Raw genomic sequence first — 57,355 nt, forward strand, 5'->3', positions numbered from 1 at the left:
GCGCGGCGGCCGGCGGCGCGAGCGCGGCCGGCATCCTCGAGCTCGCCCAGCGCCTCCACGACGAGCACGTGAGCGCCGGCCAGGCCGAGCACGACCGCCTCGTCGCCGAGGCTCAGGCCCGCCACGACGAGCTGCTCGCGACGGGGCAGTCCCGCTATGACGAGCTGACCTCGACGGGCCAGGCCCAGCACGACGAGCTGATCAGCACGGCGACGGCGCAGCGCGACGAGATGCTGAGCACGGCCACCGCCCAGAAGGAGGAGATCCTCACCGAGGCCCGCGAGCGGTCGACGGGCATGGTCGCCGAGGCTCAGCAGAAGCGGTCCTCGATCCTCGAGGGTCTCGAGCAGGAGAAGTCGGACATCGAGGGCCGGATCGCCTCCCTCAAGGAGTTCGAGTCGACCTACCGGACCCAGCTGAGGGACTACATCACCGGCCAGCTCGACCAGCTCGAGCGCACCGGTGTCGACGTGCCCGGGGCGGGCGCTGCAGCCGGCGGCTCGGGTTCGTCGGGGTCCGGCGGCGAGGCGACGTCGGGTGACACGACGCAGGACGAGACCGCCGACGAGACGCAGAGCGAGACCGAGAGCAAGACCCAGGAGCAGCCGGCCGGCTGACGCCGATCACGGTCGCGCGGGGCGCCACACCGACAGGTGGGGCGCCCCGCGCCGTGTGTCGCGGGATCCGGGCCCGGCATGGTGGGGCCCGGCCCGGGACGGAGTGGACCGCGCGGTGGTTTGGCGCCACGCGTGCGGACGCATATCCTGCGGTCCTGCCGTGAAGCGGCAGGCACCTCATCCGACGACGAAGGATGGTCATGGCGGCACGGAAGACGGCCCCGGCGGCGAAGGCGCCGAGCACGAAGGCTGCTGCAGCCCAGGCCGCGACGAGCCGCGACTCGCGAGCGGGGACGGCCGCGAAGCGGGCGTCGTCGTCGCGCTCCACCGCCTCCGGGAATGCCTCCGCGACCACGACATCGGCCACGCGGTCCACGGTCGTGTCCAAGGCCGCGGCGTCCAAGAGCACGTCGTCCAGGAGCACGTCGTCCAGCAGCACGTCGTCGAAGAGCACGGCGTCCAAGGCGACCTCGAAGGCCGCGACCTCGAAGGCGGCGGCGAAGCGGTCCGCGCCGACGGGCGCGAAGGACGCGCCGGCCGCGGCGGGGGAGACGACGACAGCGTCTGCGCAGCGGGGGGCGAGGAAGAAGGCGGCGGCGCCGGCGACGAAGGTGGCAGCCTCCACGCCGGCGGGCCACCCGAGCCGGGCGACGACCACCCGGACACGCAAGGCTGCGGCGACGACGCCGGCAGCGAGGAAGACGACGGCGGCTGCGGCCGCGAAGAAGGCTCCAGTGAAGACGACACCTGTGCTCGCCGTGCGCGGCGACGAGGACCCCTGGACCGAGGCCGAGCTCGCCGAGGTCCGCCACGAGATCCAGAACGACATCGCCCAGCTCCAGCGGGAGATCCGGGACGCCGAGGCCGAGCTCGTCGGGCTGATGCGCGACTCCGGCGACGGCGCGGGCGACGACCAGGCCGACGCGGGGACCAAGACGTACGAGCGCGAGCAGGAGATGACCGTCGCGAACAACGCGCGCGAGCTGCTCCTGCAGAACGAGCTGGCCCTGGAGCGGATGGCCGACGGCAGCTACGGCACGTGCGAGTCGTGCGGCAACGCGATCGGCAAGCTGCGGCTCCAGGCGGCCCCGCGGGCGACCTTATGCCTCGACTGCAAGAGGAAGCAGGAACGGCGCTGAGCGAGGCCCCCTCGTCGACGGGCGCGGGAGGGCGACCGGGTCGCCGTCCCGCGCTGCTGTGGCTCCTCGGCGTCGTCGCCGCGCTCGTCGTCGTCGCGGACCAGGCGACCAAGTGGCTCGCCCTCCAACACTTGTCGCCGGGGGAGCCGCACGACGTCGTCGGCACGTGGATCCGGCTCAACCTCATCCGCAACGCCGGAGCGGCGTTCTCCCTCGGGGAGCGCTCGACGTGGCTGCTGACGATCATCGCCGTCGCCGTCCTCGTCGCGATCGTCACCGTCGCCCGGCGCCTCGGCTCGACGGCCTGGGCCCTCGCTCTCGGCCTCATCCTCGGGGGCGCGATCGGCAACCTCATCGACCGCTTCTTCCGCGAGCCCGGCGTCGGTCGCGGCCACGTCGTCGACTTCATCGACTACTTCGGCCTGTTCATCGGCAACGTCGCCGACATCGCGATCGTCACGGCGGCGGTGCTCATCGCCGTCCTGTCCCTGCGCGGAGTCCCCACGTCGGGAGAGCCGGCGGGACGGCATACCGAAGAGACCCAGGACGACCCGACATGAGCGACACCCGCGCCGTCCTCGTCCCGGAGGGCCTCGACGGGGAGCGCGTCGACGCCGCCATCGCCCGGCTCTTCGGGCTCTCCCGGAGCAAGGCGGCCGACCTCGCCGGGGAGGGCCACGTCCTCGTCGCGGACAGCGTCGTCGCCAAGTCGCACCGCGTGAGCGCGGGCCAGCTCCTCGAGGTCCGGCTTCCCGAGGTCGCGCCGAGCCCGAGCCTGCTCGTCGTCGCGGAGCCCGTCCCCGGGATGCGGATCGTCCACGACGACGACGACATCGTCGTCGTCGACAAGCCGGCGGGCGTCGCCGCGCACCCGAGCGTCGGCTGGAGCGGACCGACCGTCGTCGGGGGACTCGCCGCCGCGGGCTATCGGATCTCGACCTCGGGGGCCAGCGAGCGGCAGGGCGTCGTGTCCCGGCTCGACGTCGGCACGTCGGGTCTCATGGTCGTCGCGAAGAGCGAGTATGCCTACAGCCGGCTCAAGCACGCCTTCCGCACCCGGACCGTCGACAAGACCTACCACGCCCTCGTCCAGGGCCTGCCCGATCCCGTCGTCGGCACGATCGACGCGCCGATCGGGCGGCATCCCGGGCACGACTACAAGTTCGCCGTCATGGCGAGCGGCCGCGCGTCGGTGACGCACTACGAGGTCATCGAGGCGTTCCGGTCCGCGTCGCTCGTCGAGGTCCATCTCGAGACCGGTCGCACCCACCAGATCCGCGTGCACTTCTCGGCCTTGCACCATCCGTGCGTCGGGGACCTCACCTACGGCGCCGACCCCACGCTCGCCGCCCGCGTGCACCTCGACCGGCAGTGGCTCCACGCCGTCGGGCTCGGGTTCGAGCATCCCGGGACCGGTCGGTACGTCTCGTTCACGAGCGAGTACCCTGAGGAGCTCGAGCGGGCGCTCGACCTGCTCTGATGCTGCCGCCGCTGTCGGCGGTGGGGACATCCGACGGAGAAGGCTTCTCCGGCAAGGGGATCCGATGACAGTCCGACGGGATCTCGCGGGGCGCGAGAGCGACGACCTCGACGACGTCATCGGCCTCAACCCGCTCTTCGCGCGTCCTGGCGAGATCGTCGACGTGCCCCGCGTCCGGCTCCCGCAGGAGGAGTCGCTTCCGGAGACGGCATACCAGATCGTCCACGACGAGGCGATGCTCGACGGCAACGCCCGCCTCAACCTCGCGACGTTCGTCGGGACCTGGATGGACTCGCACGCGGAGCGCCTCTACGCGGACGCGTTCGACAAGAACATGATCGACAAGGACGAGTACCCGCACACCGCGGCCGTCGAGTCGCGCTGCTGGACGATGCTCGCCGACCTGTGGAACGCGCCCGACCCGGCCCGGGCCGTCGGCACGTCGACGATCGGGTCGTCGGAGGCGTGCATGCTCGGTGGCCTGGCCCTCAAACGCCGCTGGCAGCATGCCCGCCGGGCCGCGGGCCAGCCGGTCGACCGACCGAACCTCGTCATGTCGAGCGCCGTCCAGGTGTGCTGGGAGAAGTTCTGCAACTACTTCGACGTCGAGGCGCGCTACGTCCCGATCTCCTGGGACCACAAAGTGCTCGACGGACACGACCTCGAGCAGTACGTCGACGAGAACACGATCGGCGTCGTCGCCATCCTCGGCGTGACCTACACGGGCATGTACGAGCCGGTCGAGCAGATCGCCGCCGCCCTCGACCGGATCGAGGCCGACACCGGTCTCGACGTGCGGATCCACGTCGACGGCGCGTCGGGTGCGATGATCGCGCCCTTCGTCCAGCCCGACCTCGTGTGGGACTTCCGGGTCGACCGGGTCGCCTCGATCAACACCTCGGGCCACAAGTACGGCCTCGTCTACCCGGGGCTGGGGTGGGTCGTCTGGCGCGACGCGGACGCGCTGCCCGAGGACCTCGTCTTCCGCGTGAGCTATCTCGGTGGCGACATGGCGACCTTCGCGCTCAACTTCTCCCGTCCCGGCGCCCAGGTGCTCCTGCAGTACTACCTGTTCCTGCGTCTGGGCCGACCCGGGTTCGAGAGGGTCCAGCGCGCCTCGCACGACGTCGCCCGGTCCCTCGCCCGCGAGATCGGCGCGATGCCGGCCTTCGAGCTGTGGAACGACGGGAGCGACATCCCGGTCTTCGCCTGGCGGCTCCGGGAGGGTCACACGAGCAACTGGACCCTGTACCACCTGTCCGACCGGCTCCGGGCGCGCGGCTGGCTCGTCCCCGCATACCCCATGCCGGCCGACCTGACGGACGTCACGGTCCAGCGGGTCGTCGTGCGCAACGGGCTCTCGCAGGACCTCGCCGACGCCTTCCTCGCCGACCTCCGCAGCCAGGTCGCGTGGCTCGACGGCCTGACCGGGCCGATGCCGACCGAGGGCGCCACGCCCGGGTTCCACCACTGACGCTGGAGCGGCCTCCGGTCACGTGCGGCCGGCGTAAGTGACCCCCCGGAAGGCCGCGAGGCGCTCGCCCTGCTCGTCGATCGCGGCGTCCGGCACGTCGTCCCACAGCCGGACCTCGAGGGCGAGACGTCTGCCCTTGGTGCGCGGGCGCCAGGTGCCGGCGATCTCGTGGCCGTGCAGGATTGCGCCCGGACGGCCGAGCACCGGCCAGAGCGCCTTGCGACGGGCTGCGTCGGGGACGAGGAGCGAGCGGTCCCGGCCCTGGAGGAACAGGTCGTACGGGCCGAGCAGCCTCGTCACCGCGTCACGGGGTGGGTCGCTGAGCGCGTCGAGATCGGCCTCCAGCAGCGACGTCGCGCGGCCGTCGACCTCGACGTCCACCGCGTCGCTCGGCCAGGCGGCCGTGACGTCCGTGCTCGCCGCGTCGAGGAACTCGGTCACCTCCTTGCGCGTCGAGGGGCCGAGCAGGTGGAGGGTGCCGCGGATGGGGCGCAGCGCCGGCCGGACCCGTCCGGCCGGTCCCCGCCACCGGGGGATGCGGCGCAGCACCGGAGGCGAGGTGTCCGGCTCCAGCTCGAGGCCGCCGGTCGTCGCCCCGAGGCGGAACACCATCTCGGACAGGTGGGTCGCCCCGCACGGCCGGCACCAGCGGTGGAACGGCTCCGTCGTCCGCTCCGTCACGGCCGTCGACAGCGCGCCCTTGACGATGGGCGAGGAGGCGATGTCGCGCATCGTCGAGCCGACCGTGTCGAGGGCCACGGCGGGATCGATGCCGGCGGCCCGCAGCGGCTTGCTCGCGTCGAGGATCCGCTTCGCGGCGTCGTCGGACGACATCGGCGCGACGGCCGCCGCGACCTGGGCGACGTCGGCGCGACGGTACGCGTGGGGCGCCCCGCGCAGCGTCCAGAGGATGACCAGGTCGTCCCAGCGCGCCTCGACGCCCCGGTTGGCCAGGGCCCACAGGGCGCCGTCGGGGCCGGTGTCCTGGACGCCGAGATCGAGGACGTCGGCGTCGTCCGCCGTTGCCGGAGCGCGGTCGAGCTGCTGGGCGTGGACCCGGTAGCGCAGCACCTGCTCACGCGTCGCCGTCATGCCTCCATCCTTCATCCCCATGGTCTATCGCCTCGCACCGACACCGGTGCCCACCGGCATGCGACGATCGGTCCGTGGGCGTCTGTGTGCGGTGGGGGAGGGTCGAGGACGCGCAGGCGCTCGCGGCGGTCCACGTGCGGGCGTGGCAGGAGGGGTATGCCGGGCTGTTGCCCCAGGATCTCCTCGACGGGCTCCGTCCGCAGGACCGGCTGCCGCGCTGGACCTCGACGCTGTCAGCCGCCGACCCGCCGCGATCGGGCACCCTCGTCGCCGAGGGGGAGCTCCCGGGGGGAGTCGGGACCACGGGCGAAGGGCTCGTCGGCTTCCTCCAGCTCGGTCCGGCGCGGGACCCGGTGGAGCCGGCCGGGTCCTCCGGGGCCGCGGCGCCGGTCGAGTCGGTCGGGGAGGTGATGTCCTGCTACGTCGACCCGGCGGCCTGGCACCACGGCGTGGGGCGGGCGCTCATGACGGCGGCCCTCGAGGCGCTCGCCGAGGCGGGTCACGACCGGGCGTCCCTGTGGGTCCTCGAGGGCAACGACCGCGCCATCGCCTTCTATCGACGGACCGGGTGGGTGCTCGACGGCACCCGGAAGGGCGATGTCGTCGGAGGCCGAGACATCACCGACCTCGGCATGCGGTACGGCCTGGCCCGACGTCGGGAGGACCGGCGGCCGTGACGCGAGGGTCCTGTGGGACCGGTGGGACGGCATTCAGGCTCACCGCGACGCGACACGCCGGACCGGCACGGGACACGCCCCGGCCGGGGCGGTGGAGCGTCGGTGGGCCGTCCTAAGATCGACCCGATGTCCGACCAGCCCCCGCGCCCGATGAGTCCGAAGGACAACTTCGTCCACCTCCACGTCCACACCGAGTACTCCATGCTCGACGGGGCGGCCCGTATCGACGAGCTGCTGAGGACTGCGGCGGAGATGGGGATGCCGGCGGTCGCGACGACCGACCACGGGTACGTCTTCGGCGCGTACGAGTTCTGGAACAAGGCGCGCAGGCACGGCGTCAAGCCGATCATCGGCGTCGAGGCCTACCTCACGCCGGGCACGCACCGCACCGACAAGACACGGGTCAGCTTCGGCGACGGAGGGCGCGACGACGTCGGCGGCTCGGGCGCCTACACCCACATGACGCTCCTCGCGCGCGACAACACGGGGATGCACAACCTGTTCCGGATGAGCAGCCTGGCCAGCCTCGAGGGCCACTACTTCAAGCCGCGCATCGACCGCGAGCTGCTCGACCGTTACGGCGAGGGGCTCATCGGGACGACCGGCTGCGTCGGCGGCGAGGTGCAGACCCGGCTGCGCGTGGGCCAGTACCGCGAGGCGCGGGAGGCCGCCGCCGAGCTGCGCGACATCTTCGGCGCGGAGAACTTCTACGCCGAGCTCATGGACCACGGGATCCCCATCGAGCGGCAGACGCAGCAGGAGCTGCTCCGGCTCGCCAAGGACCTCGGCCTCCCGCTCCTGGCCACCAACGACCTCCACTACACCAAGGCCGCCGACGCGCAGGCCCATGCCGCCCTCCTGTGCGTCCAGTCCGGGTCGACGCTCATGGACCCGAACCGGTTCAAGTTCGACGCCGAGGAGTTCTACCTCAAGACACCGGCCCAGATGCGCCAGCTGTTCCGGGAGCTGCCCGAGGCCTGCGACAACACCCTCGCCATCGCCGAGCGCTGCGAGGTCTCCTTCACCGAGGGCGAGGGCCGGTACATGCCGCGCTTCCCCTGCCCGCCGGGGGAGGACGAGACGTCGTGGTTCATCAAGGAGGTCGAGCGCGGCCTGCGCGAGCGGTTCCCCGAAGGGGTGCCCGAATATGCCCGGAAGCAGGCGGCATACGAGCAGGACGTCATCATCGGCAAGGGCTACGCCGGCTACTTCCTCGTCGTCGCCGACTTCATCAACTGGGCCAAGGACAACGGCATCCGGGTCGGTCCCGGCCGGGGCTCGGGCGCCGGCTCCATGTGCGCGTATGCCATGCGCATCACCGACCTCGACCCCGTCCCCCACGGCCTGATCTTCGAGCGGTTCCTCAACCCGGAGCGCCCGTCGATGCCCGACTTCGACGTCGACTTCGACGAGCGCCGGCGGGGCGAGGTCATCCGGTACGTCACCGAGAAGTACGGCGAGGACCGCGTCGCCCAGATCGTCACCTACGGCACGATCAAGGCCAAGCAGGCGGTCAAGGACGCGGCTCGCGTCATGGGCCACCCCTTCGCGATGGGGGAGAAGCTCACCAAGGCGATGCCCGCCGACGTCATGGGCAAGGGCGTGCCCCTCTCGGGGATCTTCGACAAGGACCACCCGAGGTATGCCGACGGGGCCGACTTCCGGGCCCTCCACGAGAGCGACCCGCAGGCCCAGGAGGTCGTCGCGACGGCCGTCGGCCTCGAGGGCCTCAAGCGCCAGTGGGGCGTCCACGCGGCCGGCGTCATCATGAGCAGCGAGCCGCTCGTCGACCTCATCCCGATCATGCGCCGGGAGCAGGACGGCCAGATCATCACCCAGTTCGACTACCCGAGCTGCGAGGCCCTCGGCCTGGTCAAGATGGACTTCCTCGGGCTGCGCAACCTCACGATCCTCGACGACGCCCTCGAGAACGTGAAGGCCAACCGCGGCGAGGACCTCGACCTCGACGCGCTCTCCAAGGACATGACCGACCCGAAGGCCTTCGAGCTGCTCCAGCGCGGCGACACGCTCGGCGTGTTCCAGCTCGACGGCGGCGGCATGCGGACCCTCCTGCGCCAGATGCAGCCGGACAACTTCGAGGACATCTCGGCCGCCCTGGCGCTCTACCGGCCCGGTCCGATGGGCGCCAACAGCCACACGAACTACGCGCTGCGCAAGACGGGCAAGCAGCCCATCACGCCGATCCACCCCGAGCTCGAGGAGCCCCTCAAGGAGATCCTCGACGTGAGCCAGGGCCTGATCATCTACCAGGAGCAGGTCCAGCAGATCGCCCAGAGGGTCGCCGGCTACTCGCTCGGCAAGGCCGACATGCTGCGCCGCGCGATGGGCAAGAAGAAGAAGGAGGTCCTCGACGCCGAGTTCGTCCCCTTCAGCGAGGGGATGCGGGCGGGCGGCTACAGCGACGAGGCGATCAAGACCCTGTGGGACATCCTCGTCCCCTTCTCCGACTACGCGTTCAACAAGGCGCACACCGCGGCATACGGCCTCGTGTCGTACTGGACGGCCTACCTCAAGGCGAACTACCCCGCCGAGTACATGGCCGCCCTCCTCACGAGCGTCCAGGACGACAAGGACAAGTCCGCCCTCTACCTCGGCGAGTGCCGCCGGATGGGCATCAGGGTCCTCCTGCCCGACGTCAACGACTCCGTCGCCAAGTTCGCGGCGGTCGGCGACGACATCCGGTTCGGGCTCGAGGCGATCCGCAACGTCGGGCACAACGTCGTCTCCGCCATCATGGCCGCTCGCGAGGAGCCGGGGGCTCGTGGGGGCGGGGCCCCCGCACAGCGTGGTGGACGGTTCACCTCCTTCAAGGACTTCCTGTCCAAGTGCCCCGCGGTCGTCGCGAACAAGCGGACCATCGAGTCGCTCATCAAGGCGGGCGCCTTCGACAGCCTCGGGGAGACCCGCAGCGGGCTGCTGCGCGTCCACGACGAGTACGTCGACGCGTTCGTCGCCATCAAGCGGCAGGAGGCCATCGGCCAGGACTCGCTCTTCGGCGGGTTCGGGGACGACGGCGACGCCGGGATCGGCGAGGAGGTCATGGGACTCTCACCGGTCCCCACGGCCGAGTGGGACAAGGCGACGCTGCTGGCCAACGAGCGCGCCATGCTCGGGCTCTACGTCTCCGACCATCCGCTCTTCGGGATCGAGCACGTCCTCACGAAGGCGGCCGACCACCCCATCGCCCGCGTCACCTCCGAGGAGGGACCCGCGGACGGCGCGATGGTGACGATCGCCGGCCTGGTGACCGGGCTCGTCCTCAAGCGGAACAAGAAGGGCGAGCTGTATGCCGTCGCGACGGTCGAGGACCTCGACGGCGCGCTCGAGTGCTTCTTCTTCCCCAAGACGTACCTCACCGTGCAGGGCCTGCTCGTCCAGGACGCCGTCGTCGTCGTCCGCGGGCGCGTGAGCCGGCGCGACGACGGCGTGTCGCTCTACGCGCAGGAGATGACTCTTCCCGACACCTCCGAGGGTCCGCGCGGCCCGGTCGTCCTCGTCATGGAGCAGCAGCGGGCCACCGACCAGCGGATCCTCGCCCTCAAGAGCGTCCTGTCCGCCCACCCCGGCACGACGGAGGTGCGGCTGCGCCTCACCCGGCCCGGCCGGACGCTCCTGATGACCCTCGACCGCTCCTTCAGCGTGACGGCGAGCGAGGCCCTCTTCGGCGACCTCAAGGCGCTCCTCGGCCCGCGCTGCCTGGCCGGCTGATGGTGATCCCCCCGACCCCGCCGGTCGCGCTGCGCCGCGAGCACGTGCGGGAGCACCACGGCGACCGGTTCGTCGACGACTTCGAGTGGCTGCGCGACAAGGAGGACCCCGAGGTCCTCGCCTACCTCGAGGCGGAGAACGCGTATGCCGACGCCGTCACCGCCCACCTGGAGCCGTTGCGCCGCAGCATCTTCGCCGAGATCAAGGCACGGGTCCAGGAGACCGACGTCTCCGTGCCGGCCGCGAGCGGGCCGTGGTGGTACTACGGCCGCACCGAGGAGGGCAAGGAGTACGGCATCCACGCCCGGGCACCCCTCACCGACCGCGACGTCCGGCCCGACCTCGACGCGTCGGCGCCGATCTCCGGCGAGCAGGTCCTCGTCGACGGCAACGTCCTCGCCGAGGGGCACGAGTTCTTCTCGCTCGGGGCGCTCGCCGTCAGCGCGGACCATGCCCGGGTCGCATACGGCGTGGACGTCGTCGGGGACGAGCGGTTCGACCTCACCGTCCGCGACATCGCGAGCGGCGAGGTTCTCGACACGGCGGTGACCGGTGCGGGCTACGGCTGCGAGCTGTCCCTCGACGGCCGGTGGCTCTTCTACACGCGGGTCGACGAGGCGTGGCGGCCCTACCAGGTGTGGCGGCATCGTGTCGGCACCCCCGCGGCCGACGACGTCCTCGTCCTCGAGGAGCCCGACGAGCGGTTCTGGACCGGCATCGGGTCCTCCCGCGACGACCGCTGGCTGCTCATCGGGCTCGGGTCCCGGACGACGAGCGAGATCCACGTGCTCGACGCGACCGACCCGACGGGACGGTTCCGGATCGTCGCGCCGCGGAGGGACGGCGTCGAGTACGACGTCGAGCCGGCCGCCGACCGCTTCCTCGTCGTCCACAACCGCGACAGCGAGGACTTCGACCTCGCGTGGGCCCCGTTCGAGGCGACGAGCGACGGGCAGTGGCGGCCGATCGCCTCCTCCGGTCCGGGGGAGCGCTTCCTGTCCGTCGACGCCTTCGACGACTTCTCGGTCCTCAGCCTGCGCAGCGACGGACTCACCGCCCTGCGCATCCTTCCCGTTGACCCGTCCTCGCCGACGGGCTTCGGGGAGGGCGTGCCCGTCCCGTTCGACGAGCCGCTGCACACCGTCGGCCTCGGCGACAACCCGGAACCGGCGACGACCCGGCTGCAGCTGGGGTACGAGTCGTTCGTCACGCCCCGGTCGGTCTACGAGCTCGACGTCGCGACGGGGGAGCGGACCCTCCTGAAGCAGCAGCCCGTGCGCGGCGGCTACGACCCCTCGGCATACGAGCAGCACCGGGAGTGGGCCACCGCAGCCGACGGCACCCGCATACCGATCTCCGTCGTCGCCCCGGCGGGCGCCTCGCCGGACGGGACGCACCCGTGCCTCCTCACGGCGTACGGCGCCTACGAGATCTCCAGCGACCCCTACTTCTCCGTCGCGCGGCTCTCCCTCCTGCAGCGCGGGGTCGTGTATGCCGTCGCCCACGTCCGCGGCGGCGGCGAGATGGGGCGGTCGTGGTACGAGGCCGGGCGGTACGCGCGGAAGGTCAACACCTTCACCGACTTCGTCACGTGCGCCGACCGTGTCGTCGAGCTCGGGTGGTCGGCGCCGGATCGCCTTGCGGCGGAAGGCGGTTCGGCGGGTGGCTTGCTCATCGGCGCCGCGACGAACCTGGCGCCGGACCGGTTCCGGGTCGTCCATGCTGCCGTGCCGTTCGTCGACGCGCTGACGACGATCCTGCGGCCCGACCTGCCCCTCACGGTCGGCGAGTGGGAGGAGTGGGGCAACCCGCTGGAGGACCGGGCGATCTACGAGGTCATGCGCTCCTACAGCCCCTACGAGAACGTCGCGGCCCGCCCGTATCCGGCGGTTCTCGCGACGACGAGCCTCAACGACACGAGGGTCTACTTCACCGAGCCCGCCAAGTGGGTCGCCCGGCTGCGCACCACGGTGACGAACGACCCGGCGAGCCGGCCCATCCTGCTGCGGACCGAGATGGCAGCGGGCCACGGGGGCCGGAGCGGGCGGTATGCCGCCTGGGAGCAGGTCGCCTGGGAGTGGGCCTTCGTCCTCGATCAGCTCGGCGCCGGAGAGGTGGACGAAGCAGCCTCTCAGGCCGAAGCCGGAGGCGGCGCAGCCGAAGCCGGAGGCGGCGCGGCCGTAGCCGGAGGCGGCGCGGCCGTAGCCGGAGGCGGCGCGGCCGTAGCCGGAGGCGGCGTGGCCGATTCCGAAGCCGGCCCGCCGTCCTGACGCCGGGCGAGGGCCCATCCCGTCCACGCCTCGTCGCGGCTGACGTCCTCGACGACGTCGAGCCAGTCGGGGACCGGCGCCGCGGGGTGGTCGCCGTCGTTGTCGCCGTCGTCGATCTCGGCGAGGAGCGTGCCGTCCGGGAACTCGTCGACGGCGACCACCCAGCCGTGTCGCTCGACGATATGGCGAGTCTTGGTCAGGGTCGTGGAGGGAAGCTGCCGGAGCAGCCGCCACTCCTCGTCGTCGAGGTAGATCGATGTGCTGGCGATCTCGGCAGGCGACGCCGACAGGCGGACCTTGTGGCCCAGCTTGCGGACGACGGCGCCGTCGGCACCTGTCACCTCTCGTAGCCGCAGCCGGGACCCCTCGACGTAGTGGTCCTCGATGCGGTGCGTCGCGACGACGCCCTCGGGAATCGCTGACACGAGGAACCTGCGCTCCCGCTCGACGTGGGCGTATTTCAGGAGGTCGGTCACCTCGACATCTTCACGCACCGGCGCTCGGTCCGGGATTTCGTCGAGTGACCACGGCCGGAGCCTTGGGTGAGGGGATCAACGAATCACGAGGTCTTGCAACGACTTTCAGTAGGTTGACGGTTGTGTTTCAGATAGGCGTTCGATAGACTGGATGTATGTTCGAGAGCGCGATCGGGGTGGCCGAGGTGCAGGGTCTGTATGCCCTGCTGACCGGCCCCGACGCGCCGGCGGCGTCGGTGGCCGACCATGCCGAGATCGTCGGTCGCTGCCAGGCGGTCAAGAACGTGCTCGACGCCATCCAGACGGTCGCGATGGGCCGGCTGGCCGCCACCGAGGAGGTGGCCCACGAGGACGGCACGATCACCGAGGAGACCATGCCGCTCGGGCATTGCCGCCTCGACGCGCCGTCGCTCGTCGCAGGCCGGCTGGGAGTCTCCGAGCAGGTCGCCGCGACGAGGATGCGGCAGGCGGTGCAGCTGGCGGTCACCGGTCGGCCGGTCGTCGAGGCGATGGCCGACGGACGACTGGACGCCTATCGGGCAGGGATCGTCGCCGAGGAGCTCGCCGATGCCTCGCCGGACGTGCGCCGGGTCGTTGCCACGGCGCTCGCGGACCGGTTGGGGGCCGAGACGGCGGGGCCGCTGCGGCGACGGGTGATCCGCGAGCTGGCCAAGGTCGACGCGGATGCCGTGCGGGTTCGTGCCGAGCGGGCCCGGGCGGAGCGGTACCTCCGCCGGTTCACCGACTACCTGGGTGCAGACCGGTGGGAGGCCAGCGTCCCCGTGGAGGACGCCCGCTCGGCGTGGGCCGCCATCGACCGGCTCGCGCAGACCTACCGCGACAGCGGACAGTGCGACAGCATCGAACAGGCGCGCGTCGACGCGATGATCGACCTGATCCGGGGCAACTGCACCGGGCGGTACGACGTGGAGCTCGCCGTGCCGGCCGACCAGGTCGAGGACCTGCTGGCCGCCCTCGGCGATCCCGACCCCGGTTCCGATCCGGATGACCCCGACCCGGACGGACCCGACCCGGACGCCGGCCCCGATCCCGACGACCCGAGCGGCCCACGAGCAGGCGGCGGCCCGGTGGCACCGCGAAGGTCGGATGATCCGGAGACCCCCGACGATCCGCGTGGTGAAGGCCCGGTGGCCCGCGGGGCCCGGATGATCCGGAGACCCCCGACGATCCGCGTGGTGAAGGCCCGGTGGCCCCGCGGGGCCCGGATGATCCGGAGACCCCCGACGATCCGCGCGGTGATGGCTCGGGAACACTGCACGATCCTGACGGCGAGGACGGCGAGGACGGCGAGGACGGCGAGGACGGCGAGGACGGCGCCGGGCCTGGTGACGATGCCACGACCGAGGAGGTGGATCGGGGAGAGCTGAGCCGCGAGGACAGGCGTGGCCCGGGTGGTGGTGCTGTGACCGGTGAGATGGGTCGGGCACAGCCGGGCAGCGACGACGACAGCGGGTCGAGTGGCGGAGGCGCCGCCCAGGCGGGCGAGGTGTCGCAGGAGAATCACATGACGGCGAACGAGGCGCTCGAAGGCCCGCGGCCGGCCAGCTGCCAGCACGCGAACCGGCTGGGGCAGGCCACGGTGGCGTCGGCGGCCGAGCATCCGGGGCTGATCCGGGTCGCGGGCTGCGGCGCGACCGGCTGCTCCTACGTCCGGCACGACTGGGTCCGTGGGCTCCTCGAGGGTGGTCTGGAGCGCGGCGCCGAGGTACGAGTGTCGGTGGTCGGGTGCGATCCGCACACCGGCGCCCGGCTCGAGTCCCCGATACCGGTCCGGACCACAAAGGCCAGGCGGCGCGGTTCGCGGGCGAGGCGGGTCCGGGGCGGCAGCCGTGCGACGCGCGCCGGGGCGGGCGGTGCGCAGCCTCTGCCGAAGGCGTCGACCCGGCCGCGGGACGCGACCCGGCCGCGGGACGCGACGGTCCTCGAGAGCGACGGATACCGGCCGCCCGCTGCCCTGGCGCGATGGGTCCGGCTGCGGGATGGTCAGTGTCGCTTTCCAGGCTGCACGGTCGCGGCGCGGTTCTGCGACCTCGACCACGTCCGACCGTGGCCGGCCGGGGCAACCGTGGCGAGAAACCTCATCTGCCTGTGCCGCCGACACCACCGGATCAAGCAGCGAGCCGGCTGGCGGTTCCGGCTGCGACCCGACGCGACGCTGGAGGTCACCGATCCCACCGGAGCGGTGCGCGCGAGCGCGCCGGTCGATCTGCTCGGCCGCACCGAGGGACGGCCGGTCGCGCCCCGTCATGGCGCGCCGATGCGTGCTGGTGTGCCGCTGCAACACGGCGAGCCGGGTCTGATCGCGCCATCGAGTCCGAATGCCGACCAGGACGCTCGGCGGGGCGTACGCCTGGACGTCGACGAGGCTGCCCGCCGGGGCGGGGCTGGCGGGGGTGTCTCCGGCACCGCCGGAACGTGCGTGGCGCGTGGGGACGGCACGGGTGTCGTGGGTGCCGGCGGCACGGGTGCGGTGGGTGGGGATGGCACGGGTGTCGTGGGTGCCGGCGGCACGGGTGTGGTGGGTGGGGACGGCAGGGGTGTCGTGGGTGCCGGCGGCACGAGTGTGGCGGGTGGGGACGGCACGAATGTCGCGAGCGCCGAGGATCCGGATGTCGGCGTGCGGCCGGCGCGTTGTACGCCCGTCGTCCTGCTCATCGAGCCCGAGGCGATCTTCGAGCCAGACGTGCTCCGCCACCCGGAGGTGCGTCTCGATCGGGACGACCCGGGAGTGACGGCCGAGGCCGTCGGCGACGAGGGGCGTCCGGTAGGTGTTCCGGGTGACCGGGGCCGGCCGCTGTCGTGGCAGTCAAGGGTGGCGACGACACGGATCTCGTCGAGTGAGGACGCCGCCCGACGTCCTCCAGGCGACGCGCCATCCGGGCAGGTCGTCGGACGGGACGGGCGAAGCCATCTGCTGCCGGATCTGCCGACGAACTGGCCGGACCCGGGGTGGCGCGGCGACGGCACCTGGTGGATGGAGGCCGATGGGCGGTTCTTCTGGCGCGCATCCCCGATCGATCTCACGCACCGGTGGTCCGACGACGAGCCGTACTCCGCGCTCGAGGAGCAGACGCAGCAATGCCTGGCCCGCAGGATGCAGGAGCGGGAGCGTCGCTGGCGCCAGTGCCTCCGTCGGATGCGTCGGCTGCGCGAGGAGCGGGCCCGGCGCGAGGAGGAGCGGCTCGCGGTGCCCCCCTTCTGACTGCAGGTGTCGACAGCAGGTGCGGCGCAAGAGTGCTTGTGGGGAAGCGGGTTGGAGTCCTGGCTCTGGTCAGCTTCCCCACAAGGCAGCGTCGCCCGGAGCCGGCCTCAGCGCGCGTCGGTATGCCCGGGCCTTCTCTTGGCACGTGCCGACTTGACGCGCCCGAACCAGCTCGGTAGCCACATCCACGACAAGCCCGCACGTGCCGAGTCGATCCGGGGTGGGGCGATGTTGCGCGGTCCCCGGCCACGACATCCCCGCACGTGCCGAGTTGATGCTCCCGAACCAGCTCGGTAGCGACATCTACTCGGCACGTGCGAGATCCACTCGGAACGTGTGAACCGAGCCCTCGGGTCGGCGACCGCAATGGACGATGAGGAGTCGACTGTCGACGCCTTGTGAGGTAGATGCCGACAGGTGAGCCAGATGCGAGGGAGCTGCGGGGTCGGTGAGGCGGGGAAGCTGTGGGGTAGGGCAGGCGCAGGGGTGGGCAGCTGCGGGGTGGGTGAGGCGAGGGAGCTGCGGGATCGATGAGGCGGGGGAGCTGCCGGGAGGGTGAGGCGGGGAAGTTGTGAGCTAGGGCAGAGACGGGGGAGCTGCGGGATCGGTGAGGCGGGGAAGCTGTGGGGTAGGGCAGAGGTGGGGCAGTCGCAGGGATGACAGCTGCGGGAATGTCGTGGTCGCGTCGGCCGGGAATTGGCGCTGACTGTATAGTCAGTCAGTCAACTGTGACGGTGAGGGAGATCCCTGATGACGGTGGATGAGACGGGCCGACCCGAGGGAATCGACGACCGGCCGCCCGTCAGGGAGACGCTGCCCGGCCGGGCGTACCACTCCGACGCGGCCTACGCGCTGGACACCGAGTGGGTCTTCCATGCCAACTGGGTGTACGTCGGGCGTGCCGAGCGACTCGCGAGACCCGGGAGCTGGCTGCGCTTCGAGATCGCCGAGGAGAGCATCCTGCTCGTCCGGGGGAAGGACGACCTGATCCGCGGGTTCTACAACGTCTGCCGGCACCGCGGCTCCCAGCTGTGCGACGCCGAGCAGGGCGAGGTGCGCACCCACCTGCGCTGTCCCTACCACGCCTGGGGGTATGCGCTCGACGGCACCTTGGTCACGACACCGATGATCGACAAGGACGAGATCGACCGGGAGAGCACGTCCTTGTGGCCCGTCCACACCGAGGTGTGGGAGGGCTTCGTCTTCGTCAACCTCTCGAGGCAGGAGCCCCGCCCGCTCGTCGAGCACCTCGCCGACCAGCAGGACGACGCCCTCGGCCTGGCCCGCGTCGGCCTTTCGCAGCTGCGGATCGGGCACATCTCGACCGTCGAGGTCCGGGCCAACTGGAAGATCGTCCTCGAGAACTACAACGAATGCCTCCACTGCCCCACGGTGCACCCGGAGCTGATGGCCGTCGTCCCGGCATACCGCAAGGGCAGCGTCTTCGAGGTCGGGCGGGAGGACGGCGGCGTCACGCTCGCGGACGGGCGCACCGCCGTGGCCGCCGACCCCCGGCTGCGCCTGCCGCTCCTGCCGGGACTGAAGGGTCATGAGGGCCCGATGGCCTACTACGGCGCCGCGATCTACCCGACGATGTTCCTCGACGTCGACGGGTCGACGGCCCTCGCGACGGCCATCTTCCCCACGGGGCCGCGCAGCTGCCGGCTCGTCACGGAGTACCTGTTCAGCCCCGAGGCGTTCGACGACCCGGAGTTCGACCCGCGCCCGGTCATCGAGTTCAACGAGCTGGTCACCCGCCAGGACAACGAGGCGTGCGAACGCGTGCAGCGGGGTGTGCGGTCACGGGTCTTCGACCACGGCGTCTTCCCGGCGAAGGACGCCTGGGTCTACGGCTTCGACCAGCGCTATCTGCGCGACGTGGGAGCCGACGCGCGCTTCTGACGCCGTGGGCCGGCGGCGGCCCGGGCGGGATCCCCGGAATCGCTTGACGGGTCCCGGACCCGCGCCTAGAGTCCCTGACTGACTAAGCAGTCAGAAACGGAACGGGGATCGCGTGACGCCACCCACCCGCCGCGACACGGCCGAGGAGGCCAGGACTCGGATCCTCTCCGCGGCCGCCGACTGCCTCGTCCGCGACGGCCTCGCGAAGGTGCGGATGGCGGGCATCGCCGAGGTCGCGGGTGTCTCGTCCGGGTTGCTCCACTACCACTTCGACACCAAGGAGCAGCTCTTCGCCGCCGTGCTCCGGTACTCCAGCGAGCAGTCGAACGAGCTGACGGCCGACTGCCTCGAGCGCGCCGGCACCGACCCGGCCGGCCGGCTCGCGACCTTCCTCGACCGCTGCCTGCCGAGCGACGAGCGGCTCACCCGCGACTGGCTGCTGTGGCAGGAGCTCGACCTGCTGTGTATGCGGCAGCCCGAGCTCGCCGAGGTCGGCGCCCAGGTCTACGACGCGCTCTACGACGCCGTCGCCGACCTCATCGCCGCCGGCGTCGGTGCGGGTGTCTTCGCCCTGCCTCCGGAGGAGATCCGGGTCGTCGCCGAGTCGGCGGTCGCGCTGTGCGACGGCCTCGGCGCCCGGGTGCTCGCCCCCGAGGACCTGACCCTCGAGTGTGCTCGCGAGCGCGTCGCCCTCGCCGTGGGCCGGCTCGTCGGTCATCGAGGGCCGCTGCCGCGGCCGGACCGCGCGCGGCGGGGGACCGGCGCGTGACCCCGCATCCCGCCCTGAGCCGGCGTGCCCTCCTCCAGGGCGCGGCGACGCTCGGCGGGGTGGCGGGACTGACCGCGCTGACCGGCGGCTGCGCGTACCTGCCGAGTGACGCGGCGACGACGACGACCGCTCTGCCGGCGTCGGCGAAGGCGGTCATCGACGGCGACCTCGTCTACTTCAACTGGGCGGACTACCTCGACCCGTCGGTGTTCACCGGCTTCGAGAAGGAGTACGGCGTCAAGATCATCCAGTCCAACTTCGACTCGATGGAGGGCATGTACGCCAAGCTCCAGGCGGGCAACCAGTACGACATCGTCTTCCCCATCGCCAAGTGGGTGCAGCGGCTGCGCGCCGAGGGCAAGCTGCGCGCGATCGACCATGCCCAGCTGAGCAACGCCGACCAGGTCTTCCACTCCGGCTCCTACTTCGTCGACCCCTGGTACGACGAGAAGTCGGCGGTCTCGGTCCCCTTCACGGTCTACAAGACCGGCATCGGCTGGCGCACGGACAAGGTCGGGACGATGACGAACAGCTGGCGCGACCTGTGGAACCCCGAGGCCGCCCGCCGCATCTACACGCTCGACGACCAGGACGAGGCGCTCGCGATGGGAGCCCTTCTGCTCGGCTACGACGTCAACACGGCCAAGCAGTCCGAGCTCGACGAGATCAAGAAGCTGCTCATCAGTCAGAAGAAGTACCTGCGCGGCTACTCCTCCGACGACGTCAACAACATGGTGGGCGGCAACGCCTGGATCCACCACATGTGGAGCGGCGACTTCCTCTACCTGCGCACCTCGCTCGTCAAGAAGCCCGAGAACTACGACTTCCAGGCGCCGAAGGAGGGAGTCCCCATCAACTCCGACGCGTATGCGATCCCCGTCAACGCCCAGCACCCCGGCACGGCGATGGTCTTCATCGACTACCTGCTCCGCCCGGAGATCGCGAAGAAGAACATCGAGTACCTCTCCTATCCGATGCCGGTGCGCGACGCGATGCCCGCGTTCGAGGCCCTCGCCAAGGACGTGCCCGCCTGCAACGTCGAGCTGAGCGAGCTGGAGAGCGGCAACGTCTTCCGGAACCTGTCGGCCGACGCCGTCCAGCGCCGGACCGCGACGTGGACCGACGTGAGGGCCAGCTGATGACCGCCCTCGACCCGACGACCGCGCAGCTGCCGGCCCAGCCGAAGGGCGGGACGCCGCGCTCGGGCCAGCACACCCGGCTGTGGGCGGCCCTCCTCGCCCTGCCGACCGGGTGGATGGTCGCCTTCTTCCTCTCCAGCATGGTCATCGTCGTCCTGCTGTCCTTCGGACGGACCCAGGCCGACGGCCAGCCGGTGTTCAGCACGCGCCTGGACAACTACGCGCAGCTGTGGGACCCGCTCTACCTGCGGCTGTTCCTCCGCTCGGTCTCGTATGCCGTTGCCACGACGGCGATCTGCGCGGTCCTGGCCTACCCGGTCGCCTACGTCGTGGCGCTCCACGGCGGGCGCCGCAAGAACCTCCTCATCGCCGCGATCGTCGTGCCGTTCTTCGCGAGCTACCTCATCAGGATGTATGCCTGGTCGGCGCTGCTCTCCGACGACGGCCTCGTCAACAGCCTCATCGTGCGGCTCCACCTCGGCGGCGGTGTCCAGTTCCTCAACACGCCGTATGCTGTCATCGGCGGCCTCGTCTACGGCTACGTCGTCTTCATGATCCTGCCGGTGTACGCGGCCCTGGAGCGGATGGACACCTCCCTCATCGAGGCGGGGAAGGACCTCTACCACGGCCCGTGGCGGACCTTCTGGTCGGTGACGCTGCCGGCGACGCGGGCGGGCCTCTTCGGAGGCGTCCTCCTCGTCTTCCTCCCGGCGCTCGGCGACTTCGTCAGCGCACAGCTGCTCGGCGGCCCCAAGACCTTCATGATCGGCAACCTCATCCAGCAGCAGTTCCTCGAGGGCCAGAACTGGCCGCTCGGCTCGGCGATGACCGTCGCGATGATGATCGGACTCACCGTCATCATGGTCGGCTACCTCCGGGCGACGGCGACCCGGTCGAGGGAGGCGTCGTGAGCGCCCGGTCGCGCCGGGTCGAGCGGCGCCCGGCCGTCGCCGTCGCCGTGACGGTCGTCTTCTTCGCCTGGCTCTACCTGCCCATCGCGGCCGTCGTCCTCTTCAGCTTCAACAGCGTCAAGTCGCTCTCGACGTTCCGCGGCTTCAGCACCCGGTGGTACGCCGACTTCGTCCACGACGCGGACCTGGTCACCTCGCTCGTCGCGAGCATCGGCATCGCGGCCGTGTCGGCCGTCGGCGCCCTCGTGCTGGGAACGATGCTCGCCCTCGGACTGTCCCGCATCCGATCCCGGACCGGCCGGGCCGTCGGGGCCGTGACGCTCCTCCCGCTCGTCACGCCGGAGATCGTCACGGGTGTCGCCGCGCTCCTGCTGTTCACCGGGGTCGGCCTGAAGCTCTCCCTCGTCACGGTGACGCTCGCGGAGATCACCTTCTCCATCGCCTACGTGACGGTCATCGTCCGCGGCCGGCTCGCCGCGATGTCGACCGAGGTCGAGGAGGCCGCCCGCGACCTCGGCTGCACGCCCTGGCAGGCGTTGCGTCTGGTCACCCTGCCGACCCTCGTCCCGGCGCTGCTCGGGGCGGGCCTGCTCGTCTTCGCCCTCGTCTTCGACGACTTCGTCCTCGCCTTCTTCACCACCGGCGTGAGCCCGCAACCCCTGCCGGTCCGGATCTACTCCTCGATCCGCTTCGGGGTCTCGCCCGCCATCAACGCCGTCGGCACCGTCATGCTCGTGCTCTCCGCACTCGTCATGGTGCTCGCGCTCATCGTGCCCCGACTGTGGGGCCGCAAGTCGTCCAGCCTGGACCTCATCACGGGAGCCTGAATGTCCCTGCTCCACCACACCTCCGACGACGCCGGGCTCGCCACGGCGGCTCCCGCCGTCAGCCTGCGGGGCCTGACGAAGTCCTTCGGCCGGGACACGGTCGTCGACCACCTCGACCTCGACATCGGCAAGGGCGAGTTCTTCTCGCTCCTCGGCCCGTCGGGCTGCGGGAAGACGACGACCCTGCGGATGATCGCGGGCTTCAGCGACCCGAGCGAGGGATCGATCATGGTCGGCGGCAAGAACGTCACGGCGACGCCGCCGCACCGCCGCGACGTGAACACGGTCTTCCAGAGCTACGCCCTCTTCGAGCATCTCGACGTCCGGGGGAACGTCGGGTTCGGGCTGCGGCGCAAGGGGATCGACCGGCGTGCGATCGGCCAGCGCGTCGGTGAGGCGCTCGAGCTCGTGCAGCTCGCCGACCGCGCCGGCTCCCGTCCCGCCGAGCTGTCGGGAGGCCAGCGGCAGCGCGTCGCCCTCGCCCGGGCGCTCGTCAACCGCCCTCAGGTCCTCCTCCTCGACGAGCCGCTCGCCGCCCTCGACCTCAAGCTGCGCCGGGCGATGCAGGTCGAGCTCAAGGCCATCCAGCGCGAGGTCGACATCACCTTCCTGTTCGTCACCCACGACCAGGACGAGGCGCTGTCGATGAGCGACCGGATCGCGATCATGAACAACGGCGTCATCGAGCAGTGCGGCCGGCCGGAGGACGTCTACGAGAGCCCGACCTCGGTCTTCGCGGCCGGGTTCATCGGCACGAGCAACCTCATGCCCGGCACGTATGCCGACGGGTCGGTCGCGGTATGCGACGGCCTGCGCATCCCCGTGCCCGCCGGCCACGGGCTCGGCGGTGGCGAGCAGGTGAGCGTCGCCGTCCGCCCCGAGAAGATCTGGCTCAGCGAGCTGACGCCGGACATGGTGCGGGTGCCCGGCACCGTCGTGTCCTCCAGCTACCACGGCGCGACGACGCAGTACCTCGTCGCCATCGCCCCCGAGGTGACCCTCACGGTCCTCGAGCAGAACCTGCCCCGGATGAGCCCGGAGGACCGGTGGACGCCCGGGTCGCGTGTCGAGCTCGGCTGGCTGCCCGAGCACGCGGTGCTCCTGAGATGAGCGAGCGACGCGACGTCGTCGTCGTCGGCGCCGGGCTCGCCGGACTGTCCGCGGCCCGCGACCTCGAGCGCGGCGGGGCGTCGGTCACCGTCCTGGAGGCCCGGGACCGGGTCGGCGGCCGCGTCGAGCAGACCGAGCTTCCCGACGGCCGGATCGTCCAGCTCGGAGGTGAGGTCGTGGGAAGTCGGCACACGGCATACCTCGGGCTCGTCGCCGAGCTGGGACTCACCCTCGTGCCCTCCTACGTGGCCGAGCCCGGGGACATCACCCGCGAGGTGCCGGAGGCGGTCGACGTGGGCGAGTGGCCCTCGTGGTTCACGGGCTCCGACGTCGCCGCCCACGAGCGGGTCGAGTCGGCCATGGCGCAGGTCGTCCGGGGGATCGACCCCGAGGACCCCTGGGCGTGCCCCGACCTCCATCGGCTCGACCGGATGAGCGTCGGCGACTTCGTCCGCGAGGCCGGTGCCACGCCGTCCGTCCTGCGGTCCTACGACCTGGTCCACCTCAGTCTCGCCGACGGCTCCATCGAGCGGACGAGCATGTTCGCCTACGCGCGAAAGATCGCGGTGGGAGGCGGGACCTCGTCCTACGACGTGGAGGAGTGGGAGAACCAGCGCGTCGCCGAGGGGTCGGCGACGGTGGCGCTGCGGATGGCGGCGGAGCTCGGCGACCTACGGCTCGCGACACCGGTCGCCCGGATCGTCGTGGGGTCGGGCGGCTGCATGGTGACGACGGCCGCGGGGGAGGTGCTGCGCTCCGAGGCGGTCGTGCTCGCCCTCCCCTCCGGGCCGGCGCGCGACGTGGACATCGTGGGCGTCAGCGAGGAGCGCCTCGCCTCCCTGCGCCGCCAGCGGCACGCGTGGGCGGCGAAGTTCGTCGCCGCCTACGAGGAGCCGTTCTGGCGGGCCCGCGGGCAGAATGCCCTGGCGGAGAGCGAGGGTGTCCTCGGGTCGACGTGGCCCCAGGGCGATGGCGTCCTCTCGGCGCTCGTCCCTCCGGAGCGGTATGCCGCGTTCGTCGCGAGCGACGCCGTCACCCGGACCCGTGAGGCCCTCGAGCAGGTCGCGCGGATGTTCGGCGACCGGGCGCTGTCGCCGGTCCGCACGTGGACCCGGCTGTGGGGCAGCGACCCGTGGACCCAGGGGTACGTGACGAACTGGCGCCCCGGAGACGTGGAGGCCGTGGGGCCGCTCCACGGGACCCACGAGCCGCCGTTCTACGTCTGCGGCTCCGACCAGTGGGTGGCGGGCTACCTGGAGGGCGCCGTGCGGACGGGTCGTGACACGGCGCGGGAGGCGCTGCGGGGGTCCGTCCGCTGAGCCGTCGCGCCCGGAGGTCCTCAGACGCGGGTGGACTGCTTCACCGGCGTCCCGGCGACGTGGCAGATGACGACCGGGCACGGCGTGTGGCCGAGCAGACCACGGGAGATGGAGCCGAGCTTGAGGCCCTCGAAGCCGCCGAGCCCGCGGTTGCCGACGACGACGAGATCGGCGTCCTGGCTGCGTTCGACGAGAACCCCCAGGGGGTCGCCCTCGACCACCTCGTGGTGCACCTTGACCTCCGGGTGCTTCCGCACGAGGTCGGCCAGCGCCGACTGGACGGTCGACTGGGCGGAGGAGACGTAGGCATCCCAGTCCGACCCCTTCGCGAGGAGCGGGTCCTTGCGTCCCCGGGCCTGCCACGTCGTGACGACGTCGACGTCCTGGGCGCCGCTGGAGGCGGCATGGGTGAAGGCGAACCGGGCGGCTGCCAGGCTCGTCGTCGACCCGTCGACGCCGACGACGACCCGTCCGTACGGCGCCGTCGTGCGCGGGTCGCGACCGACGACGACGACCGGGCACCCGGCATACGAGACGACCTGCTGCATGACGGCGCCGAGGGTGACCCGCGAGAGGACGCCGCGGCCGACCGCCCCGACGACGAGCATGAGCGCGCCGTCGGAGGCGCGCAGCAGGGCGGGTGCGGCGAAGCCGGGCACGCAGGCGGTGACGACGGGGAGCTTGGGGTCGATGGAGTGGATCCTGGCCTTCGCGGCGGAGAGGAGGATGTCGCCCTCGCGCCGGATGGTGTCGTCGTCGCGGAGCACACCGAACCCGAGCATCGGCAGGTCGGAGGCGAAGGCGTGGACGACGACGATCGGGATGCCGCCACCGGCGGAGGCCCGCCGGGCCGCCCAGTCGAGCGCCATGTTGCTGATCGAGGAGCCGTCCGTGCCGACGACGATGCTTCCCCGGGTCGTGATGCTCTCCATCTGCCCTGACACGCTCCCGTGCTCGTCGACGTCGGCGTCGGCGTCAGCCGGGCTGGCGTCGGGTGCCGCGGTGGGCCCTGGGTGACCCACATCTCCCAACATAGGCCGCCCAGGCTGGGAGAAGCATCCAAGGCCACTGAGTGTTGCCAGGATCGTTGTCGTTCTCTCGGATGGCGGACACTCGGACGGCGCGGGGCCCGTGCGCGTCGTCGTCGGTCCCGGTCCCCCCTGCGGAACCGGGACCGACGACGAGCGGCCACGACGCCGGCACGGTGTGCCACGGTTCGGCGCGGACCGGGGAATCCCTTCCGAACCGTGACAGGGCCACCTGCGCGGCGTCGCCCGACGGAGCCGCCCCCAGCTCCGACGTCCGGTCGGCCCGTCTCCCTGTCACGTGCCGACACCATGGAAGAGCGGGTTCAGGGGCCGTAGATACATCCGATGCGGAGAAAGTTTCGAGAAGGTCGGGTCGGAGCGCTCGAGACCTTCTCCATGCCGTGGTCCTAGCGGTCGTCATCCACGTTCCGGGAGGATGTATCACGCTGCAGCCCCCGCGCTCCTTCCCTGTGCAGCCCCAGCCCCCCGCGCCAGGAGGCGTTCGATGAGTGAGTCCCACAGCGAGGAACGTGCGAGCCGATCGCGAGCGTCCGGGGCTGCCGACCCCGACGTCGTGGATCCCTTCTCGATCGCCGTCCTCGACCCCTCGACCGCTCCACGGGTCCCCGCGGGTCCCGACGAGGTGCCGCGGGTGCTCCCCACGGTGTATGTCGTGGACCGCCTCCTCGTCGAGACCCCGGCGTCGGATGCCGGTGGTGTCGCCGAGACCGTCCAGAAGGCACTGGGCGAGGCGGGCGTCGACGTCGCGGTCCGCCAGATCCAAACCCCTCGCGACGGCATCCCCGGGTTCGAGCGTCTCAACGGGGCCGCCAAGGAGGCTCTCGAGGAGGTCTGGGTCACGGGTGTCTGGCTGGCCCCCTCGAACAAGGCGACGGCCATCGACGCCTACAGCGCCGTGACGGCCCTGAGGTCGTCCGCTGCCGCCAGCACCTCCGGCATCGCCCTCGACCATGTCCTCGTCGCGTCGACACCTCTCGTCGGGATCGGCAAGTACTGGCCCGGCATCGGCAAGTACTGGCCCGGGATCGGCGGGCCGTCCGATGCGGGGGCGGCGTCGCTCTTCAACGGGGACGGGAGGATTCCTGTCTACGTCCCCATGGGCAACCCGGCGCGCCACTGGCCCGTGCCCGTGCGGCCGCCGGTCGTCGCCCTCCCCGACACGGGCATCGGCCACCATCCCTGGTTCGATGCCGACCCTTCGGTGACGATCGGCACGGACGTGGGGGGCATCCCCATCGGGGGCACGAACGCGGACCTCACGCGTGTCGTCGATCCCATGACCGGGGACCTGGCCGATCTCGCGGGCCACGGGACGTTCATCGCGGGTCTCATCCGCCAGAGCTGCCCGGAGGCACGGATCCTGTCCGTCCCCGTCATGAGCAGCGCAGGGCTCGCGGACGAGATGGTGGTGCGCCAGAACCTGGCCCTCCTGTTGGCCCGACACATCGACGCCCAGGAGCGCGACGACCCCAGCGGGGTGATCGACGTCCTGTCGATCTCCATGGGCTACTACCCCGAGCAGGACGACACGGCCAGCACCCAGGGCTTCCGGCGGCTCTTCGAGCTCTTCGGGGAGCGCGGCGTCCTCGTCGTCGCCGGTGCGGGGAACGATGCGACCTCCAGGGGCTTCGCGCCGGCCGTGTTCGCTGCCGGAGGGGCCGACGGCGTGCCCCTCACCAGCGTGGGAGCCCAGAACCCCAACGGCCGGACCGCTGCGCTCTTCTCCAACGACGGACCGTGGGTGCGCGTGCTCCGTCCTGGCGTCTCCGTCGTGAGCACCGTCCCCACGACCTTCGATGCCGGTGGGCAGCCCAGTGCCGAGGCCGAGGGGGTGGCGGTGGCCGGCGCGAGCGGCCTGGTCACCCGCGCCCGGGGCACCCAGGATCCGGACGACTACCGCAGCGGTTTCGGGATCTGGAGCGGCACGTCGTTCTCCGCGCCCCTGTTCGCCGGATCGCTGGCCGCGCGTCTCGCCGAGGCGGACGATCTCGCCGATGTGGGCCAGTCGACGATGTCGACTCGTGCCGGGCGCGTCCTCGGTGAGGTGCTCACGGGACCGGAGGAGGATCCGACGTGACCCACTCGACCGGCTCGACCGCCCCGAACGGGCTGGCGAACCGCGCTGCCACCGCCTTCGCGGCATACGTTGCCGGTGACGAGCAGCGACTCGGTGACCTCGTCGACGCCGTGACGCCCCTGCTGTGGCAGACGGCGCGGGCCCAGGGCGCGTCACTGGCCACTGCCGAGGACGCCGTCCAGACCGCGTGGTACCGCCTCGTCGACCACGCCGACCGGATCGAGGACCCGCAGGCCGTCCTCGGCTGGCTCGTCACGACGGTCAAGCGGGAGACCTGGCGACTGGTCCGCGGCGACCGTCGTGAGGTGGCCGGCGACGAGGTGGAGCGGGTCATGGAGGCGCAGGGCGACGTCGATCCCGGGCCGGAGCTGTCGGCGCTCCTCGACGAACGCCAGCGCCTGCTGTGGGCCCACGTCGCCGGACTTCCGGCCCGGTGCCGCGAGCTGCTCCGGGTCGTCGCCTTCGCCGACCGGCCCGACTACGCCTCGATCTCCGAGTCACTCGGTATGCCCGTGGGGAGCATCGGTCCCACCCGCGGCCGCTGCCTCCAGAAGCTGCGCATCGCCCTGACGAACGATCCGCGATGGGAGCTCTCATGACCGCGCACACCGATCCCATCGACGACCGCGACGCCGCCGTCCTCGGGCAGGTGCGTGACCTGTTCGAGCGCTCGGACCCGATGCCGGCCGACCTCCCCGACCGCATCAGGTTCGCGCTGACGGTCAAGGCCCTGCAGGCGGAGGTGGCCGAGATCATCGAGTCCGCGAGCCTCGCGACCCGCGGCGACGTCGAGCGGACGGACTCGGTCACCTTCACGCGGGGCGGGCTCAGCCTCATGGTGAAGCATTCCGCGTCGGCCGACGGGCGTGCCGTGCGGATCGACGGGTGGGTGACGAGCGGGGGCGCGCGCGTCGATGTCGTCGTCGCCGCCGAGACCCGCACCGTCGTCGCGGACGCGCGGGGCCGCTTCGTCGTGGACGGCATACCGCGGGGGCGGGTGCATTTCATCGTCTGGACCGATCCGGACTCCCCGGACGAGCGTCCGGTCGTCACCCCGAGCATCGACGTGTGAGTCGGTGAGGTCCGTCGACGGAGCACTCGACGCAGCCGAGGCCCATCGGCGGCGTGCCGTGACCGCCAACATGGCGGGACGGCCGGGCGCCGCGGCGGCCTCCCTCCGGGCCGCCCTCTCCGCCCTGGACCGGACGGAGCCGAGCGTCGCCGCGACCACGATCAGGTTCAACTGTCTGGTCACCGGGGCGCTGACCTCCTATCTCACGGGCGGGCTCGGCGCGGCGACCGACGCCCTCGACGAGGCATCCGCCTACCTCGCGGAGCTCGTGCCGGGGCTCGCGGAGCGACTGAGTCCTCGACTGGAGTTCCAGCGGGCCTCCATCCTCGGCCGGGCCGGGAGCTTCGAGGCCGCGCTGCGATCCGCGCAGGTGGCCATGCGCCATCCCGCGAGCTTCACGACGGAGGAGCAGGCCGCCGTCCTGCTCCTCTCCGGTCTCGTCCTCGGCGAGCTGGGCCACTCGTCGGAGTCCACGGCCGCCCTGGCGGAAGCGGCTCGACGGGCTCGAGAGGCGGGGAGCACGCAGCTGGAGCAGGCGATCCGACACGACCTGTGGTTCGCCGCCTACCAGCGCGGCGACCTTCCCGAGGCCTTGTCGTGGGTCGGGATCTCCGAGGACTCGACGGCTCAGCTCTCGCGGCTGACGGCACTCCTCGACCAGGCCTTCATCCTCCTCGAGGCGGGGCTGCTCGACGATGCGGTGGACAGGTTGCGGCAGGCGACGACCATGCGCAGCCGCCGCGACGACCCACAGGTCCGGGCCGAGGTGGACTACGAGCTGGCGCGCACGCTGCGACTCGTGGGCGACGTGGCGGGCGCGAGGCACCACGCGCACATCGCCGTGCGGCGGTTCAGGCGCCTGCATCTGACCGCCTGGGAGGCCCGCGTCCGGCTCCTCCAGGTCGAGCTGGCCCTCGACGGCCCCGGTCACCCCGGGCGTCCGGTGCTTCGGACGGCCGAGTGGGCGGCGACCGTCGCGGCCGAGCACGGCGACGAGATCCTGCTCGAGCGCGCCCGGACGGTGCTCGCGCACGTCCAGCTCCGACGCGGCGACCTCGATGCCGCACGCCGCACGACCTCCGTGGCGCCCGGCCGGATCTACCGGCCGCTCACGCATGATCTGGAGCGGACGCTGGTCAACGCCCAGCTGCGTCGGCAGACGGGCGACGATCGGGGCGCCGCCGTTCTGCTGCGCCGGGCGGCTCGAACACTGGCCGAGGCGCAGGAGGTCTCGCCGGGGCTCGACCTGCGCACCGCGGGCGCCTTCCACGGGGTCCGGCTGGGAGAGCTCGACCTCGACCTGGCGATCAGGCGCGGTCCGCGGGCCGTTCTCGCGAGCCTCGACCGATGGCGCTCCGCGACGGACCACCTTCCGATCGTCAGACCGCCACGCGACCCCGACGCGGCGAGCCTCGTGGAGCAGCTCCGCGGGGTCCTCGTGGAGCTGGGGCAGGCGCAGCAGCCGGAGGACCGGCGCCGGCTGCAGGCCGACGCGCTCGTGCTCCGCCGGCGGGTCCGTGCCCGGACGTGGGCGCTGCGCTCACCCGAGGAGCAGGAGGCGGACGCCTCCCACCCCTCCGGACGGATCGACGAGGTGCTCGAGGGGAACGACCGCGACCTCGTGTGGCTGGCCGAGCACCGCGGCCGGATCGTCGGGGTCGCGCTCCGGCGTGGGAGGGCCGCCTTCCGAGACCTCATGTCGGCACACGAGGCGGCCGAGCTCCTCCAACGGGTCCGGAGCGACCTCGAGGTCGCGTGCACGCACCATCTCGGACCGCTCAGTGGCGCCGTGTGGGCGTCGCTCGTCGATGAGCTGGAGGCGTTGGACCGCGCGCTCGTCCGTCCGTGGGGCTCGTCGGAGAGAGGTCTCGTGGTCGTCTGCTCCGGTGCCCTCGCGGTCCTTCCGTGGTCGGGTCTGCCGTCCCTGGCCGACCGACCTCTCACCGTCGCCCGATCGACGACCGCCTACGTCCGAGGATCCATGCGCTCGGCACCAGTGAGCCGAGTGGATGTCGCCGTCGGCCCCGGCATCCCCCATCCCGACGCCGAGGCGGCAGCGGTGCGGGAGGCGTGGGCGTCCCATCGGGCCCGTGTTCACGACGAGCAGACCGCTGAGGGTCTCCTCGCGTCGTTCGGGTCCGCCGAGGTCGTCCATGTCGCGGCGCACGGGCACCACGAGGCGATGAGCCCCCTCTTCTCGACCCTCGACCTGCACGGTGGACCGCTCTTCGCCCACGAGCTGCAGCCCGCCGGCGTCCGGAGCAGTCACGTGTTCCTGTCCGCCTGCGAGCTCGGGGCGGCGACGTTGCGCCCGGGGGACGAGCCGCTCGGCTTCACCTCCGCCCTGCTGGCGCTCGGGGCCCGGTCGGTCGTCGCCGCCACGACGCCGGTGCCCCACGAGGTCGCGACGGCGGTGGCGACCCGTTGCCACGAGCTCGTCGCCGCGGGGTATCCCGTCGGCGAGGCGCTCGCCGTGGCCGTGGCGAGCAGCGACCGTCTCGCCATGGCCTTCTCCGCCTTCGGCGCGGACTGGAGCGCCCGCATACCCTCCGACTCACCCGGCGTGTCGCAGATCCGGACCGCACCGGGGGAGGCGCGGACGGGGGTCGCGGTGTCATGATGGCCGCAGGCCCCGCCGGACCGACACGGACCGATCAGATCAGCCAGGCAGTGAGGAGTCAGCGATGACCGAGACCCAGGTGGAGCAGACCGAGGACGCCGCAACCGTGGCGGTGTCGCGAATGATCGCGGCGCCGCCGGTCCATGTGTGGGAGGTCCTCGTCAGTCCGCCCGGGTCCGAGGCGATCCTCGGCCGCGGCGCGACCCTGGGCAGCAAGGGACAGTCGTGGCACAGCGACGAGGGGTCCGTCGGCTGTGTGCGCAGCTTCCACCCCGTCGAGCAGATCCGCGTGTCGTGGCACGAGACGCCCGACGCGCCGCGCTCCGTCGTCGAGATCGACGTCGTCCCGGACGGCACGAGCACCCGCGTCGACCTGCGTCACGACCGGGTGAGCGGCGACGTGTCCTCCGACGAGGCGCGGTGGAACGCCGCTCTCGACCGCTTCGCGGACGTCGTCGCCCGCTGAGCAGCGTCGCGCCGCGCCCCGGGCGGGACGACGGTCCGACGGAGGACACATGAACCTGTTGGCGGACCGGGTGGTCCTCGTGAGCGGAGGCACCCAGGGCGTCGGCGCCGCCGTCGTCCGCGCCGCCCTCAGGCAGGGGGCGACCGTCGCCTTCAGCGGCCGACGGGCCGAGGCGGGGGAGTCCCTCGCCGCGCAGCTGCGGGATGCCGGCGGCGAGGTGACCTTCGTGCAGGCCGACGTCTCCGACCCGGCGCAGGCCACCGCCTCCGTCCAGCGGGTCGTCGAGTGCTACGGCCGGATCGACGGGCTCGTCAACGCCGCCGGACTCACGACCCGGGGGACGCTGCTCGACACGACGCCGGAGCTGTTCGACGCGCATGTCGCCGCCAACCTCCGCGGGCCGTTCTTCACGATGCAGGCCACCGTCCGCGACCTGGTGCGGCGGGGTGAGCCGGGGGCGATCGTCAACGTCATCACCATGTCCGCACACGGCGGACAGCCGTACCTCGCGCCGTACGTCGCCTCGAAGGCGGGCCTCGTCGGCCTGACCCGGAACGCGGCATACGCCCACCGGTTCGACCGGATCCGGATCAACGGGCTCAACATCGGCTGGACCGAGACCGAGGGCGAGGACGCGATCCAGCGGCGCTTCCACGGCGCCGACGACCGGTGGCGCGCCGAGGCGGCGGCGCGGCTGCCGATGGGCCGGCTCGGCCAGGTCGACGAGATCGCCGACATGGTCGTCTTCCTGCTGTCCGACCGCAGCGGCGTCGTCACGGGGTCGGTCATCGACTGGGACCAGACCGTGCCCGGCGCCCACGACTGAGGCGCATCTAGAGTTCGGCGTATGCCGTGGCACCCGTCCACGGCATACCCGGCACGAAGGAGACCCCATGCGACTGTCCACCCGCAACCAGCTGTCCGGCTCGGTCACCGAGGTCGCCCTCGGCTCCGTCATGGCGACGGTCAAGGTGCGCCTCGACGGAGGCGACCAGATCGTCACTGCGTCGATCACGAAGGAGGCGGCAGAGGACCTCGCGCTCGAACCGGGCAAGCCGGTCACCGTCCTCGTCAAGTCGACCGAAGTGATGCTCGGCGTCGACTGAGCGTGCTTCGATGAAGTGACCCCGCCGCCCACGGGGTCCACGGCACGACGACGAGAGGACTCCCATGTCCGACGACACCCTGACCCTCGACCCCGCCAAGACGGCGGTCGTCCTCATCGAGTACCAGAACGAGTTCACCTCCGACGGCGGCGTCCTCCACGGCGCGGTCGCCGAGGTCATGGACCGGACGGGGATGCTCGAGAACACCAAGGCCTTCGTCGAGAAGGCCCGCGCCGCCGGCGTGACGATCATGCACGCGCCGATCACCTTCGCTCCGGGGTATGCGGAGCTGACGCGGCACCCCTACGGCATCCTCGCCGGAGTGGTCGGCGGCAACGCCTTCGTCAAGGACACCTGGGGCGCGGCGATCGTCGACGAGCTCGCGCCCGCCGAGGGCGACATCCTCATCGAGGGCAAGCGCGGCCTGGACACCTTCGCGAGCACCAACCTCGACTTCATCCTCCGCAGCAAGGGCATCGACACGGTGATCCTCGGCGGGTTCCTCACCAACTGCTGTGTCGAGTCGACGATGCGCAGCGCCTACGAGAACGGCTACCGCGTCATCACGCTCACCGACTGCGTCGCGGCGACGTCGGTCGAGGAGCACGACAACGCCATCAGGTTCGACTACCCGATGTTCAGCCACCCGCTGGAGTCGACCGCGGTGGCCGCCGCCCTCTGACCCCAACCCTCGACCGCCCTCTTCCCGGGTGCTGGCCCCCCGCTCGCTTCTTCCCGGGTGCTGGCCCCCCGCTCGCTTTATCGGGTGACCCCGGAACACTGAGCCTCACCCGGCTCTTCTTGTCGGGTGAGGCTCAGTGTTGTGGGGTCACCCGATAAAGCTGTCGAGAGGGCAATGCATAGCTGTTGCGTTATATAACGTAGTGGGTATGCTTGACCATCATGGATGCCGTCCTCCACGCGTTGGCCGATCCGCACCGGCGGGTCATGGTCGAGGCGCTGTGCGGGGGCGAGGCGACGGCGGGACAGCTCGGCGCGCTCGTGCCGGTGAGCCAACCCGGCGTGTCGCGACACCTCGCGGTGCTGCGCGACGCCGGACTCGTCGACGTGCGTCCGGACGGACAGCGGCGGGTCTACTCGCTGCGCCCGGCGGCACTCGCGGAGGTCGACGACTGGCTGACCGAGCGCCGCCGGGTCTGGGAGCAGCGGATGGCCGCCCTCCACACCGAGGTGGCCCGCGGCAGGAGACAACGAAGGAGCGAGTGATGACGACGGTTCAACAGGGAAGCCTCACCGGATGGGTCAACGAGGCCGGCAGGGCGGGCACGGTGCACGTCGAGGACGTCTACGACACCGACATCGACGACCTGTGGTCCGCGGTGACCGACCCGGCCCGGCTGGCCCGGTGGGTGGCCGTCGTCGAGGGGGACCTGCGACCGGGCGGCACCTTCGAGGCGCGGTTCACGAGCACCGCCGAGGGGCCGGGGCGCATCGAGATCTGCGACGCGCCGCACCACCTGCTCCTCACCATGCGGCCCGACACCGCCGAGCCGGCCGAGATCGAGGCATGGCTGACGAGCGAGGGCGAGGGCACCCGGCTCGCCGTCGAGGAGCGCGGCCTGCCCGTCGACAGGGCTCCCGACCACGCGGCCGGGTGGCAGGCCCACATCGAGGACCTGCGAGCCCACCTCGAGGGTCGCCCCGCGGCGTCCTGGCCGGACCGGTGGTCCGAGCTCATCTCGAGCTACCGGCCGGACGGGGCGTGACGGTCGCCCCGCAGGCGCCGGACATCCCGCCCCCGAGGAGCACGTCGGGCGAGGCGAGGGAGCGGCGCGCGCTCCTGGCATACCTCGATGCCCAGCGCGGTGTCGTCCTCGACGTGATCGCGGGCCTCGACGACACGTCCCTGAGGACGGCCGTCGTGCCGAGCGGCTGGACCCCGCTCGGGCTCGTGGAGCACCTCGGGCACGCCGAGCGCTTCTGGGCGCAGGCGGTCCTCGCCGGCGAGGTGACGGGGCTGCCGTGGGCCGACGACGGGGACGCCGACGGGCCGTTCACGAGCGCGCACGCCGTGGCGGAGGTCCTCGCGTTCTACCGGGACCAGTGCGCGCGGACCGACGCGATCCTCGACGGCCTGACCCTCGGCGAGCGTCCACCGGGTGTGCGGCGACCGGATCTGCCCGCCGAGGTGGACGACGTGCGCGATGTCGTCCTCCACCTCATCGAGGAGACCGCCCGTCATGCCGGGCACCTCGACATCGCCCGCGAGCTCCTCGACGGACGCACCGGTCTCGGCCCCCGCTGACCCCTTCGCACGTGCCGAGCTGATGTCGTTCAGACCGCGTTCGGGCGACGACAACTCGGCACGTGCGACGGGGAGTGGGGTTCAATGACGGGTATGCCGGTCGGGATCCTCCTCGCTGCCGGCGCCGGCGCCCGGATGGGCCGCCCGAAGGCGCTCGTGCGGGACGCCGACGGGACGTCGTGGCTGCTGCGGGCGGTGGCCTCGCTCCTCGACGGTGGGTGCTCCCCGGTCCTCGCCGTCCTCGGCGCGGAGGCGGAGGCGGCCGCGGAGATCCTCGACGAGGCGGTGCGCCGCGGCGATCCCGCCGTCCGAGGCGACGTGCGCCGCGTCGTCGCCCTCGACTGGCGGGAAGGGATGGGCGCCTCGCTCCGGGTCGGCCTGACCCACGCGCTCGGTCTCGAGACCTCCGGACCGCCTCCCACGACGGCGTGCCTCACGCTCGTGGACCTGCCCGACGTCGACGGCCGCGTCGTCCGCCGCGTCGTAGACGCCGCAGGTGAGGACGCAGCCGCGCTGGCCCGTGCCGCATACGCGGGGTCTCCTGGGCATCCTGTCGTAATTGGCCGGAACCATTGGCTTTTCGTCATCGAGCAGGCGTCGGGGGACCGCGGAGCACGGGACTACCTCGCGAGCAGACCCGTCGCTCTCGTCGAGTGCGGCGACCTCGCGACCGGCGCCGATATTGACTCGGGGGAAACCTCGCCATAGCCCCTCGTCATGGGTGATGATCGGGTCATGGAACCGTCCTCGGGCGAGGTCGCCTGGTCGCCGACATCGGTGGCGGAAGTGGCCGAGGCGCTCGGCCGGACGGGGTACCTCACCGACGACGCGCTGGCGACCGTCGCGTTCCTCGCCCTCCGGCTCGGGCGACCGCTCCTTCTCGAAGGCGAGCCTGGGACGGGCAAGACGACCCTGGCCGAGGCCCTCGCGGAGGCCCTCGACGTCCCGCTCGTCCGAATGCAGTGCTACGAGGGCATCGACGCGAGCCAGGCGCTCTACGACTGGGACTTCCCGCGCCAGATCCTCCACCTGCGCGCCCTCGAGACCGTCGCGCGAGCCGCGGGAGGAGACGACCAGGCGGCCGACCCGACCGACGTCGAGAAGTCGCTCTACGACGAGCGGTTCCTCCTCGCGAGGCCGGTGCTGCGGTCGTTGCGCGAGAGCCCCGTCGTCCTGCTCGTCGACGAGATCGACCGCGCCGACGACGAGTTCGAGGCGTTCCTCCTCGAGGTCCTGTCGACCTACCAGGTGAGCATCCCCGAGCTCGGCACGATCCGCGCCGCGACCCCGCCCGTCGTCGTCCTCACCTCCAACCGGACCCGCGAGCTGCACGACGCGCTCAAGCGGCGCTGCCTCTACCACTGGATCGACCACCCCGGGCTCGAGCGGGAGCTCGCGATCGTCCGGAGCCGGGCACCCGAGGTGCCGGCGGCCCTCGCCGCGCAGGTCGTCCGGATGACCCAGGAGCTGCGGACCCGCGGGGACCTCCTCAAGCCGCCGGGGGTCGCCGAGACCCTCGACTGGGCCCGCGCGCTCGACGCCCTCGGGTCGGTCGACCTCGACGTCGAGACCGCCGCCGCGACGCTCGGCGCGGCGATCAAGTACCACGACGACGCGGAGCGGGTCCGCGCGAGCCTCGCCCGGATCCTCGGGGGCTGACCGACCGTATGCCGACCGCCACCGCACCGACGCCGACGTCACCGGAGGAGCTCCTCCTCGGGTTCGCCCGCGCCGCCCGCGCCGCGGGCCTGCCCGTCACGGCCGACCGCGAGACGGCGCTGCTCGAGGCCGTGGCCCTCGTGGGGATCGACGACGGGGCCGGGACGTACTGGGCCGGGCGGGCGACGCTCTGCTCGGCACCCGACCACCTCGAGCGCTACGACCGGGTCTTCGCCGCGTGGTTCCACGCCGCGGCGCGCCCACGAACCGCCGGCCCACCGACGCCGGCACCGGTGCCCATGGCCTCCCTGGCCGACGGCGAGACGCTCGACACGGACACCGGGACGGACGACCCGCGCGGCATGCATGCCGTCGCGAGCCGGGCAGACATCCTGCGCCACCGCGACGTGGCGACGCTGACGGCGAGCGAGAAGGCCGACCTGGCAACGATGTTCGGGTCGCTGCCGCAGCCTCGGCCGCTGCGCCGCTCGGCCCGGCGAACGCCCTGGCGTCGCGGCGAGATCGACGCCCACCGGACCCTCCGCCGACACCTCGAGCTGTGGGGTGAGCCGGCCGGGCTCGAGTGGCGCCGCCGTGACTCGGCCCCTCGGCGCGTCGTCCTCCTCGTCGACGTGTCCGGCTCGATGGCTCCGTATGCCGACGCGCTCCTGCGCCTCGCCCACCGCTGGTCGGTCCGGGGCCGGGGCCGCCGGGACGTCCACGTCTTCACGATGGGCACCCGGCTCACCGACGTGACGAGAGCCCTCGATCGCCCCGACCCGGAGCAGGCCCTCGCCGCCGCCGGAGACGTCGTACCGGACTGGTCCGGCGGGACGCGCCTCGGGGAGACCCTCAAGGCCTTCCTCGACCAGTGGGGACGGCGTGGACTGGCCCGCGGCGCCGTCGTCGTCGTGTTCAGCGACGGCTGGGAGCGGGGCGGCGCCGAGCTGTTGGCCGAGCAGATGGCGAGGCTCCGGGCGGTCGCGCACCGCGTCGTGTGGGTCAACCCCCACAAGGGGAAGCCGGGCTACCTGCCCGTGCAACAGGGCATCGTCGCCGTGCTTCCCTACTGCGACGACCTGCTGGCCGGCCACTCCTACGCGACCTTCGAGGCCCTGGCGGAGGTGGTGGACCGTGCGTGAGGTGCTGCCCGACCTGCTGCGCTGGTGGGAGGCGGGCGAGGACGTCGGCCTCGCGACCGTCGTCGCGACGTGGCGGTCCGCACCCCGCCAGCCCGGCGCAACGATGCTCGTCGGTCCGGAGGGGGAGGCGGTCGGGTCGGTCTCCGGGGGATGCGTCGAGGGCGCGCTCTACGAGCTGGCCCAGGAGGTCGTCGCCGACGGGGTGCCCGTCCTCCAGCGCTACGGCGTGAGCGACGACGACGCGTATGCCGTCGGGCTCACCTGCGGGGGGATCCTCGACGTCTTCGTCGAGGCGGTGTCCCGGCGCACCTACCCGGAGCTCGGCGCCGTCGCCGCCGACATCGAGTCTCGCGTCCCCGTCGCCGTCGCGACCGTCATCGAGCACCCCGACCCCACGTGGCTCGGCCGCCGCCTCGTCGTCCACGGCGAGGAGCACGAGCAGGGGTATGTCGGATCCCTGGGGAGCGACCGGGCGGAGGCCGCCGTCGTCGACGACGCGCGCGGGCTGCTCGCGTCCGGACACTCAGAGACCCTCACGTACGGCCCGGACGGCCAGCGCCGGGGCGAGGGCATGCGCGTCTTCGTCACCGTCTTCGCGCCGGCGCCGCGGATGCTCGTCTTCGGGGCGATCGACTTCGCCGCGGCGTGCGCGAAGATCGGCTCGTTCCTCGGCTATCGGGTCACCGTCTGCGACGCCCGGCCCGTCTTCGCGACGCGGAGCCGGTTCCCGGACGCCGACGAGGTCGTCGTCGACTGGCCGCACCGCTACCTCGCGGCCCAGGCGCAGGCCGGGGCGGTCGACGCCCGGACGGTCGTCTGCGTCCTCACCCACGACCCCAAGTTCGACGTGCCGCTCCTCGAGGTGGCACTGCGGCTCCCGAAGGTCGCCTACATCGGCGCCATGGGATCGCGTCGCACCCACGAGGACCGGCTGGACCGGCTCCGCGAGGCGGGCCTCACCGAGGACGAGCTGGTCCGGCTGTCGAGCCCGATCGGCCTCGACCTCGGTGCGCGCACCCCGGAGGAGACGGCCGTGAGCATCGCCGCCGAGATCGTCGCCCTCCGGTGGGGCGGACACGGGCGGCGTCTCGCCGACGTCGACGGGCCCATCCACCGCAAACGCGGAGGCGTCCACGGGAGGGTCTCCGCACCCTCGGAGGCGGGCTCATGGCATACCTCAAAACCCTTGCACGACAACAGGGCTGGCACGACGATCTGAAGCACCCAACCGAGGAGTCACAGATGACCCGCATCACCGTCACCGTCGACGACGTGTCATACACCGACGAGGTCGAGCCGCGAACGCTGCTCGTGCACTACCTGAGGGAGCAGCTCGGCAAGACGGGGACCGTCGTCGGGTGCGACACGAGCAACTGCGGGGCGTGCACCGTGCACCTCGACGGGGTGAGCGTGAAGTCGTGCAACGTCCTCGCCGTCCAGGCCGACGGGTCGACCGTCACGACGATCGAGGGACTCGCGACGGACGGGCGGCTGCATCCCGTCCAGGAGGCCTTCCACGAGTGTCACGCCCTCCAGTGCGGCTACTGCACGCCGGGCATGATCATGCAGTCGATCGACCTCCTGCGCGACAACCCCGACCCGACGGAGCAGGAGATCCGCGAGGGCCTCGAGGGCAACCTGTGCAGATGCACCGGCTACCACAACATCGTCAAGGCCGTGCAGTATGCCGCCGCCGGAGGTGCGAAGTGACCGTCACCGACGAGCGTCCCGCCACCAAGGAGGTCGGGTCGCGCCGCACCCGCAAGGAGGACCAGCGGCTCATCACCGGGCGGACCCGGTGGACCGACAACATCCAGCTCCCGGGGATGCTCCACCTCGCCATGGTGCGCAGCCCGTTCGCCCACGCGAAGGTCCTCTCCGTCGACACCGCGGCGGCGAAGGGCGCCCCGGGGGTCATGGGCGTCTTCACCGGCGCGGACCTCGCCGAGACGCAGGGAGCGAACATCAACGCCTGGCCCATCACGGCCGACCAGGTCACCCCGACCCACCTGCCCGTCGTCGTCGACCACGTCGCCTGCGCGGGCGAGATCGTCGCCGTCGTCGCGGCCCGGTCGGCCGCCGCCGCGCGGGACGCCGCCGAGCTCGTCGACGTCGACTACGAGGAGCTGCCCGCCGTCCTCGACATGAAGGAGGCGCTGACCGACGCCGTCCTCGCCCACCCCGACCTCGGGACGAACAAGTCGGCCTTCTGGACGCTCGACTCCGCGGAGGCCGGCACCGGCGCCGACGTCGACGAGGCCATCGCGAAGGCCCGCGAGGACGGCATCGTCATCGAGCGGGAGTACCGCCAGCAGCGGCTCATCCCGGCGTTCATGGAGCCGCGCTCGACCGTCGTCGACCCGACGGGGGAGCAGATCGTCATCTGGTCGGCCACCCAGGTGCCGCACATCCTGCGGTTCTGCATCGCCGCGACGACCGGCATCCCCGAGTCGAAGATCCGGGTCATCGCCCCCGACGTCGGCGGCGGCTTCGGCGGCAAGCTCCAGACGACACCGGAGGAGTTCGCGACCCTCGCGGTCGCCCGCAAGCTCGGCAAGCCGGTCAAGTACACCGAGACCCGCTCGGAGTCGCTGCTCTCCGGCCATCACGGGCGCGACCAGTGGCAGAGGCTCACCCTGTCCGCCGAGAAGGACGGGACGGTCACCGGGTTCAAGGTCGAGCTGCTCGCCGACCTCGGCGCCTACGTCGCGATCGTCGGCGGGGGCGTGCCCGTCCTCGGGGCCTGGATGTTCAACTCGATCTACAAGTTCCCGGCGTACCGGTTCACCGTCCAGACGATCCTCACGAACAAGCCGTGGGTCGACGCCTACCGGGGGGCCGGGCGCCCCGAGGCGACGTTCGGCATCGAGCGGATGATGGACGAGCTGGCCGCCGAGGTCGGCGTCGACCCGTTGGCGATCCGCGAGAAGAACTGGATCACCCACGAGGAGTTCCCGTTCACGACGGTCGCCGGCATGACGTACGACTCGGGGAACTACGAGGCGGCGACGGCCAGGGCCACGGAGCTCTTCGACTACGACGGGATGCGGGCCGAGCAACGCCGTCGTCGGGAGTCCGGCGACCCGGTGCAGCTCGGGATCGGCGTCTCGACGTTCACCGAGATGTGCGGGCTCGCGCCGTCCCGGATCCTCGGGCAGCTCAACTACGGCGCCGGCGGCTGGGAGCACGCGTCGATCCGGATGCTCGCGACGGGCAAGGTCGAGGTCATCACCGGGACCTCCCCGCACGGGCAGGGCCACGAGACGGCGTGGAGCCAGATCGTCGCGGACCGCCTCGGCATCCCCTTCGAGGACGTCGAGGTGCTCCACGGCGACACCCAGATCGCGCCGCGTGGCCTCGACACCTACGGTTCGCGCTCGCTCGTCGTCGGGGGCGAGGCCGTCGTCCGGGCCGCCGACAAGGTCATCGAGAAGGCGAAGCCGGTCGCGGCGCACCTCCTGGAGGCCGACGTGGCCGACATCGAGTTCACGGACGGCACGTTCGGCGTGCGGGGCACCGACAAGGGGATCGGCATCGCCGACCTCGCCCTCGCCGCGTTCGCCGCCCACAACTGGCCCGACGGGCTCGAGCCGAGCCTCGACGCGGAGGCGACCTTCGACCCGGACAACTTCTCCTTCCCCCACGGCACGCACCTGTGCGCGATGGAGGTCGACACGGAGACCGGGGCGACGCGGATGCGCAAGTACGTCTGCGTCGACGACGTCGGCGTCATCGTCAACCCGCTCATCGTCGAGGGCCAGGTGCACGGCGGCCTCGTCCAGGGAATCGCGCAGGCCCTCTGGGAGGGCGCGGAGTTCGACGACAACGGCACCCTCGTGACCGGCTCGTTCGTCGACTACACGCTGCCGACGGCAGCCGACACGATCAGCTTCGTGACCGACCACACGACGTCGCCGTCGACGACGAACACGTTGGGCACCAAGGGAGTCGGCGAGGCCGGGACCATCGCCTCGACACCGGCCGTCGTCAATGCCATCGTCGACGCGCTCCGACCCCGTGGCATCCACGACGTCGAGATGCCGTGCACCCCGGAGCGGGTCTGGCGGGCGATCCGGTCCGCGGGCGCCGACTCCGCCGGCGCGGCCCCGTCCGCCGCCCAACCCCATTTCGACGAGTCGGAAGGTGACGTCCAGTGATCCCCGCCCAGTTCGACTACGTGGCACCCGAGTCCGTCGAGGACGCCCTCGCGGCGCTCGCCGCGGCGGGCGACGAGGCGAAGGTCCTCGCGGGCGGCCAGAGCCTCCTACCCGTCCTGCGGATGCGGCTCAACGCCCCCGAGGTCGTCGTCGACCTCGGCCGCATCCCCGAGCTGCGGGAGATCTCCGACGACGGCGAGGCGATCGTCATCGGGTCGATGGCGACGCATTCGGCCGTCGTCGCGAGCGACCTCGTCCGCGAGCACGCTGCGCTGCTCGCCCGGACGGTGGCCGAGGTCGCCGACCCGCAGGTCCGCCACCGCGGCACGGTCGGCGGAGCGCTCGTCCACGCCGACCCGGCGGGCGACGTCGGTGCCGCGGCCCTCGCGCTCGATGCGGAGTTCACCATCGTGGGACCCGGTGGCTCCACGCGGACCGTCGCGGGCGCGGACTTCTTCGTCGACCTCTTCGAGACGGCCGTCGGCGAGGGCGAGCTGCTCACGCGGATCCGGATCCCCAAGCACACCGGCTGGGGCGCGCACTACGAGAAGTTCGTGCGGGTCGCCCACCAGTGGTCGATCGTCGCGGTCGCCGCGACCGTCCGGGTCGAGGGCGGGACGATCGCCGAGGCCCGGGTGGGCCTGACGAACATGGGCTCCACGCCGCTGCGGGCCCGGTCGGTCGAGGAGGCGCTCGTCGGCCGGCCGGCCACCGAGGACGCCGTGCGCGCCGCGGCCGCCTCCGCCGCCGACGGGACGAACCCGCCCTCCGACCTCAACGGCGACAGCGACTACCGCAAGCACCTCGCGACGGTGCTCACCCGGCGCGCCGTCCTCGCCGCGGCACAGGGGTGAGCCCGTGGAGCTGAAGCACAACTTCACGGTGCCCGCGCCGGTCCAGGCGTCGTGGGACCACTTCATGGACATCGCGTCGGTCGCCGAGTGCTTCCCCGGCGCGACGGTGACCGGCGTGTCCGAGGAGGAGTTCTCCGGGACGGTCAAGGTGAAGCTCGGCCCGATCGCCTTGCAGTATGCGGGATCCGGCACCTTCGTCGAGCGGGACGACGACGCGCACACGGCGACGATCCGCGCCAACGGCAAGGACAGGCGCGGCAACGGCACGGCCGGGGCGACGGTGACGATCGCCCTGGCGCCCGACGGGGACGGGACCGCCGTCGACGTGACGACGGATCTCGCCGTCACCGGCAAGCCCGCCCAGTTCGGCCGCGGCGTCATGCAGGACGTGTCCGACAAGCTGCTCGGCCAGTTCGTCGCGTGCCTCGAGCAACGGCTGACGGCCGCGCCGGCCGCTGCCTCGGGCGCCGAGGCCGATGACACGAGTGCATCGAGCCCCGGCGAGGTGTCCGACGCCTCCGGTGCCCCGGCGGCCGCCGAGGTGGCCGGGGCGTCCGGCACGACACCGGCGCCGTCGGCGAGATCGGCGCCGTCGCATGCCGCCCCGCCGCCGGCAGCCGACGACGCCCTCGACCTCGGCGCGGCGGTCGTCCCCGTCCTGCTCAGGTCGTACGCTCCGCACTTGGTCGCCGCGCTCGTCGGCTTCGTCCTCGGAGTGCTCGTGGGGCGCCGGCGCCGCTGACGGGCCGCCCCACCGCGCGCTCTGCAGCCGGCTGACAGGTCACTGGTGGACCATGACGGCGCGGAGGTGTCCGTCGTCGCCGCCCCGGCCGGGCGGCTCGAGGTCGAAGTGCACACGGCGGATGCGGCCTTCGAACCTGTTGTGCACCGGGAGGTACTCGTCGATGACCGGCGTGCCCCGGTCGACGCCGATGTTGAAGGTCTCGTCGAAGGAGAAGTAGTAGGCCGTCGTCCGGGGGATGTGGACCGTGCCGACGACCCGGCCGTCGACCTCGAGTGCGACATCGGCCGCGCCGCCGGGGGGACCGCCGCCGTACCTGAAGCGCACGACGACCTGGCGCCTACCGGGCGGCAACGGCGATGACCCACGCGCGACCACCAGGGTGCGCCCGACGAAGTTGTAGGCATAGGCAGGAACTCCGTCGCGGCAGTAGAGCGACCACCCCCCGAACCGGCCTCCTTGGGCTGCCACGACCCCATTGACGTTGGGACCGACCTCGAGGTCGGCCGTGATGACGAACGAGCGGTTCTTCAGGTTCGGGGCAGCCTCCTCCGTCAGCCGCCCGACCGAGGGTCCGAAGCTGATGCTCGCTCGTCCGTGATGGAGGTCCAGCCGGCCGGCGACCTGCGGGTTCTCCCGCTCGGTCACGCGGTCGTCGAGAGGGAGCACGTGGTGCTTTCGCGCCTCCTCCTCGAAGAGGCCTCGGAGCTCCTCCAGGCGCCCGGGATGCCGGGCCGCCAGGTCCTGTGCCTGGCTCCAATCGCTGTCGAGGTCGTACAGCTCCCAGGTGTCCGCCTCGAAGGGCCGGCGGGCCGTGTCGACCATCTCCCACGGGGTGCCGTGTCGGGTGACGGCGTTCCAGCCGTCGTGGTAGATGCCGCGGTTCCCGACCATCTCGAAGTACTGCGTGGTCCGTCGGCCGGGAGCGTCGGCCTCGTCGAAGGTGTATCTGAGGCTGGTGCCCTCGATGGGCTGCTGCGCCACGCCGTCGATGCTGTCCGGCTGCGGCAGCCCGGCCGCGTCCAGGACGGTCGGGAGCACGTCGATGACGTGGTGCCACTGGTGCCTGATCCCACCGGGATCGGGGATCCGGTCCCCCCATCGGACGATCATCCCGTCCCGCGTGCCGCCGAGGTGCGAGGCCACCTGCTTGGTCCACTGGTACGGCGTGTTCATCGCCAGCGCCCAGCCCACGGGGTAGATCGGGTAGGTCGTCGGGTCACCCAGGGTGTCCAGCCGGGCCGCCATGTCCGCGGTGTCGTCCAGGAGCCCGTGGCCGACGAGGTGCTCCCTGAACGTCCCTCGCGGACCCCCCTCGCCGGAGGCTCCGTTGTCGCCGAGCAGGTAGATGACGAGGGTGTCGTCGAGGACGTCGATCTCGTCCAGGGCCGCTATCAGCCGGCCGACCTGGGCGTCGGTGTGCTCGGCGAACCCCGCGTAGGTCTCCATGAACCTCGCTGCGACACGCTGCTCCGTCCCATCGAGGTCGTCCCAGTGGGGAACCCCCTCCGCCCAGGGCGCGAGCCGTGTGCCGTCGGGGACGATCCCGAGCTGCTTCTGGCGTGCGAGCGTCTGCTCACGCTGCACGTCCCATCCGGAGTCGAACCGCCCCGCATACGTGTCCCTCCACCGCGCGGCCACGTGGAAGGGCGCGTGGGTCGCCCCGAACGCGAGATAGGTGAAGAAGGGCCGGTCGGGCGTCAGCGCCTGTTGCGTCGTCACCCACTCGATGGCATGGTCGACGAGATCCTCGGAGAGGTGGTAGCCGTCCTCGGGCAGCAGGTCGGGTTCGACGGGCGAGGTACCTCGGTACAACTGTGGATACCAGTGGTTCATCTCCGCGCCCATGAAGCCGTAGAAGGTGTCGAACCCCTCGCCGGTGGGCCACCTCGTGAACGGTCCCGATGGGCTGACCTCGACGGGCGGCGTCTGGTGCCACTTGCCGAAGGCGGCTGTGCTGTAGCCGTTCCCTGCGAGGATCTGCGCCAGCGTCCCGGCCGATGCGGGACGGTAGCCGTGATAGCCGGGCTCCGGGGTGGACATCTCCGAGGTGACCCCCATGCCGACCGAGTGGTGGTTCCGGCCCGTCAGGAGGGCCTGGCGGGTGGGCGAGCACAACGACGTCACGTGGAAGCGGCTGTACCGCAGCCCCTCGTCGGCGAGCCGCTGGGCGGTCGGCATCTCGCACGGCCCGCCGTAGGCCGACGACGCCCCGAAACCCATGTCGTCGATGAGCACGATGAGGACGTTCGGCGCGTCGGCCGGGGCGCCGACCGGCTTGATCGGCCTCTCCTGCGTGTCGACCGCGAGGGGCAGCCGCCTGCGGTCGCGCGAGCCGAGCGGTGACCCGCCGATCGTGGTCGAGGAGGTCGGGTCGTCGGCGAAGGTGTCGTCGTCTCGCATCAGGTGGCTCCTTTCGGTGTCGGGAGTGGGGTCGGGCTCATCGGCGTCGCAGCACCTCACCCATGGTCAGCTCGCCGATCGGGCCCATGGCACACACCCACTCGTCCTCGAGGATGCAGCTGATCGCCTCGTGGGCTCCCAGGGCGTACCTCTGCGCCAGGACGATGCGGTGTCCCACCGGCATGGCGAGATGACTCGGACACTCGAGGGCCGGTGGTCTCACGGCTTCCTCGAGCTCGGCCGGCAGAGAGCCGTCGAGCTCCCGCAACGCCCAGACCGTGGCCGAGAGCAACGTCGCGGTCGCCAGGGCTGCGCGCCGCCCGTCCAACAGGTCGGGGATCACGACCGGTCTGCTCGCCACGGCCCACACCGAGGCGTCCGGCGTGAGCGCCAGGAGGATCCCGAGGTCACCCGAGCACTGGCCGACCGCCCAGGCCACCTCGGGCGCGGCCGCGGGCCACCATCTCGTCGCGGCCACGCGGTCAGGTACCCCCACCGTCGAGCGCGGCGACGGTCCCCTGGCACTGCCGGCCCAGGACGTCCAGGCTTCGCTCCATCGCCGCTCCTCCTCCGAAGCCGTCGTCGCCTGGGTGTTCGCCGGTCACGCCCCGTGGCGCGGCGTTGGAAGCACTGTGGCGTTCTCCCCCGGGAGGTGTCAACGGGACTTTGACTACCGCAGCCATAGTCACCGTCTATGGCCGACCTGGATCCTCCTCTGATCGGTCGGCCAGCACGGCATTCGTCGTGACATCGAGGAAGTGATGTCCGAGCGAACTGAGACCATGCGACCGCCACACGATATAGACGGACGCGCGGGCCGGGGGCTCGAGCCGCACGAGACGGGCGCCCTTCTCGGCCGCCGCCCGAGCCAGGCCCTGCGGGAGCAGCGAGGCACCGGCGCCGGCGAGGATCATCGGCACGACCGATGCCAGATGTGCTGTCTCCACGGCCACGTCGCTCGGTCGCCCCACCTCTTCGAGCCGCTCGTCCATCAGGGCACGCAGGGCGGTGCCTTCGGGTGTGCTGACGAGGCCGAGGGTCAGCAGATCCTCGAACGTGACCGACTGTCCCGTCAGGCTCGAGTTGGGTGGAATGACGGCAAGAAGCTCGTGGTTGGTCAACCAGCGACTCTCGAGGACCCCCACAGGTGGTCGGCCGTCGACCAGTCCCAGCTCGGCGGCGCCCACCCGGACCGACTCCAGGACCTCGCTACGACGCGCGGGATCGGCGACACTGAAGCGGACTCCCGGGTGCAGGATGCGGAACGTCCCGATCATGCGGGCCAGAGGATCGACGGCCCACAGGGTGTTGGCGATGATCGACAGTTGACCGAACTCACCCTCGCTGACGGCCTGGACCGCGCCGCGAGCCAGGTCGATCGATCGCAGGGCGCGACGCGCCGGCTCCAGCAGCGCCTCGCCGGCAGGTGTGAGCCGGGTCCCTCGGGAGGTGCGGGCGAACAGCTGCGCCCCCAGATCGCGCTCCAGGAAGGCGATGGCGTGGGACAGTGACGGCTGCGAGATGGCGAGCGACGACGCCCCACGGGTGAAGCTGCCCTGCTCGGCGACCGCGACGAAGTACTCGAGATGGCGGCGGTCCACGCGGCGACACTATCCAAGACGATCCCGCGGGACGACGGATGCCCGCCCGCCACACCCGAATCCGGCGCCATGGCATACCGCTCCACCTTTCCCACAGGCGTGACGAAGGAGTGCCAGGATGGTGGCGTGGCATCGGACACTCGGATGGTGGCGCTGGGCTTCGGCACGTTCGCCCGTGCCGACCGGATCTTCGCGCTCGAACGGATCACCGGCGCGGACCGCGGCGACGGTCATCGCACCCGGGTCTGGATCGAGGGAGTGGCCGAACCCTTGATCGCCTCGCGGACCGAGAGCACGATCCTTCGCGACATGGGTCAGGAGGCGGCCATCGGGGGTCCGGAGCTCGACGAGGCGCTGGACCTCGCCGCGCGCCTGGCGGCCGCGGCCGATGCGGGCCGGGTGGATCTGAACGACCTGGGCCGACGCGCGCGGCGGCTGCTGGCCTCGACGACCGCCTCCGCGTAGCCACGACCTGGGGCCGGTGGCGGGACGGCGCGCCTCACTCGTCCTCGTCGATGCGGAAGCCGACCTTCATGCCGACCTGGACGTGCTCGATCTGACCGCCCTCGAGATGCCCCCGGATCTGCGTCACCTCGAACCAGTCGAGGTTGCGGACCGCCTCCGACGCCCGACGCAGGCCGTTGCGGATGGCGTCGTCGATGCCGTCGTGCGAGGTGCCGACGATCTCGGTGATGCGGTAGGTGTGCGTGGACATGCGGGGCCTCCAGCTGCTCGATGTCGGTGGGCGTGTGCGACGCCTCATTCCATCGTGTCGGTCCACCCGTGTCCACGGCTGGGGGAGCGCGATGTGGCCGTGGTCCCGGACGGGAAGAGGCGGAGGTAACGGGACACCGCACCGGCGGGGCCGGTCCCGGCGCGTCGACGGGTAGACGTCAGGGCCGGCCGGGCCAGTACGCCGCGGCGTGTCGCAGTGCCGGCCCCTGGAGGGCGTCGACGAGCCGCTCGAAGAGCGCGCCGGCCGCGGGCGCGCTCCACTGCGGCGGCAGCACCTCGCTCGGGAGACCGGGGTCGCGGTAGGGCAGCTTGCGCCAGTGGTCGACGACTCGCAGGTATGCGACGAAGGCCTCCTGGGCCTCGAACCCGCCGCCGTCGATCTCGTCGAGCCGGTCGGCGAGGGGTGAGCACACCCGAAGGAAGGTGCGGTAGCGGTCGTCGATCGCCTCGAGGTCCCAGCTGTCGGCGAGGAGGTCGCGCAGGTCCTCGCCGCCGGCGTAGTCCCCGCGGAAGATCGCGCACCGTGGGAGGAGCCCGAGGTCGTCGATCGCCTGCTCGGCGGCGCGGCGCATCCGGTCCGGGGCGATCCACACGCCGGATCCGACGTTGCCGAACCCGAGCGAGGACAGCGCCGAGCGGAGCTGGTGGCGCTTGGTGCGGTCGGACTCGGGCACCGAGAAGCTGACGATGCACCAGCCGTCCTCGAGCCGAGCCGGTGGGCGGGCGTGCCAGATGACCTCGTCGCCCGCGGTGAGCGCGGCGAGGGAGGTCTCGGTCAGGGCATATCCCCGGACGCCGGACCGGCTCTCCGAGGCGAGCCACCCCCGCCGCTTGAGCCGGAAGACGGCGGTCCGGACGCTCTGGGCGTCCAGGCCGGCCTGGGTCATCAGGTCGACGGTGCCGCCGATCGGCATCCAGCTGCCGAGCCGGTGGGCGACGGCGCCGAGGAAGCTGACGACCATCGTCCGCGACCGCTGGGCTGGCGCGTCGGCGACGGGCTCGTCGGAGGTCTCGGGCTCACTCATCGCCCGCATTCTTCCCGAGGGCCGGGCCCGGCCCGGGGTCGGGTGAGTCGTCGAGGTCCACGCCGAGCCGCGCCACCCAGACGGGCGGCCACGGCGCGCTCCGGGCGTCGCCGTCCTCGTGTCCCCCGACGATGTGGACGGTGACGTAGCGGCCGTGGGCGGCCCGGACCGCGGGTCGTCCCTCACGTGCCCCTCCCCAGACCTCGAAGGAGAAGGTCATCGAGCTGCGCCCGAGACGGGTCAGGGTGACCGATGTCGTGACCTCCTGCTCGAAGTGCAGCGGCGCCTCGAACGACACCTCGTAGCGGACCCGTGGGGCGACGGGGAAGTAGCCGGCGAGGCCACGCTCCCGGATGAGCGCGGCCTCCGCCGCCTCGACGTACCGCACGACGGCCGTGTTGTGGTAGATCCCCGCCGCGTCGGTGTCGATCCACTCGACGCGCGTGCGGTGGACCCCGGTCGGCCCGGTCGAGCCGCCCGGACCCGGCCGATCGGGGCCGGTCACACGACGGCCGGGTCGCGTTGCGGCTGCCAGCGCACGTGGACCCGGTCCACGGCGCCGTCGCGGAGCAGGGACAGCCGCGGCGGGATCTTGTCGGTGCGGGCGCTCGGCGGCCGGCGGCGGCCGGCCTTCCACGGGTCGGGCCACTCGGCCGCGGCCCCGACGTACTCCTGCTCCGCCGCCGCATGGAGGGTCCAGTGCGGGTCGTAGAGGTGGGTCCGGCCGAGGGCGCACAGGTCGGCGCGGCCGGCGAGGAGGATCGAGTTGACGTCGTCGTAGGAGGAGATGGCTCCGACGGCGATGACGGCGACCTCCGTGCCGGCGGCGGCCTCGTGCCGGATCCGGTCGGCGAACGGCGTCTGGTAGGAGCGGCCGAAGGCCGGCTTCTCGTCCTTGGTCACCTGGCCGGACGACACGTCGATGGCGGCCGCGCCGTGGGCGATGAACGCGCGGGCGATCGCGACGGAGTCGTCCGGCGTGTTGCCGTCCGGCACCCAGTCGGTCGCCGAGATCCGCACGGTGACGGGGATCGACGGCGGGACGGCGGCGCGGACCGCGTCGAAGACCTCGAGCGGGAAGCGCAGCCGGTTCTCCAGGCTCCCGCCGTACTCGTCGGTCCGCTGGTTCGACACCGGGGAGAGGAAGGAGGACAGGAGATACCCGTGCGCCGCGTGGACCTCGACGAGGTCGAACCCGGCCTCGACGCCTCGCCGGGCGGTGGCGACGAAGTCGGCGACGATCGTGTCGAGGTCCTCGCGGGTCGCCTCGCGGGGGACGTGGCAGCCCGGGCCGTAGGCGACGGCCGAGGGTCCGACGACCTCCCAGTTGCCCTCGTCGAGCGGCTCGTCCATGCCCTCCCACATGAGCTTCGTCGAGCCCTTGCGGCCCGAGTGGCCGATCTGCAGGCCGATCTTCGCGGTCGTCGTGTCGTGGACGAAGTCGACGATCCGGCCCCAGGCGTCGCGCTGCTCGTCGGTCCACAGCCCGGGGCAGCCCGGGGTGATCCGCCCCTCGGGGGACACGCACGTCATCTCGGTCATCACGAGCCCGGCGCCGCCGAGGGCCTTGGAGCCGAGGTGGACGAGGTGGAACTCGTCGGGGACGCCGTCGGCCGAGGTGTACATGTCCATCGAGGACACGATGACGCGGTTCTTCAGCTCCAGAGGTCCGATCCGGGCCGGCTGGAACATCGCCGGCACGACCTCGTCGGAGCCGGCCTGGCGGGCGAACTCGGCCTCCATGCGGGCGGCGAACTCCTCGTCGCGCTCCTTGAGGTTCTCGAAGGTGATGCGCCGCGAGCGGGTCAGCAGGTTGAAGACGAACTGCGCGGGGTCCTGGCCCGCATACATCCCGATGTTCTCGAACCACTCGAGGGAGGCCTGCGCAGCGCGCTGCGTCGACTCGACGACCGGCCGGCGCTCGAGCTCGTAGGCCGTGAGCGCCTCGTCGACGTCGTCGTGCTCGTGGAGACACGCGGCGAGGGCGAGGGAGTCCTCCATCGCGAGCTTGGTCCCCGAGCCGATCGAGAAGTGGGCGGTGTGGGCGGCGTCGCCGAGGAGGACGACGTTGTCGTCGTGCCAGCGCTCGTTGCGCACCGTGTGGAAGGTGATCCACTTGGAGTTGTTCGTGAGGATCTCGTGCCCCTGCAGCTCGTCGCGGAAGATCTCGCCGATCCGCTCGACGGCATACTCGTCGGAGACCCCGGGAGGGAAGACCTCGTCCTCGGTGCGGTCCAGCCCGGCCCGCCGCCAGACGTCCTCGTGCATCTCGACGATGAACGTCGATCCCTTGTCGGAGTAGGGATACCCGTGGATCTGCATCGTGCCCCACTCCGTCTGCTTGACGAAGAACTGGAACGCCTCGAAGACGAGGTCGGTGCCGAACCAGATGTACTTGTTGTGGCGACGGTCGAGGGTGGGCCGGAAGACGTCGGCGCACGCCGTGCGGATCGTCGAGTTGAGGCCGTCGGCCGCGAGGACGAGGTCGTATGCCGTGCGCAGCTCCTCGACGGGGGGCGCGACGGTCCGGTAGCGGACGTCGATGCCGAGCTCGGCGACCCGGTCCTGGAGGATGTGCAGGAGCTCCTTGCGGGCCATCGCGGCGAAGCCCTGGCCGCCGATGGTGAAGCTCGTCCCGTTGAACCCGACGTCGATGTCGGTCCAGCGGGCGAACTGCTTCTCCATCCGCTCGTAGATCCGGCGGTCGGCCGTCTCGATGCCGCCGAGGGTCTCGTCGGAGAAGACGACGCCGAACCCGAAGGTGTCGTCGGGTGCGTTGCGCTCCCACACCGTCACGTCGTGGGCCGGGTCGAGGCCCTTCATGAGGGCGGCGAAGTACAGGCCTCCCGGCCCGCCGCCGGCGATCGCGATCTTCATCGGGTGTCCTCTCTCACGCGCCGACCGCCGACGTGCCGGGTCCGGTCGAGGAGGCCTCGGCCTGCACCTGGCGGCGGAGCTGGTAGTGCTGGAGCTTTCCACTGGAGTTGCGGGGGAGTGCGTCGACGAAGCGCACGTCGCGCGGGTACTTGTAGGGCGCGATCTGCTGCTTGACGTGGTCCTGGATCTCCTTGGCCTCCGCCGCGTCCCCGACGACGCCGTCCTTGAGGACGATGAAGGCGCAGACGACCGACCCGCGAGCCTCGTCGGGCCGCCCGACGACGGCGCACTCGGCGACGTCGGGGTGGGTGTCGATCGCCGCCTCGACCTCCGGGGCGCCGATGTTGTAGCCGGAGGAGATGATCATGTTGTCGGTGCGGGCCTCGTAGTAGAAGTACCCGTCCTCGTCCCGCCGGAAGGTGTCCCCGGTGACGTTCCAGCCGCCCTGGACGTAGACGCGCTGGCGCTCGTCGTCGAGGTACCGGCACCCGACCGGCCCGATGACGGCGAGCCGCCCCTCGGCGCCCGCGGGCAGCTCGTTGCCGTCGTCGTCGAGGATCGCCGCCCGGTAGCCGGGCACGGGCCGACCGGTCGCGCCGGGTCGGATGTCGTCGCCGGCGGCGGAGATGAAGATGTGGAGCAGCTCGGTGCCGCCGATGCCGTCGATGACCTCGAGGCCGATCTCGTCGCGCAGGTGCTCCCACGTCTGCTGGGGGATGTGCTCGCCGGCGCTCACCGCGGACCGCAGTCCCCGCAGCCGGTCGGCCTTGCCGACGGCGAGGATCCGCTTGTATGCCGTGGGCGCGGTCGCGAGGACGGTCACCCCGCAGTCGGCGACGATGTCGACGAGCTCGTCGGGCGTCGCCTGCTCGGTGAGCAGCGCGCAGGCCCCCGCGCGGAGCGGGAAGACGACGAGCATGCCGAGGCCGAAGGTGAAGGCGAACGGCGCGGTGCACGACACGACGTCGTCGGGCTGCAGGCGCAGGACGTGCTTGCCGAAGGTGTTGTCGACCGAGAGGACGTCGCGGTGGAAGTGGGTCGTGATCTTCGGGACCCCGGTGCTGCCCGACGTCGGCCCGAAGAGGGCGACGTCGTCGGCGGCCGTCTCGACCGCCGTGAACTCGCCGGACTTCGTGGCCGCCCGGGCCGTGAGGTGGTCCTGCGTGTCCCCGCCGAAGACGACGACCCGCATACCGGGTGCCGCCTGCGCGCTCAGCTCGTCGATCCCCTCGGCGAAGCGATGGTCGACGAGCGCGACGGCGGGCCGGCACTTGGCGACGATCGGTGTCAGCTCGCGGGCCCGGAGCGCGGCGAAGGTCGTCACGACGATGCCGCCGGCCTTGAGGATGCCGAGCCACGCCGCGACGGTCCACGGGTTGTTGGGGGAGCGAAGCATGACGCGGTTCCCGGGGACGAGGCCGAGGTCCTCGATAAGGACCTGGGCGACCTGGTTGGCGCGGCGCTGCAGCTCGCCGTAGCTCCACGTCCCGCCGTCCGGCGTCCGCAGGGCGGGGCGGTCCGGGCCGAACCGCGCGACGGCGACGTCGATGAGCTCGGCGCCGGCGTTGAGTCGCTCGGGGTACTGCAGGTCGGGGGTGGTGAACTCCAGGACCGGCCACTGGTCCGCCGGCGGCAGATGGTCGCGGGCGAAGGTGTCGAGGTATGCGGAGGGGGAGAGTGACGTCATTGCTGGGCTCCGTGGGTGTCGCGGATCATGCCCTCCTGGACGACGGTCGCCAGGTGGGTGCGGTCGGACCCGAAGAGCCGACCGGAGGCGAGGCCCCGGCCGCGGTCCGCGGCGAGCGCCTCCTGGGTGTAGAGGACCCATCCGTCGACGGGTCCGGGACGGTGGAACCACATCGCGTGGTCGAGGCTCGCCGTCACGAGGCCGGGATCGGCCCAGGCGAGCCCGAGGACGCGCAGGACCGGCTCGAGGATCGTGTAGTCGCAGACGTATGCGAGGGCCGTCTGGTCGCGCTGGGCGTCGGTGAGTCCCTCGACGGGACGCAGGCTGTCGAAGGGCCGGAGCCAGACGGCCTGATGCGGCTCGCGGTGGCCGTCGACCGTGAGGTACACCGGTCCGGGGACGTGCCGCATGTCGAAGCCGCGCCCCCCGGACCAGTAGGCCTTCGACGTCTCCGTCATCGTGCCGCCGCTGCGCTGGGCGAGGTAGTCGGCGCTGCTCGGCAGGTCCTCCGGCGACGGGACGTCGCCGGGCAGCTCGACGGCATACGTCCCCCCCGGCTCGCCGGCGGCGAAGCTGGCCAGGCACACGTAGACCGGCTTGCCGTTCTGGAAGCCCCGGACCTGGCGGGTGCTGTAGCCCCGGCCGTCGCGGAGCACCTCCACCTCGTAGCGGACCTCCGCGCCGATGTCGATGGGGCGCAGGAAGTAGGAGTGCATCGAGTGGAGGGTCTTGCCGTCGGTCACCGAGCGGATGGCGGCTGCGGCGGCCTGGGCGACGGGGTCGCCGCCGTAGGCCTTCGGCCACGGGCACGGCTGCGTCGTCGCGGTGAACGCGAGGTCGTGGACCTCCGGCTGCGCCGGGGTGAGCGTCACCGCGGCGGTGAACAGGGCCGAGGTCGGCGCGTCCGTCGCCACCGTCACGGGCGGTCCGCCCAGTCGCGCAGCTCGGCGTCGGTCACCTGCGGGAGGTTGACGACGATGTTCTCCGGGGTCCGGGTCGTCATCCACGTCAGCGGACGGTTCCGGTCGATGTTGCACTCGACGTGCGGCATGAACGGCGGGACGAAGACCCAGTCGCCCTCCTCCATGTCGATGTAGTCCTCGTAGCGCTCCCCGAAGTAGATCCGGGCCCGGCCCGAGAGGACGTAGCCGCCCGTCTCCGCCTCGCCGTGGTGGTGGGGGACCGAGCGGTAGCCGGCGTCGTTGCTCACCTTGCCGAACCAGATCCTCGTCGCCGGCGTGTGCTGGATGCTCACGCCGGAGATGCGGGTGGCGCCCTCGGACTGGCCGGTGCTGCCCGGCTCCTGTCCGGCCCGGGTGACGACCGGGACGACGAGGCCGCTCGGCATGGCATACATCGAGTTGTCGCCCTCGAGCGTGTACTTGGACAGGTCCGGTTCCATGATGTGACTCCTCGTCGTTGTCTTCGGATCAGCGGTGTCTTCGGATCAGTGGTCGGTCAGGCGAATGGTGTTGCGCAGCAGGCCGATCCCCTCGATCTGGGTCTCGACGACGTCGCCGTCGCCGAGGAACCGCTGCGGATCGCGAGCCACGCCGACGCCGCCGGGCGTCCCGGTGAGGACGATGTCGCCGGGGCGCAGGACGGTGAAGGTCGAGATGTATGCGACGAGCGCGGCGGCGTCGAAGACGAGCGTCCGGGTGCTGGCGCGCTGGACCTCCTCGCCGTCGACGCGGCAGGTGATCGTCGACCCGGCCGCGGGGTCGACCTCGTCCGGGGTGACGAGGACCGGGCCGATCGGCGTCGAGCGGTCCCAGGCCTTGCCCTGGAACCACTGGAGGGTGCGGTACTGCCAGTCCCGGATGCTGATGTCGTTGGCGACGGTGTAGCCGGCGATCGCGGCACGCGCCTGTGACTCGTCGCCGCCCCGGATCTCGGCGCCGACGACGACGGCGAGCTCGGCCTCCCAGTCGACGTCGACTCCGCGGGGCAGCTCGATGTCGTCCGCCGGTCCGACGAGGGTGTCCGCGTACTTCGCGAAGAGCGTGGGGTGGGCCGGCAGCTCCCGGCCGGTCTCGCGGATGTGGTCGCCGTAGTTGAGGCCGCAGCAGACGACCTTGGTGGGGGTGGGGAGGGGGAGGACCGGCGTCGCGTCCTCGACGACGCCTCCGGCGAGGCGCGCGAGGTGAGCGACGGGCGTCGTCCGAAGCAGCGTCGACAGGTCCGGTGCCGGCAGCGACCGCCAGGTGCCGTCCTCGAGGACGGCGGCCGTCGTGCGGCCCGTCGGGTCGGCGACGGCGGCCAGACGCATGCTCTCTCCGTTCGGTGGGTCGGCTACGATATTCGCTTATCGTAACGATCGTTGAGAGAATGTCAATAGATCGCTACGATGAGCCCCGACAGACGCCGCCACCCCGAGCCGACCCGACCCACCCCGAGGAGCACGCCATGCCCGACCTGACCCCCGTTCCGGTGAACCCCGCCTCGCTCGCCGCGCCGAGCGGCTACTCCCACGGCACCCTGTCGGGGAACACGCTCCACCTCGGGGGCCAGACGGCGCTCGACCGGGACATGCGGATCGTGCCCGGCGGCATCGTCGAGCAGTTCCGGCAGGCGTTCTCCAACGTCCTCGCCACCCTTGCGGAGGCCGGAGGCGTGCCGTCGGACCTCGTGAGCATCACGATCTTCCTCACCGACATCCCCGACTACCAGGCGCACGGGCGCGAGATCGGCCGGGTGTGGCGCGAGCTGGCCGGACCCGTCTACCCCGCGATGGCCGGCATCGGGACGACGGGCCTGTGGCAGCAGGAGGCGCTCATCGAGATCATGGGTGTCGCCGTCATCCCCGACGACCGGCTGCGCCGCCCCACCGCCTGATTCAGGAACCCGTGAGGACGACGAGCTCCTGGGTCGCGCGGGTCATCGCGACGTAGCGGTCGACCGCCCCCTCGATGCCGTCGCCGAATTTCTCGGGGTTCACGAGGACGACGAGGTCGAACTCGAGTCCCTTCGCGAGCTCCGGGCTGAGCGACTGCACCCGCGGACTCGCCGGGAACCCGGGATCGCCGATGACACAGGCGATCCCGTCGTCATGGGCCTCGAGCCAGGCCGCGACGACGGCGGGCGCGTCGGACGCGGCGCCGTGGACGACGGGGATCCCGCTGTCGCGGATGGACGTCGGCACGTTGGCGTCGGGGAGCGCGGCCCGGATGACCGGCTCGGCCTCGGTCATGACCTCCGTCGGCGTGCGGTAGTTGATGCTCAGGGTCGCCAGGGCGAGGCGATCGAGCCCGACCCGCCGGAGGCGCTCCGCCCACGACGCGGTGAAGCCGTGCCGGGCCTGGGCCCGGTCGCCGACGATGGTGAGGCTGTGGGACGGGCAGCGTCGCAGCACCATCTGCCACTCGGCGTCGGTGAGCTCCTGCGCCTCGTCGACGACGACGTGGGCGAACGGCCCCGCGAGCAGCTCCGCATCCGATCGGGGAACCTCGTCCTCGTGGACGAGGGCCTCCTGCAGGTCGGCACCTCGCAGCATGGACATGACCATCATCTCCGAGTCGTCGGTCGCGATGAGGTCGTCGACGACCCGGTCCATCTCCTCCCGCTCCGCGGCGAGGGTCGCGTCGCGGGCCCGCCGCCGTCGGGACGCCTGCGGGTCGCCGAGCCGGTGACGCGCCGCGTCGAGGAGCGGCAGGTCCGCGACGG

General features: G+C 71.9%; 50 protein-coding genes and 2 pseudogenes. 38 read left to right on the forward strand and 14 right to left on the reverse strand.

The window, feature by feature from the left end; translation table 11 throughout:
- The 5 genes and pseudogenes from BN12_RS04855 to BN12_RS04875 form a co-directional block, all read left to right on the forward strand.
- Positions 1 to 617 (forward strand): annotated as a pseudogene (locus BN12_RS04855) (hypothetical protein); the annotation flags it as partial.
- A gap of 200 nt (positions 618 to 817) precedes the next feature.
- Positions 818 to 1,756: a TraR/DksA family transcriptional regulator gene (locus BN12_RS04860; protein WP_083454927.1), complete on the forward strand. Its 939-nt coding sequence runs from the start codon at positions 818 to 820 to the stop codon at positions 1,754 to 1,756.
- On the forward strand, positions 1,720 to 2,316 hold the full coding sequence (gene lspA, locus BN12_RS04865) for a signal peptidase II (protein ID WP_083454424.1): 597 nt from the start codon (positions 1,720 to 1,722) through the stop codon (positions 2,314 to 2,316). Before BN12_RS04860 ends, lspA begins: the two co-directional genes overlap by 37 nt.
- Complete coding sequence (locus BN12_RS04870) at positions 2,313 to 3,236, forward strand: RluA family pseudouridine synthase (protein ID WP_048550533.1); 924 nt, start codon at positions 2,313 to 2,315, stop codon at positions 3,234 to 3,236. Before lspA ends, BN12_RS04870 begins: the two co-directional genes overlap by 4 nt.
- 64 nt (positions 3,237 to 3,300) lie before the next feature.
- Positions 3,301 to 4,710 carry a glutamate decarboxylase gene (locus tag BN12_RS04875; protein WP_048550535.1) on the forward strand — a complete coding sequence of 470 codons (1,410 nt, stop codon included), beginning with the start codon at positions 3,301 to 3,303 and terminating at the stop codon, positions 4,708 to 4,710.
- A gap of 18 nt (positions 4,711 to 4,728) precedes the next feature.
- On the opposite strand, the gene BN12_RS04880 is transcribed toward BN12_RS04875, so the two are convergent.
- Entirely contained in the window at positions 4,729 to 5,802 is a 1,074-nt protein-coding gene (locus BN12_RS04880) for a DNA glycosylase AlkZ-like family protein (protein WP_048550537.1), read from the reverse strand.
- 74 nt (positions 5,803 to 5,876) lie between these two features.
- On the opposite strand from BN12_RS04880, the gene BN12_RS04885 reads away from it, so the two are divergent.
- From BN12_RS04885 to BN12_RS04945, 12 genes are all read left to right on the forward strand, one after another.
- Entirely contained in the window at positions 5,877 to 6,479 is a 603-nt protein-coding gene (locus BN12_RS04885) for a GNAT family N-acetyltransferase (protein WP_048550539.1), read from the forward strand.
- A 126-nt stretch (positions 6,480 to 6,605) separates the two neighbouring features.
- The gene (dnaE, locus tag BN12_RS04890) at positions 6,606 to 10,208 is read left to right on the forward strand and encodes a DNA polymerase III subunit alpha (RefSeq protein ID WP_048550541.1); all 3,603 of its coding nucleotides are present in this window, start codon (positions 6,606 to 6,608) and stop codon (positions 10,206 to 10,208) included.
- Positions 10,208 to 12,478, forward strand: coding sequence for a S9 family peptidase (locus tag BN12_RS04895; protein WP_083454425.1), 2,271 nt, complete (start codon positions 10,208 to 10,210; stop codon positions 12,476 to 12,478). Before dnaE ends, BN12_RS04895 begins: the two co-directional genes overlap by 1 nt.
- A gap of 631 nt (positions 12,479 to 13,109) precedes the next feature.
- Entirely contained in the window at positions 13,110 to 14,342 is a 1,233-nt protein-coding gene (locus BN12_RS04905; protein ID WP_048550545.1) for a 13E12 repeat family protein, read from the forward strand.
- 698 nt (positions 14,343 to 15,040) lie between these two features.
- Entirely contained in the window at positions 15,041 to 16,177 is a 1,137-nt protein-coding gene (locus tag BN12_RS23355; RefSeq protein ID WP_162233038.1) for a hypothetical protein, read from the forward strand.
- 750 nt (positions 16,178 to 16,927) lie between these two features.
- Entirely contained in the window at positions 16,928 to 18,079 is a 1,152-nt protein-coding gene (locus tag BN12_RS04915) for an aromatic ring-hydroxylating oxygenase subunit alpha (RefSeq protein ID WP_048550547.1), read from the forward strand.
- 112 nt (positions 18,080 to 18,191) lie between these two features.
- A complete protein-coding gene (locus BN12_RS04920) occupies positions 18,192 to 18,848 on the forward strand; it encodes a TetR/AcrR family transcriptional regulator (protein ID WP_048550549.1) in 657 nt (218 codons plus the stop codon).
- A complete protein-coding gene (locus BN12_RS04925; protein ID WP_048550551.1) occupies positions 18,845 to 19,987 on the forward strand; it encodes a polyamine ABC transporter substrate-binding protein in 1,143 nt (380 codons plus the stop codon). The genes BN12_RS04920 and BN12_RS04925 overlap by 4 nt, the downstream gene beginning before the upstream one ends.
- On the forward strand, positions 19,987 to 20,898 hold the full coding sequence (locus tag BN12_RS04930) for an ABC transporter permease (protein ID WP_083454929.1): 912 nt from the start codon (positions 19,987 to 19,989) through the stop codon (positions 20,896 to 20,898). The genes BN12_RS04925 and BN12_RS04930 overlap by 1 nt, the downstream gene beginning before the upstream one ends.
- Positions 20,895 to 21,725 carry an ABC transporter permease gene (locus tag BN12_RS04935; RefSeq protein ID WP_048550553.1) on the forward strand — a complete coding sequence of 277 codons (831 nt, stop codon included), beginning with the start codon at positions 20,895 to 20,897 and terminating at the stop codon, positions 21,723 to 21,725. The genes BN12_RS04930 and BN12_RS04935 overlap by 4 nt, the downstream gene beginning before the upstream one ends.
- On the forward strand, positions 21,726 to 22,835 hold the full coding sequence (locus BN12_RS04940) for an ABC transporter ATP-binding protein (RefSeq protein ID WP_048550555.1): 1,110 nt from the start codon (positions 21,726 to 21,728) through the stop codon (positions 22,833 to 22,835).
- Complete coding sequence (locus tag BN12_RS04945; RefSeq protein ID WP_048550557.1) at positions 22,832 to 24,154, forward strand: flavin monoamine oxidase family protein; 1,323 nt, start codon at positions 22,832 to 22,834, stop codon at positions 24,152 to 24,154. The genes BN12_RS04940 and BN12_RS04945 overlap by 4 nt, the downstream gene beginning before the upstream one ends.
- A gap of 20 nt (positions 24,155 to 24,174) precedes the next feature.
- On the opposite strand, the gene BN12_RS04950 is transcribed toward BN12_RS04945, so the two are convergent.
- Entirely contained in the window at positions 24,175 to 25,176 is a 1,002-nt protein-coding gene (locus tag BN12_RS04950) for a universal stress protein (protein ID WP_162233039.1), read from the reverse strand.
- A 511-nt stretch (positions 25,177 to 25,687) separates the two neighbouring features.
- On the opposite strand from BN12_RS04950, the gene BN12_RS04955 reads away from it, so the two are divergent.
- The 19 genes from BN12_RS04955 (at position 25,688) to BN12_RS05045 (ending at position 43,364) form a co-directional block, all read left to right on the forward strand.
- Entirely contained in the window at positions 25,688 to 27,280 is a 1,593-nt protein-coding gene (locus BN12_RS04955; protein ID WP_048550560.1) for a S8/S53 family peptidase, read from the forward strand.
- Positions 27,277 to 27,879 (forward strand): RNA polymerase sigma factor, encoded by a 603-nt coding sequence (locus tag BN12_RS04960; RefSeq protein ID WP_048550562.1) that lies wholly within the window; start codon positions 27,277 to 27,279, stop codon positions 27,877 to 27,879. The genes BN12_RS04955 and BN12_RS04960 overlap by 4 nt, the downstream gene beginning before the upstream one ends.
- Positions 27,876 to 28,352, forward strand: coding sequence for a hypothetical protein (locus tag BN12_RS24985; RefSeq protein ID WP_048550563.1), 477 nt, complete (start codon positions 27,876 to 27,878; stop codon positions 28,350 to 28,352). Before BN12_RS04960 ends, BN12_RS24985 begins: the two co-directional genes overlap by 4 nt.
- Positions 28,353 to 28,410: 58 nt before the next feature.
- Positions 28,411 to 30,972 carry a CHAT domain-containing protein gene (locus BN12_RS04970; RefSeq protein ID WP_162233040.1) on the forward strand — a complete coding sequence of 854 codons (2,562 nt, stop codon included), beginning with the start codon at positions 28,411 to 28,413 and terminating at the stop codon, positions 30,970 to 30,972.
- Between the two features lie 64 nt (positions 30,973 to 31,036).
- Complete coding sequence (locus BN12_RS04975; RefSeq protein ID WP_048550568.1) at positions 31,037 to 31,438, forward strand: SRPBCC family protein; 402 nt, start codon at positions 31,037 to 31,039, stop codon at positions 31,436 to 31,438.
- A 49-nt stretch (positions 31,439 to 31,487) separates the two neighbouring features.
- Entirely contained in the window at positions 31,488 to 32,264 is a 777-nt protein-coding gene (locus BN12_RS04980) for an SDR family oxidoreductase (protein ID WP_048550570.1), read from the forward strand.
- A gap of 67 nt (positions 32,265 to 32,331) precedes the next feature.
- Positions 32,332 to 32,544: a TOBE domain-containing protein gene (locus tag BN12_RS04985; protein ID WP_048550573.1), complete on the forward strand. Its 213-nt coding sequence runs from the start codon at positions 32,332 to 32,334 to the stop codon at positions 32,542 to 32,544.
- Between the two features lie 64 nt (positions 32,545 to 32,608).
- Positions 32,609 to 33,226 (forward strand): cysteine hydrolase, encoded by a 618-nt coding sequence (locus BN12_RS04990; protein WP_048550576.1) that lies wholly within the window; start codon positions 32,609 to 32,611, stop codon positions 33,224 to 33,226.
- 221 nt (positions 33,227 to 33,447) lie between these two features.
- The gene (locus tag BN12_RS04995) at positions 33,448 to 33,771 is read left to right on the forward strand and encodes an ArsR/SmtB family transcription factor (RefSeq protein WP_048550577.1); all 324 of its coding nucleotides are present in this window, start codon (positions 33,448 to 33,450) and stop codon (positions 33,769 to 33,771) included.
- Positions 33,771 to 34,271: an SRPBCC family protein gene (locus BN12_RS05000; protein WP_048550579.1), complete on the forward strand. Its 501-nt coding sequence runs from the start codon at positions 33,771 to 33,773 to the stop codon at positions 34,269 to 34,271. The genes BN12_RS04995 and BN12_RS05000 overlap by 1 nt, the downstream gene beginning before the upstream one ends.
- Positions 34,268 to 34,810 carry a DinB family protein gene (locus BN12_RS05005; RefSeq protein WP_200901149.1) on the forward strand — a complete coding sequence of 181 codons (543 nt, stop codon included), beginning with the start codon at positions 34,268 to 34,270 and terminating at the stop codon, positions 34,808 to 34,810. The genes BN12_RS05000 and BN12_RS05005 overlap by 4 nt, the downstream gene beginning before the upstream one ends.
- A gap of 93 nt (positions 34,811 to 34,903) precedes the next feature.
- A complete protein-coding gene (locus BN12_RS05010; protein WP_083454428.1) occupies positions 34,904 to 35,518 on the forward strand; it encodes a nucleotidyltransferase family protein in 615 nt (204 codons plus the stop codon).
- A 27-nt stretch (positions 35,519 to 35,545) separates the two neighbouring features.
- Complete coding sequence (locus BN12_RS05015; protein WP_048550583.1) at positions 35,546 to 36,469, forward strand: AAA family ATPase; 924 nt, start codon at positions 35,546 to 35,548, stop codon at positions 36,467 to 36,469.
- 8 nt (positions 36,470 to 36,477) lie between these two features.
- Positions 36,478 to 37,611, forward strand: coding sequence for a vWA domain-containing protein (locus BN12_RS05020; RefSeq protein WP_048550584.1), 1,134 nt, complete (start codon positions 36,478 to 36,480; stop codon positions 37,609 to 37,611).
- Positions 37,604 to 38,830: an XdhC family protein gene (locus tag BN12_RS05025; protein ID WP_048550586.1), complete on the forward strand. Its 1,227-nt coding sequence runs from the start codon at positions 37,604 to 37,606 to the stop codon at positions 38,828 to 38,830. Before BN12_RS05020 ends, BN12_RS05025 begins: the two co-directional genes overlap by 8 nt.
- Before the next feature lie 23 nt (positions 38,831 to 38,853).
- Entirely contained in the window at positions 38,854 to 39,321 is a 468-nt protein-coding gene (locus BN12_RS05030; protein ID WP_048550588.1) for a (2Fe-2S)-binding protein, read from the forward strand.
- A complete protein-coding gene (locus BN12_RS05035) occupies positions 39,318 to 41,768 on the forward strand; it encodes a xanthine dehydrogenase family protein molybdopterin-binding subunit (protein ID WP_048550591.1) in 2,451 nt (816 codons plus the stop codon). Before BN12_RS05030 ends, BN12_RS05035 begins: the two co-directional genes overlap by 4 nt.
- Positions 41,765 to 42,622, forward strand: coding sequence for an FAD binding domain-containing protein (locus BN12_RS05040; RefSeq protein ID WP_048550593.1), 858 nt, complete (start codon positions 41,765 to 41,767; stop codon positions 42,620 to 42,622). The genes BN12_RS05035 and BN12_RS05040 overlap by 4 nt, the downstream gene beginning before the upstream one ends.
- Positions 42,623 to 42,626: 4 nt before the next feature.
- Complete coding sequence (locus BN12_RS05045) at positions 42,627 to 43,364, forward strand: SRPBCC family protein (protein WP_048550595.1); 738 nt, start codon at positions 42,627 to 42,629, stop codon at positions 43,362 to 43,364.
- A 39-nt stretch (positions 43,365 to 43,403) separates the two neighbouring features.
- On the opposite strand, the gene BN12_RS05050 is transcribed toward BN12_RS05045, so the two are convergent.
- From BN12_RS05050 to BN12_RS05060, 3 genes are all read right to left on the reverse strand, one after another.
- Positions 43,404 to 45,767 carry an arylsulfatase gene (locus tag BN12_RS05050; protein ID WP_083454429.1) on the reverse strand — a complete coding sequence of 788 codons (2,364 nt, stop codon included), beginning with the start codon at positions 45,765 to 45,767 and terminating at the stop codon, positions 43,404 to 43,406.
- A 37-nt stretch (positions 45,768 to 45,804) separates the two neighbouring features.
- On the reverse strand, positions 45,805 to 46,245 hold the full coding sequence (locus tag BN12_RS05055) for a hypothetical protein (RefSeq protein WP_157635354.1): 441 nt from the start codon (positions 46,243 to 46,245) through the stop codon (positions 45,805 to 45,807).
- 214 nt (positions 46,246 to 46,459) lie between these two features.
- Positions 46,460 to 47,368 (reverse strand): LysR family transcriptional regulator, encoded by a 909-nt coding sequence (locus BN12_RS05060; protein WP_048550600.1) that lies wholly within the window; start codon positions 47,366 to 47,368, stop codon positions 46,460 to 46,462.
- A 126-nt stretch (positions 47,369 to 47,494) separates the two neighbouring features.
- Between BN12_RS05060 and BN12_RS05065 the strand changes: the two genes are divergently transcribed.
- Positions 47,495 to 47,833: a hypothetical protein gene (locus tag BN12_RS05065; protein WP_048550604.1), complete on the forward strand. Its 339-nt coding sequence runs from the start codon at positions 47,495 to 47,497 to the stop codon at positions 47,831 to 47,833.
- Between the two features lie 34 nt (positions 47,834 to 47,867).
- On the opposite strand, the gene BN12_RS05070 is transcribed toward BN12_RS05065, so the two are convergent.
- The 8 genes from BN12_RS05070 to BN12_RS05105 all read right to left on the reverse strand — a co-directional run bounded on the left by BN12_RS05070 (position 47,868) and on the right by BN12_RS05105 (position 55,961).
- Positions 47,868 to 48,083, reverse strand: a complete 216-nt coding sequence (locus BN12_RS05070; RefSeq protein WP_048550606.1) for a dodecin — start codon at positions 48,081 to 48,083, stop codon at positions 47,868 to 47,870.
- 178 nt (positions 48,084 to 48,261) lie between these two features.
- Positions 48,262 to 49,128, reverse strand: a complete 867-nt coding sequence (locus BN12_RS05075; RefSeq protein ID WP_235432304.1) for a PaaX family transcriptional regulator — start codon at positions 49,126 to 49,128, stop codon at positions 48,262 to 48,264.
- Positions 49,121 to 49,633, reverse strand: a complete 513-nt coding sequence (locus tag BN12_RS05080; protein ID WP_083454430.1) for an acyl-CoA thioesterase — start codon at positions 49,631 to 49,633, stop codon at positions 49,121 to 49,123. Before BN12_RS05080 ends, BN12_RS05075 begins: the two co-directional genes overlap by 8 nt.
- Entirely contained in the window at positions 49,630 to 52,005 is a 2,376-nt protein-coding gene (locus BN12_RS05085; protein ID WP_048550608.1) for a bifunctional salicylyl-CoA 5-hydroxylase/oxidoreductase, read from the reverse strand. Before BN12_RS05085 ends, BN12_RS05080 begins: the two co-directional genes overlap by 4 nt.
- 13 nt (positions 52,006 to 52,018) lie before the next feature.
- A complete protein-coding gene (locus BN12_RS05090; RefSeq protein ID WP_048550609.1) occupies positions 52,019 to 53,692 on the reverse strand; it encodes an AMP-binding protein in 1,674 nt (557 codons plus the stop codon).
- Positions 53,689 to 54,612 carry an acyl-CoA thioesterase gene (locus BN12_RS05095; RefSeq protein WP_327152640.1) on the reverse strand — a complete coding sequence of 308 codons (924 nt, stop codon included), beginning with the start codon at positions 54,610 to 54,612 and terminating at the stop codon, positions 53,689 to 53,691. Before BN12_RS05095 ends, BN12_RS05090 begins: the two co-directional genes overlap by 4 nt.
- Positions 54,609 to 55,094 (reverse strand): cupin domain-containing protein, encoded by a 486-nt coding sequence (locus BN12_RS05100; RefSeq protein ID WP_048550612.1) that lies wholly within the window; start codon positions 55,092 to 55,094, stop codon positions 54,609 to 54,611. The genes BN12_RS05095 and BN12_RS05100 overlap by 4 nt, the downstream gene beginning before the upstream one ends.
- A 45-nt stretch (positions 55,095 to 55,139) precedes the next feature.
- Positions 55,140 to 55,961 carry a fumarylacetoacetate hydrolase family protein gene (locus BN12_RS05105; protein ID WP_048550615.1) on the reverse strand — a complete coding sequence of 274 codons (822 nt, stop codon included), beginning with the start codon at positions 55,959 to 55,961 and terminating at the stop codon, positions 55,140 to 55,142.
- A gap of 137 nt (positions 55,962 to 56,098) precedes the next feature.
- On the opposite strand from BN12_RS05105, the gene BN12_RS05110 reads away from it, so the two are divergent.
- Positions 56,099 to 56,527 carry a RidA family protein gene (locus BN12_RS05110; protein WP_048550617.1) on the forward strand — a complete coding sequence of 143 codons (429 nt, stop codon included), beginning with the start codon at positions 56,099 to 56,101 and terminating at the stop codon, positions 56,525 to 56,527.
- Between the two features lies 1 nt (position 56,528).
- On the opposite strand, the pseudogene BN12_RS05115 reads toward BN12_RS05110, so the two are convergent.
- A pseudogene (locus tag BN12_RS05115) lies at positions 56,529 to 57,355 on the reverse strand (AAA family ATPase); the annotation flags it as partial.

It is taken from the genome of Nostocoides japonicum T1-X7 (assembly GCF_001046855.1).
In the GTDB taxonomy this organism is placed as follows: Bacteria; Actinomycetota; Actinomycetes; order Actinomycetales; family Dermatophilaceae; genus Nostocoides; species Nostocoides japonicum.

Coding starts and splice junctions, on each gene's coding strand:
- BN12_RS04870 (WP_048550533.1), top strand. CDS start 2,313: ATGAGCGACACCCGCGCCGTCCTCGTCCCGGAGGGCCTCGACGGGGAG.
- BN12_RS04940 (WP_048550555.1), top strand. CDS start 21,726: ATGTCCCTGCTCCACCACACCTCCGACGACGCCGGGCTCGCCACGGCG.
- BN12_RS05020 (WP_048550584.1), top strand. CDS start 36,478: ATGCCGACCGCCACCGCACCGACGCCGACGTCACCGGAGGAGCTCCTC.
- BN12_RS04860 (WP_083454927.1), top strand. CDS start 818: ATGGCGGCACGGAAGACGGCCCCGGCGGCGAAGGCGCCGAGCACGAAG.
- BN12_RS04975 (WP_048550568.1), top strand. CDS start 31,037: ATGACCGAGACCCAGGTGGAGCAGACCGAGGACGCCGCAACCGTGGCG.
- BN12_RS04915 (WP_048550547.1), top strand. CDS start 16,928: ATGACGGTGGATGAGACGGGCCGACCCGAGGGAATCGACGACCGGCCG.
- BN12_RS04945 (WP_048550557.1), top strand. CDS start 22,832: ATGAGCGAGCGACGCGACGTCGTCGTCGTCGGCGCCGGGCTCGCCGGA.
- BN12_RS04930 (WP_083454929.1), top strand. CDS start 19,987: ATGACCGCCCTCGACCCGACGACCGCGCAGCTGCCGGCCCAGCCGAAG.
- BN12_RS05000 (WP_048550579.1), top strand. CDS start 33,771: ATGACGACGGTTCAACAGGGAAGCCTCACCGGATGGGTCAACGAGGCC.
- BN12_RS04990 (WP_048550576.1), top strand. CDS start 32,609: ATGTCCGACGACACCCTGACCCTCGACCCCGCCAAGACGGCGGTCGTC.
- BN12_RS05010 (WP_083454428.1), top strand. CDS start 34,904: ATGCCGGTCGGGATCCTCCTCGCTGCCGGCGCCGGCGCCCGGATGGGC.
- BN12_RS05050 (WP_083454429.1), bottom strand. CDS start 45,767: ATGCGAGACGACGACACCTTCGCCGACGACCCGACCTCCTCGACCACG.
- BN12_RS05100 (WP_048550612.1), bottom strand. CDS start 55,094: ATGGAACCGGACCTGTCCAAGTACACGCTCGAGGGCGACAACTCGATG.
- BN12_RS05075 (WP_235432304.1), bottom strand. CDS start 49,128: ATGAGTGAGCCCGAGACCTCCGACGAGCCCGTCGCCGACGCGCCAGCC.
- BN12_RS04955 (WP_048550560.1), top strand. CDS start 25,688: ATGAGTGAGTCCCACAGCGAGGAACGTGCGAGCCGATCGCGAGCGTCC.
- BN12_RS24985 (WP_048550563.1), top strand. CDS start 27,876: ATGACCGCGCACACCGATCCCATCGACGACCGCGACGCCGCCGTCCTC.
- dnaE (WP_048550541.1), top strand. CDS start 6,606: ATGTCCGACCAGCCCCCGCGCCCGATGAGTCCGAAGGACAACTTCGTC.
- BN12_RS04905 (WP_048550545.1), top strand. CDS start 13,110: ATGTTCGAGAGCGCGATCGGGGTGGCCGAGGTGCAGGGTCTGTATGCC.
- BN12_RS04980 (WP_048550570.1), top strand. CDS start 31,488: ATGAACCTGTTGGCGGACCGGGTGGTCCTCGTGAGCGGAGGCACCCAG.
- lspA (WP_083454424.1), top strand. CDS start 1,720: ATGCCTCGACTGCAAGAGGAAGCAGGAACGGCGCTGAGCGAGGCCCCC.
- BN12_RS05070 (WP_048550606.1), bottom strand. CDS start 48,083: ATGTCCACGCACACCTACCGCATCACCGAGATCGTCGGCACCTCGCAC.
- BN12_RS04895 (WP_083454425.1), top strand. CDS start 10,208: ATGGTGATCCCCCCGACCCCGCCGGTCGCGCTGCGCCGCGAGCACGTG.
- BN12_RS04875 (WP_048550535.1), top strand. CDS start 3,301: ATGACAGTCCGACGGGATCTCGCGGGGCGCGAGAGCGACGACCTCGAC.
- BN12_RS05015 (WP_048550583.1), top strand. CDS start 35,546: ATGGAACCGTCCTCGGGCGAGGTCGCCTGGTCGCCGACATCGGTGGCG.
- BN12_RS04985 (WP_048550573.1), top strand. CDS start 32,332: ATGCGACTGTCCACCCGCAACCAGCTGTCCGGCTCGGTCACCGAGGTC.
- BN12_RS05085 (WP_048550608.1), bottom strand. CDS start 52,005: ATGAAGATCGCGATCGCCGGCGGCGGGCCGGGAGGCCTGTACTTCGCC.
- BN12_RS05105 (WP_048550615.1), bottom strand. CDS start 55,961: ATGCGTCTGGCCGCCGTCGCCGACCCGACGGGCCGCACGACGGCCGCC.
- BN12_RS04995 (WP_048550577.1), top strand. CDS start 33,448: ATGGATGCCGTCCTCCACGCGTTGGCCGATCCGCACCGGCGGGTCATG.
- BN12_RS05090 (WP_048550609.1), bottom strand. CDS start 53,692: ATGACGTCACTCTCCCCCTCCGCATACCTCGACACCTTCGCCCGCGAC.
- BN12_RS04880 (WP_048550537.1), bottom strand. CDS start 5,802: ATGACGGCGACGCGTGAGCAGGTGCTGCGCTACCGGGTCCACGCCCAG.
- BN12_RS05110 (WP_048550617.1), top strand. CDS start 56,099: ATGCCCGACCTGACCCCCGTTCCGGTGAACCCCGCCTCGCTCGCCGCG.
- BN12_RS05030 (WP_048550588.1), top strand. CDS start 38,854: ATGACCCGCATCACCGTCACCGTCGACGACGTGTCATACACCGACGAG.